General features: G+C 59.5%; 52 protein-coding genes and 4 pseudogenes (2 of these 56 running past the window's edge). 39 read left to right on the top strand and 17 right to left on the bottom strand.

All coding sequences use genetic code 11. The annotated features are described in order from the left end of the window. Positions 1 to 340 carry the final stretch of a flagellar biosynthetic protein FliR gene (gene fliR / locus ACZZ0D_RS16320; protein WP_053118386.1) on the top strand. 446 nt of this gene lie to the left of the window's left edge, so 340 of the gene's 786 nt are visible here — the last part of the coding sequence; the start codon falls outside the window, past its left edge; its stop codon occupies positions 338 to 340. Between the two features lie 3 nt (positions 341 to 343). Continuing rightward, positions 344 to 1,484 (top strand): annotated as a pseudogene (flhB, locus tag ACZZ0D_RS16315) (flagellar biosynthesis protein FlhB). Positions 1,485 to 1,832: 348 nt separating this feature from the next. Here flhB and ACZZ0D_RS16310 read toward each other — a convergent pair. Then, complete coding sequence (locus ACZZ0D_RS16310; protein ID WP_053118390.1) at positions 1,833 to 2,189, bottom strand: DUF6124 family protein; 357 nt, start codon at positions 2,187 to 2,189, stop codon at positions 1,833 to 1,835. Positions 2,190 to 2,915: 726 nt separating this feature from the next. Between ACZZ0D_RS16310 and ACZZ0D_RS16305 the strand changes: the two genes are divergently transcribed. From ACZZ0D_RS16305 to ACZZ0D_RS16235, 15 genes and pseudogenes are all read left to right on the top strand, one after another. Further along, positions 2,916 to 3,578, top strand: a complete 663-nt coding sequence (locus ACZZ0D_RS16305) for a hypothetical protein (protein WP_463553773.1) — start codon at positions 2,916 to 2,918, stop codon at positions 3,576 to 3,578. Between the two features lie 238 nt (positions 3,579 to 3,816). Further along, positions 3,817 to 5,946 carry a flagellar biosynthesis protein FlhA gene (gene flhA, locus ACZZ0D_RS16300; RefSeq protein WP_282353828.1) on the top strand — a complete coding sequence of 710 codons (2,130 nt, stop codon included), beginning with the start codon at positions 3,817 to 3,819 and terminating at the stop codon, positions 5,944 to 5,946. An 11-nt stretch (positions 5,947 to 5,957) separates the two neighbouring features. Continuing rightward, positions 5,958 to 7,298, top strand: a complete 1,341-nt coding sequence (flhF, locus tag ACZZ0D_RS16295) for a flagellar biosynthesis protein FlhF (RefSeq protein WP_053118396.1) — start codon at positions 5,958 to 5,960, stop codon at positions 7,296 to 7,298. Between the two features lie 116 nt (positions 7,299 to 7,414). Beyond that, a pseudogene (fleN, locus tag ACZZ0D_RS16290) lies at positions 7,415 to 8,244 on the top strand (flagellar synthesis regulator FleN). Then, positions 8,241 to 8,981, top strand: coding sequence for an RNA polymerase sigma factor FliA (fliA, locus tag ACZZ0D_RS16285; RefSeq protein WP_007920004.1), 741 nt, complete (start codon positions 8,241 to 8,243; stop codon positions 8,979 to 8,981). The pseudogene fleN and the gene fliA overlap by 4 nt, the downstream one beginning before the upstream one ends. 166 nt (positions 8,982 to 9,147) lie before the next feature. After that, a complete protein-coding gene (locus ACZZ0D_RS16280; RefSeq protein ID WP_024012118.1) occupies positions 9,148 to 9,519 on the top strand; it encodes a chemotaxis response regulator CheY in 372 nt (123 codons plus the stop codon). A gap of 18 nt (positions 9,520 to 9,537) precedes the next feature. Next, positions 9,538 to 10,326, top strand: a complete 789-nt coding sequence (locus ACZZ0D_RS16275) for a protein phosphatase CheZ (protein WP_053118398.1) — start codon at positions 9,538 to 9,540, stop codon at positions 10,324 to 10,326. Between the two features lie 36 nt (positions 10,327 to 10,362). Further along, a complete protein-coding gene (locus ACZZ0D_RS16270) occupies positions 10,363 to 12,597 on the top strand; it encodes a chemotaxis protein CheA (RefSeq protein WP_463553772.1) in 2,235 nt (744 codons plus the stop codon). A gap of 49 nt (positions 12,598 to 12,646) precedes the next feature. Next, positions 12,647 to 13,801, top strand: coding sequence for a protein-glutamate methylesterase/protein-glutamine glutaminase (locus ACZZ0D_RS16265; protein WP_282353822.1), 1,155 nt, complete (start codon positions 12,647 to 12,649; stop codon positions 13,799 to 13,801). Then, entirely contained in the window at positions 13,801 to 14,541 is a 741-nt protein-coding gene (locus ACZZ0D_RS16260) for a flagellar motor protein (protein WP_159812660.1), read from the top strand. The genes ACZZ0D_RS16265 and ACZZ0D_RS16260 overlap by 1 nt, the downstream gene beginning before the upstream one ends. A 12-nt stretch (positions 14,542 to 14,553) precedes the next feature. After that, on the top strand, positions 14,554 to 15,444 hold the full coding sequence (motD, locus tag ACZZ0D_RS16255; protein WP_053118407.1) for a flagellar motor protein MotD: 891 nt from the start codon (positions 14,554 to 14,556) through the stop codon (positions 15,442 to 15,444). A gap of 43 nt (positions 15,445 to 15,487) precedes the next feature. Continuing rightward, positions 15,488 to 16,276 (top strand): ParA family protein, encoded by a 789-nt coding sequence (locus ACZZ0D_RS16250; protein WP_053118409.1) that lies wholly within the window; start codon positions 15,488 to 15,490, stop codon positions 16,274 to 16,276. 110 nt (positions 16,277 to 16,386) lie between these two features. Then, positions 16,387 to 17,295 carry a CheW domain-containing protein gene (locus ACZZ0D_RS16245; protein WP_463553771.1) on the top strand — a complete coding sequence of 303 codons (909 nt, stop codon included), beginning with the start codon at positions 16,387 to 16,389 and terminating at the stop codon, positions 17,293 to 17,295. Positions 17,296 to 17,368: 73 nt separating this feature from the next. Then, positions 17,369 to 17,854, top strand: a complete 486-nt coding sequence (locus ACZZ0D_RS16240) for a chemotaxis protein CheW (protein ID WP_053118413.1) — start codon at positions 17,369 to 17,371, stop codon at positions 17,852 to 17,854. Continuing rightward, positions 17,855 to 18,247 (top strand): DUF2802 domain-containing protein, encoded by a 393-nt coding sequence (locus ACZZ0D_RS16235; RefSeq protein WP_159812664.1) that lies wholly within the window; start codon positions 17,855 to 17,857, stop codon positions 18,245 to 18,247. Positions 18,248 to 18,358: 111 nt separating this feature from the next. On the opposite strand, the gene ACZZ0D_RS16230 is transcribed toward ACZZ0D_RS16235, so the two are convergent. Together ACZZ0D_RS16230 and fliK are read right to left on the bottom strand one after the other, a co-directional pair. Beyond that, complete coding sequence (locus ACZZ0D_RS16230; RefSeq protein ID WP_463553770.1) at positions 18,359 to 18,688, bottom strand: EscU/YscU/HrcU family type III secretion system export apparatus switch protein; 330 nt, start codon at positions 18,686 to 18,688, stop codon at positions 18,359 to 18,361. Continuing rightward, positions 18,685 to 20,259 (bottom strand): flagellar hook-length control protein FliK, encoded by a 1,575-nt coding sequence (fliK, locus tag ACZZ0D_RS16225; RefSeq protein WP_463553769.1) that lies wholly within the window; start codon positions 20,257 to 20,259, stop codon positions 18,685 to 18,687. Before fliK ends, ACZZ0D_RS16230 begins: the two co-directional genes overlap by 4 nt. 198 nt (positions 20,260 to 20,457) lie before the next feature. Between fliK and ccmA the strand changes: the two genes are divergently transcribed. The 11 genes from ccmA to ACZZ0D_RS16170 all read left to right on the top strand — a co-directional run bounded on the left by ccmA (position 20,458) and on the right by ACZZ0D_RS16170 (position 28,562). Next, entirely contained in the window at positions 20,458 to 21,093 is a 636-nt protein-coding gene (gene ccmA, locus ACZZ0D_RS16220) for a cytochrome c biogenesis heme-transporting ATPase CcmA (protein WP_463553768.1), read from the top strand. Beyond that, positions 21,090 to 21,758: a heme exporter protein CcmB gene (ccmB, locus tag ACZZ0D_RS16215; protein ID WP_007919970.1), complete on the top strand. Its 669-nt coding sequence runs from the start codon at positions 21,090 to 21,092 to the stop codon at positions 21,756 to 21,758. The genes ccmA and ccmB overlap by 4 nt, the downstream gene beginning before the upstream one ends. A 79-nt stretch (positions 21,759 to 21,837) precedes the next feature. Beyond that, the gene (locus ACZZ0D_RS16210) at positions 21,838 to 22,593 is read left to right on the top strand and encodes a heme ABC transporter permease (protein ID WP_053118423.1); all 756 of its coding nucleotides are present in this window, start codon (positions 21,838 to 21,840) and stop codon (positions 22,591 to 22,593) included. After that, the gene (gene ccmD, locus ACZZ0D_RS16205; RefSeq protein ID WP_008055370.1) at positions 22,590 to 22,766 is read left to right on the top strand and encodes a heme exporter protein CcmD; all 177 of its coding nucleotides are present in this window, start codon (positions 22,590 to 22,592) and stop codon (positions 22,764 to 22,766) included. Before ACZZ0D_RS16210 ends, ccmD begins: the two co-directional genes overlap by 4 nt. Next, positions 22,763 to 23,218, top strand: coding sequence for a cytochrome c maturation protein CcmE (gene ccmE, locus ACZZ0D_RS16200; protein ID WP_053118425.1), 456 nt, complete (start codon positions 22,763 to 22,765; stop codon positions 23,216 to 23,218). Before ccmD ends, ccmE begins: the two co-directional genes overlap by 4 nt. Positions 23,219 to 23,221: 3 nt before the next feature. Beyond that, the gene (locus ACZZ0D_RS16195) at positions 23,222 to 25,210 is read left to right on the top strand and encodes a heme lyase CcmF/NrfE family subunit (RefSeq protein WP_282358564.1); all 1,989 of its coding nucleotides are present in this window, start codon (positions 23,222 to 23,224) and stop codon (positions 25,208 to 25,210) included. Further along, positions 25,207 to 25,743, top strand: a complete 537-nt coding sequence (locus tag ACZZ0D_RS16190) for a DsbE family thiol:disulfide interchange protein (protein WP_212544239.1) — start codon at positions 25,207 to 25,209, stop codon at positions 25,741 to 25,743. The genes ACZZ0D_RS16195 and ACZZ0D_RS16190 overlap by 4 nt, the downstream gene beginning before the upstream one ends. Beyond that, complete coding sequence (locus ACZZ0D_RS16185; RefSeq protein ID WP_212544240.1) at positions 25,740 to 26,210, top strand: cytochrome c-type biogenesis protein; 471 nt, start codon at positions 25,740 to 25,742, stop codon at positions 26,208 to 26,210. The genes ACZZ0D_RS16190 and ACZZ0D_RS16185 overlap by 4 nt, the downstream gene beginning before the upstream one ends. Further along, on the top strand, positions 26,207 to 27,409 hold the full coding sequence (gene ccmI, locus ACZZ0D_RS16180) for a c-type cytochrome biogenesis protein CcmI (RefSeq protein ID WP_463553767.1): 1,203 nt from the start codon (positions 26,207 to 26,209) through the stop codon (positions 27,407 to 27,409). Before ACZZ0D_RS16185 ends, ccmI begins: the two co-directional genes overlap by 4 nt. Positions 27,410 to 27,434: 25 nt before the next feature. Then, positions 27,435 to 27,839 carry a hypothetical protein gene (locus ACZZ0D_RS16175; RefSeq protein ID WP_053118435.1) on the top strand — a complete coding sequence of 135 codons (405 nt, stop codon included), beginning with the start codon at positions 27,435 to 27,437 and terminating at the stop codon, positions 27,837 to 27,839. Between the two features lie 318 nt (positions 27,840 to 28,157). Next, a complete protein-coding gene (locus ACZZ0D_RS16170; RefSeq protein WP_053118443.1) occupies positions 28,158 to 28,562 on the top strand; it encodes a type II toxin-antitoxin system HicB family antitoxin in 405 nt (134 codons plus the stop codon). Between the two features lie 67 nt (positions 28,563 to 28,629). On the opposite strand, the gene ACZZ0D_RS16165 is transcribed toward ACZZ0D_RS16170, so the two are convergent. Beyond that, the gene (locus ACZZ0D_RS16165; RefSeq protein WP_463553766.1) at positions 28,630 to 29,817 is read right to left on the bottom strand and encodes an MFS transporter; all 1,188 of its coding nucleotides are present in this window, start codon (positions 29,815 to 29,817) and stop codon (positions 28,630 to 28,632) included. A gap of 233 nt (positions 29,818 to 30,050) precedes the next feature. Here ACZZ0D_RS16165 and ACZZ0D_RS16160 point away from each other — a divergent pair, with 233 nt between their 5' ends. Beyond that, entirely contained in the window at positions 30,051 to 30,671 is a 621-nt protein-coding gene (locus ACZZ0D_RS16160) for a DUF5666 domain-containing protein (RefSeq protein ID WP_159812674.1), read from the top strand. Positions 30,672 to 30,791: 120 nt separating this feature from the next. Here the strand turns inward: ACZZ0D_RS16160 and ACZZ0D_RS16155 are convergent, their stop codons facing one another. The 8 genes and pseudogenes from ACZZ0D_RS16155 to gcl all read right to left on the bottom strand — a co-directional run bounded on the left by ACZZ0D_RS16155 (position 30,792) and on the right by gcl (position 40,473). After that, positions 30,792 to 31,790 carry a sulfate ABC transporter substrate-binding protein gene (locus tag ACZZ0D_RS16155; protein WP_053118449.1) on the bottom strand — a complete coding sequence of 333 codons (999 nt, stop codon included), beginning with the start codon at positions 31,788 to 31,790 and terminating at the stop codon, positions 30,792 to 30,794. Positions 31,791 to 31,894: 104 nt separating this feature from the next. Beyond that, positions 31,895 to 32,719 (bottom strand): ion transporter, encoded by an 825-nt coding sequence (locus ACZZ0D_RS16150; protein ID WP_159812675.1) that lies wholly within the window; start codon positions 32,717 to 32,719, stop codon positions 31,895 to 31,897. A gap of 21 nt (positions 32,720 to 32,740) precedes the next feature. Further along, the gene (locus ACZZ0D_RS16145) at positions 32,741 to 33,655 is read right to left on the bottom strand and encodes an urea transporter (RefSeq protein WP_463553765.1); all 915 of its coding nucleotides are present in this window, start codon (positions 33,653 to 33,655) and stop codon (positions 32,741 to 32,743) included. Positions 33,656 to 33,870: 215 nt separating this feature from the next. Further along, positions 33,871 to 35,286: a pyruvate kinase gene (pyk, locus tag ACZZ0D_RS16140; RefSeq protein WP_053118455.1), complete on the bottom strand. Its 1,416-nt coding sequence runs from the start codon at positions 35,284 to 35,286 to the stop codon at positions 33,871 to 33,873. Further along, positions 35,283 to 36,557, bottom strand: a complete 1,275-nt coding sequence (locus tag ACZZ0D_RS16135) for a glycerate kinase type-2 family protein (RefSeq protein WP_463553764.1) — start codon at positions 36,555 to 36,557, stop codon at positions 35,283 to 35,285. The genes pyk and ACZZ0D_RS16135 overlap by 4 nt, the downstream gene beginning before the upstream one ends. Before the next feature lie 154 nt (positions 36,558 to 36,711). Further along, the gene (locus ACZZ0D_RS16130) at positions 36,712 to 37,605 is read right to left on the bottom strand and encodes a 2-hydroxy-3-oxopropionate reductase (RefSeq protein ID WP_463553763.1); all 894 of its coding nucleotides are present in this window, start codon (positions 37,603 to 37,605) and stop codon (positions 36,712 to 36,714) included. Between the two features lie 130 nt (positions 37,606 to 37,735). Next, entirely contained in the window at positions 37,736 to 38,518 is a 783-nt protein-coding gene (gene hyi, locus ACZZ0D_RS16125; protein ID WP_159812681.1) for a hydroxypyruvate isomerase, read from the bottom strand. Positions 38,519 to 38,696: 178 nt separating this feature from the next. Continuing rightward, a pseudogene (gene gcl / locus ACZZ0D_RS16120) lies at positions 38,697 to 40,473 on the bottom strand (glyoxylate carboligase). A 268-nt stretch (positions 40,474 to 40,741) separates the two neighbouring features. Between gcl and ACZZ0D_RS16115 the strand changes: the two are divergent. Next, positions 40,742 to 41,182, top strand: coding sequence for a GlcG/HbpS family heme-binding protein (locus ACZZ0D_RS16115; protein WP_053118462.1), 441 nt, complete (start codon positions 40,742 to 40,744; stop codon positions 41,180 to 41,182). Between the two features lie 212 nt (positions 41,183 to 41,394). Continuing rightward, a complete protein-coding gene (locus ACZZ0D_RS16110; protein WP_463553762.1) occupies positions 41,395 to 41,853 on the top strand; it encodes an REP-associated tyrosine transposase in 459 nt (152 codons plus the stop codon). An 89-nt stretch (positions 41,854 to 41,942) separates the two neighbouring features. Here ACZZ0D_RS16110 and ACZZ0D_RS16105 read toward each other — a convergent pair whose 3' ends face one another. Then, positions 41,943 to 42,548, bottom strand: a complete 606-nt coding sequence (locus ACZZ0D_RS16105) for a TetR/AcrR family transcriptional regulator (protein ID WP_150647094.1) — start codon at positions 42,546 to 42,548, stop codon at positions 41,943 to 41,945. A gap of 135 nt (positions 42,549 to 42,683) precedes the next feature. On the opposite strand from ACZZ0D_RS16105, the gene ACZZ0D_RS16100 reads away from it, so the two are divergent. After that, positions 42,684 to 43,598 (top strand): DUF808 domain-containing protein, encoded by a 915-nt coding sequence (locus ACZZ0D_RS16100; protein ID WP_053118471.1) that lies wholly within the window; start codon positions 42,684 to 42,686, stop codon positions 43,596 to 43,598. A gap of 135 nt (positions 43,599 to 43,733) precedes the next feature. On the opposite strand, the gene ACZZ0D_RS16095 is transcribed toward ACZZ0D_RS16100, so the two are convergent. Further along, positions 43,734 to 44,522, bottom strand: coding sequence for an MlaA family lipoprotein (locus ACZZ0D_RS16095; RefSeq protein ID WP_463553761.1), 789 nt, complete (start codon positions 44,520 to 44,522; stop codon positions 43,734 to 43,736). Continuing rightward, positions 44,515 to 45,813, bottom strand: coding sequence for an alpha/beta fold hydrolase (locus ACZZ0D_RS16090; protein ID WP_053118475.1), 1,299 nt, complete (start codon positions 45,811 to 45,813; stop codon positions 44,515 to 44,517). Before ACZZ0D_RS16090 ends, ACZZ0D_RS16095 begins: the two co-directional genes overlap by 8 nt. 224 nt (positions 45,814 to 46,037) lie before the next feature. On the opposite strand from ACZZ0D_RS16090, the gene ACZZ0D_RS16085 reads away from it, so the two are divergent. Further along, a complete protein-coding gene (locus ACZZ0D_RS16085) occupies positions 46,038 to 46,394 on the top strand; it encodes a hypothetical protein (RefSeq protein WP_159815065.1) in 357 nt (118 codons plus the stop codon). An 82-nt stretch (positions 46,395 to 46,476) separates the two neighbouring features. On the opposite strand, the gene ACZZ0D_RS16080 is transcribed toward ACZZ0D_RS16085, so the two are convergent. Further along, the gene (locus ACZZ0D_RS16080; RefSeq protein WP_463553759.1) at positions 46,477 to 48,072 is read right to left on the bottom strand and encodes a glycoside hydrolase family 17 protein; all 1,596 of its coding nucleotides are present in this window, start codon (positions 48,070 to 48,072) and stop codon (positions 46,477 to 46,479) included. Between the two features lie 286 nt (positions 48,073 to 48,358). Between ACZZ0D_RS16080 and ACZZ0D_RS16075 the strand changes: the two genes are divergently transcribed. The 3 genes from ACZZ0D_RS16075 (at position 48,359) to ACZZ0D_RS16065 (ending at position 51,418) form a co-directional block, all read left to right on the top strand. After that, entirely contained in the window at positions 48,359 to 49,210 is an 852-nt protein-coding gene (locus ACZZ0D_RS16075) for a glycine betaine ABC transporter substrate-binding protein (protein WP_053118481.1), read from the top strand. Between the two features lie 241 nt (positions 49,211 to 49,451). Beyond that, on the top strand, positions 49,452 to 49,763 hold the full coding sequence (locus tag ACZZ0D_RS16070; RefSeq protein ID WP_016987516.1) for a DUF485 domain-containing protein: 312 nt from the start codon (positions 49,452 to 49,454) through the stop codon (positions 49,761 to 49,763). Further along, positions 49,760 to 51,418 (top strand): cation acetate symporter, encoded by a 1,659-nt coding sequence (locus ACZZ0D_RS16065; RefSeq protein WP_212544252.1) that lies wholly within the window; start codon positions 49,760 to 49,762, stop codon positions 51,416 to 51,418. Before ACZZ0D_RS16070 ends, ACZZ0D_RS16065 begins: the two co-directional genes overlap by 4 nt. 1,018 nt (positions 51,419 to 52,436) lie before the next feature. Here the strand turns inward: ACZZ0D_RS16065 and gltA are convergent. Next, on the bottom strand, positions 52,437 to 53,726 hold the full coding sequence (gltA, locus tag ACZZ0D_RS16060) for a citrate synthase (protein WP_463553758.1): 1,290 nt from the start codon (positions 53,724 to 53,726) through the stop codon (positions 52,437 to 52,439). Positions 53,727 to 54,089: 363 nt separating this feature from the next. Here gltA and sdhC point away from each other — a divergent pair, with 363 nt between their 5' ends. The 3 genes and pseudogenes from sdhC to sdhA all read left to right on the top strand — a co-directional run. After that, on the top strand, positions 54,090 to 54,464 hold the full coding sequence (gene sdhC / locus ACZZ0D_RS16055) for a succinate dehydrogenase, cytochrome b556 subunit (RefSeq protein ID WP_016773673.1): 375 nt from the start codon (positions 54,090 to 54,092) through the stop codon (positions 54,462 to 54,464). After that, positions 54,458 to 54,825 (top strand): annotated as a pseudogene (gene sdhD, locus ACZZ0D_RS16050) (succinate dehydrogenase, hydrophobic membrane anchor protein). Before sdhC ends, sdhD begins: the two are co-directional and overlap by 7 nt. Before the next feature lie 3 nt (positions 54,826 to 54,828). After that, on the top strand, positions 54,829 to 56,283 hold the 5' portion of the coding sequence (sdhA, locus tag ACZZ0D_RS16045; protein WP_008077944.1) for a succinate dehydrogenase flavoprotein subunit. The gene runs 318 nt beyond the window's last position; the window shows 1,455 of its 1,773 coding nt (coding positions 1-1,455); the start codon lies at positions 54,829 to 54,831; its stop codon lies off the right edge, out of view.

The following is a 56,283-nucleotide window of genomic DNA, read 5'->3' as shown; positions in this document are numbered from 1 at the left end:
AGTGTTCGAAGTCCTGACTGAAAGCTTCACCACACTGCCGGTCGGCAGTGGTTTGATGACCGCGCATTACTGGGAACTGGCCGGCAAACTCGGCTGGGTACTTGGCGCGGCGTTGCTGCTGGTGTTGCCGGCGGTGACCGCGTTGCTGGTGGTCAACATCGCGTTCGGCGTGATGACCCGCGCGGCGCCGCAACTGAACATTTTCTCCATCGGTTTCCCGCTGACCCTTGTGCTCGGTCTGTTTATTGTCTGGGTCGGGTTGGCGGATATTCTCAATCAGTATCAGCCGCTGGCCACCGAGGCCTTGCAGTTGCTACGCGAACTGGCACGGGCGCGCTGAGTCATGGCTGAGAGCGAAAGCGGTCAGGACAAAACAGAAGACCCCACGGAGAAACGGAAAAAGGACTCCCGTGAGAAGGGTGAGATTGCCCGTTCCAAAGAGCTCAACACCCTTGCCGTGATGATGGCCGGCGCCGGCGCGTTGCTGGTGTTTGGCGGCATGTTGGCCGAGGACTTGATGGAGCTGATGCGCCTGAACTTCACGCTGACGCGCGAGGTGATCATGGATCAGGGCTCCATGGGCGCCTTTATGATGCAGTCGGGCAAAATGGCGCTGGTGGCGATTCAGCCGATCATGATCACCCTGTTGATTGCCGCGCTGGTCGGGCCGATCTCCCTTGGCGGCTGGCTGTTCGCGGCCAGCTCCATGGCGCCGAAGTTCAGCCGGATGAACCCGGGCGCCGGCCTCAAGCGCATGTTTTCCTTCAAGGCTGTGGTGGAGTTGCTCAAGGCACTCGCCAAGTTTGTGATCACCCTGTTCGTGGCGCTGATGGTGTTGATGTCCGACGTCGACGACCTGCTGCGCATCGCTCACGAACCGCTTGAATCAGCGATTATTCACAGCGTGACGCTGGTCGGCTGGAGCACGTTGTGGCTGGCCTGCGGCTTGATCATCATCGCCGCCGTCGACGTGCCGGTGCAGCTCTGGGAAGCGCACAAAAAACTGTTGATGACCAAGCAGGAAGTGCGCGACGAGCACAAGGATCAGGAAGGTCGGCCGGAGGTCAAACAGCGCATCCGCCAGACCCAGCGCGAAATGTCCCAGCGACGGATGATGGCGGCGATTCCCGACGCCGACGTGGTCATCACCAACCCGACGCACTACGCCGTCGCGCTCAAATACGACTCGGAAAAGGGTGGCGCGCCGTTGCTGCTGGCCAAGGGTAGTGACTTCCTGGCATTGAAGATTCGTGAGATTGCCGTGGCGAATAACGTGATGCTGCTGGAATCGCCGGGGTTGGCGCGGTCGATCTACTACTCGACTGAGCTCGACGAGGAAATCCCGGGCGGGGTTGTATCTGGCGGTGGCGCAGGTGTTGGCGTACGTCTACCAGATCCGTCAGTACCGCGCGGGCAAAGGCAAACGGCCGGATCCGCTCAAGGATGACCTGCCGATTCCGCCGGATCTGCGCCGCGATTCTTGAGGGTTGCGCTGACTGGGCGGGCCTCTTCGCGAGCAAGCCCGCTCCCACAGTGGTTATGCGCTGACATCAAATTTCGTGGTGTACGCAAACCCTGTGGGAGCTGCCGAAGGCTGCGATCTTTTTCCTGGCCCAACGACACTCCGGCCATTGTTGATATCACTGTGGCGAGGGGATTTATCCCAGATGGGCTGCGCAGCAGCCCCCAAAACCTGCGACTTCTATCTTGATCGTTCCCACGCTCCGCGTGGGAATGCAGCCCGGGACGCTCCGCGTCCCTTCCAGAACCGAACGCGGAGCGTCCGTTGAGGCATTCCCACGCAGAGCGTGGGAACGATCACCGGGGTGCTGTTACTGCGGCAACTCCAGATTATCCAGCGCCCGATTCACCGCCAGTTCGCCGAGCATGATCAGTTGCGCGATGCCCAGCAGCGTCCTCCGCTGCGAGGCGGGTATGAGGTTGGCGAAGTCATTGGCAATGGTTCTTGCCGAGGCGAGGGTTTCGCAGGCGTTGGCCAATAGCTCTTCGTTTTTGAAGTCGGCGGTGACGGCGTACATCGTGCGGTTTCGGCGTGGCGGTGGCGTGGCGCCCGGGAAGAGGTAGTGATCGAGGGCGCGGTCGGCGGCTTCGTGGAGCTTTGTTGAATCGAGTGATTCGTAGGGGGAGGTGGGATCGGTTTCGGGTGGGTTTGGTGTTGGTTTGATCATAGTGAAGCTCCTTGAGTAGTGGAGCCGTCAACCGTCGCTGCTAAACGAAGAGGGTGGCGGCTTGTACGCGGGTTAGCAGACCAGGCTCAAGAATCCCGGCGCACCGAAGTGCCCCACGCAAAGCCGCCATGACGTAATGGCGGGACTCGCGTGTCTTGAGATTTGCCGAGCTGCTAAACCCGATCACCGAGAAAATCAGCGACCGACCCACGATAGAACCCGTCCCCAAGGCGCACAAGCCGGCCGATTCTGGCTTAGCTGTAGGCAAAGGCGCAAGGATGTGTAGCCTTTGAGGCGTGTCTTGAAGTGTCTTTTAAACAGCGGTGTTTAAAAGCTACATTTGCGTGGCGATTCTTGAAGTTTGCGTTGGCCGGGCGGGCCTTTTCGCGAGCAAGCCCGCTCCCACAGTGGTTTTGTGGTGAGCATCAAATTTTGTGGTGTACGCAAAACCTGTGGGAGCGGGCTTGCTCGCGAAGGCGTCTGCACCGTCAACATTTACGTCGCCTGACACGCCGCCATCGCGAGCAGGCCCGCTCCTACATTAAAACCAGGTAACCGTCTGTCTGAACCCCCGCGATACCTGACAGTTCTGACAGTAGACGGCTTTCCATTTCAGGCGCACTCATAACGCCGGGAATGTTCCCGTTGGAGGTCTCGCCGTGGATGCGCTTGGGCAGGGGGCCTGGCAGCGTTCGAGATATTCGGATCTGTTCAGGGAGAGTCATCATGGCAGAGCGCGTATACAAACATCTTCCGGGGATGAAACTGGAGTTCGTCTCCGCTCGACTGGATGAAAATATCAGCGAAAGAACGATTGGCTACTCGGCCAGGTTCAAACTGAGTCTGGACTTTCTCAACTTTAAAGTTGCTGCAAATCTGCATATTCCCGGCTTTCTCGATGACCCGCTCAATGCGATCCGGCCTGAGCTGGAAGGCTTGGCTTCTCACTACGCGTACAACTATTTATTGGGCGCGGCTGGCAATATCTCCACGAATGAGGCGCTGTTCAAGGTTTTCACCCGCACGGAGTACTACATGTCGGAGTGGTCAACGGGAGGGCTGGAAAATCGTTATGGCGTGCCGGTCTTCGAGGTGATTGACGGGCAGTTGCACGTGACGGCACGGAGGGATTTTCGATTGGACGGTGGTCGGCAGATCCGGATCAGCGATCTGCCGATCATCTATTTTCAGTGGCAACTGAATTTGCTGTTAGGTGAGCCGATTTATTCAGGGGGCAAGTCACCCGAGACCAAAGTCGTGCTGATGTATGGCAAGGAGCCGTTGGTGTCGGTGGAAGGGAAACCGATGTATACCGGCACACAGTATGTGATTGGGCGCGAGTTAGCGTTTGGTGATATTGCCGCGGAGCTGATTCACGAGGCTAGTTGAATCCGGCATTTCCTTTGCCTGCGCCACCGCTTTCGCGAGCAAGCCCGCTCCCACACTTGAAATGCATTCCCTCTGTGGGAGCGGGCTTGCTCGCGAAGGGGGCCTCCCACTCAGCGAAAATCCCCTCGTCAAACCCCTCTGTTTCAATCCCCGGCAAAAGTTGGAAGGCTTCTTGCAATAGCCGCCGTGCGCCTGCTCTGGGCGTCAAAAGTTTGCTTTAAAGGAACGGGGAAAACCGGTGGATCGCTCTCAGTTAATCAACAGTGCCCGCACAAACCTGAATGACCTCTCGCGAGGCAATCTGGGCGTGCCGTTGTTGCTGCTGGTCATGTTGGCAATGATGATGTTGCCGATCCCGCCGTTCCTGCTCGACGTGTTTTTCACGTTCAACATTGCGTTGTCGATTGTCGTGCTGCTGGTCTGCGTGTACGCGCTGCGGCCGCTGGATTTCGCGGTGTTCCCGACGATTCTGCTGGTCGCGACGTTGATGCGACTGGCCTTGAACGTCGCCTCGACACGGGTGGTGATGCTCCACGGTCAGGACGGCCACGCCGCGGCCGGTAAGGTGATTCAGGCCTTCGGTGAGGTGGTGATCGGCGGTAACTACGTGGTCGGTATCGTGGTGTTTGCGATCCTGATGATCATCAACTTCGTCGTGGTGACCAAGGGTGCCGGGCGGATCTCCGAGGTGAGCGCACGCTTCACCCTCGACGCGATGCCCGGCAAACAAATGGCGATCGACGCCGACCTCAACGCCGGTTTGATCGATCAGAACCAGGCGAAGATGCGCCGTCAGGAAGTCGCCCAAGAGGCTGAGTTCTACGGTTCGATGGACGGTGCCAGCAAGTTCGTGCGCGGTGACGCCATCGCCGGCCTGCTGATTCTGTTCATCAACCTCATCGGCGGCATGGCCGTGGGTATCTTCCAGCACAACATGAGCTTCGGCGATGCCGGCCGGGTTTACGCCTTGCTGACCATCGGTGACGGTTTAGTGGCGCAATTGCCATCACTGTTGTTATCTACAGCTGCGGCGATCATGGTGACCCGTGCTTCCGGTTCGGAAGACATGGGCAAACAGATCAATCGCCAGATGTTCGCCTCGCCAAAAGCGCTGGCGGTGGCGGCCGGTTTGATGGCGGTGATGGGCCTGGTGCCGGGCATGCCGCACTTCTCGTTCCTCAGCATGGCGGCACTGGCTGCTGGCGGCGCGTACCTGTTCTGGAAGAAGCAGAACGTCGCCAAGGTTGAAGCGCTGCAAGAGGTCAAACGCCAGCAGGAGCTGCTGCCGTCGCCGGCCCGCGCCATGGAAACCAAGGAGCTGGGCTGGGATGACGTGACGCCAATCGACATGATTGGTCTGGAAGTCGGCTACCGCTTGATCCCGTTGGTGGATCGCAATCAGGGCGGGCAATTGCTGGCGCGGATCAAGGGCGTGCGCAAGAAGCTCTCGCAGGATCTGGGCTTCCTGATGCCGACCGTGCATATCCGCGACAACCTCGATCTGGCGCCAAGCGCCTACCGTTTGACCCTGATGGGCGTGATCCTCGCCGAAGCCGAGATCTACCCGGATCGCGAACTGGCGATCAACCCGGGGCAGGTATACGGCACGCTTAACGGCATAAACGCCAAAGATCCGGCTTTCGGGCTGGAAGCGGTGTGGATCGAAATCAGCCAGCGCGCGCAGGCACAGTCCCTCGGATACACCGTGGTCGACGCCAGCACCGTGGTCGCGACGCACTTGAACCAGATTCTGTACAAACACTCCAGTGAGCTGATCGGCCACGAGGAAGTGCAGCAACTCATGCAATTGCTGGCCAAAAGCTCGCCGAAACTGGCTGAAGAGCTGGTGCCGGGCGTGGTCTCGTTGTCGCAACTGCTTAAAGTATTGCAAGCGCTGTTGGCCGAACACGTGCCGGTGCGTGACATCCGCAGCATCGCCGAAGCCATCGCCAACAACGCCGCCAAGAGTCAAGATACCGCCGCGCTGGTGGCTGCGGTGCGGGTTGGCGTATCGCGCGCCATCGTCCAAAGCATTGTAGGCACTGAGTCCGAGCTGCCTGTGATCACCCTGGAACCAAGGTTGGAACAGATATTGCTCAATAGTCTGCAGAAGGCAGGACAAGGCTCGGAAGAGGGCGTTCTGCTGGAGCCAAGCATGGCCGAGAAGCTGCAACGTTCGCTCATCGAAGCGGCGCAGCGTCAGGAGATGCAAGGTCAGCCGGTGATCCTGTTGGTAGCAGGCCCGGTGCGCGCGATGCTCTCGCGCTTTGGCCGCCTCGCAGTCCCTGGATTGCACGTGCTGGCCTACCAGGAAATACCGGACAACAAGCAAGTGACAATTGTTGCGACAGTAGGGCCCAACGGCTGAGGTAGTGGTTCATGCAAGTTAAGCGTTTTTTCGCCGCCGATATGCGTCAGGCCATGAAGCTGGTTCGTGATGAGCTGGGCGCTGATGCCGCCATCATTGGCAACCGCCGCATTGCCGGCGGTGTCGAGCTGACGGCTGCGCTCGATTACAAATTGTCGGCGCTGGCGCCACGGGTTCCGAACATGGAACTCGAAGACGAGCTGCGCAAGACCCAGTCGCGCATCGTCACCGCCCAGGCCGAGCTGAGCCTGCGTGGCGAAGCCGATGGCAATAGCAATCGCCAGATCTTTGCCGGCCTGCCACTCACCGCTGGCCTGCCGTTGACCGCCGCTGAACCGCTGACGGAGCCGACCTACGCCGCGCCAGCGCGTCCAGCCCCGGCACCGGCGCAGTCCTCCGGCGGCGTCGATCCACGCGCACTGGATTCGATGCGTTTTGAATTGAACAGCCTGCGCGAGCTGATGGAAGTGCAGCTCGGCACACTGGCCTGGAATCAACTGCAGGGCAGCCGTCCGGCGCAAGCCAATCTGTATCGCCGTCTGCAACGCATCGGTCTGTCTGGCCCGCTGTCGCGTGATCTGCTGTCGATGATCAGCGACATCGAAGAGCCGCGTCAGGCCTGGCGCATGCTGCTCGCGCATCTGGCGCGAATGATTGCCGTGCCGGAAGTCGAGCCGCTGGAAGAGGGTGGTGTGATCGCCATGGTCGGCCCTGCCGGCATGGGCAAGACCACCACGCTGGCGAAACTGGCCGCACGTTATGTGCTGAAATACGGCGCGCAGAATGTCGCGCTGGTGAGCATGGACAGCTTCCGCATCGGCGCGCAGGAACAACTGAAGACCCTGGGCCGCATTCTCAATGTGCCGGTGACCCACGTTGATCCGGGCCAGTCGCTGGTGCAGGCGCTGGATCCATTGCTGCGCAAACGCGTGGTGCTGATCGATACCGCCGGCCTGCAAGCCAGCGATCCGGCCCTGCGCATGCAGCTCGAAAGCCTCGCCGGGCGTGGCATCCGTTCAAAAAATTATCTGGTATTGGCAACCACCAGCCAGAAACAGGTTCTAACCGCCGCTTATCACAGTTACAAGCGTTGCGGGCTCGCCGGGTGCATCCTGACTAAACTGGATGAAACGGCCAGCCTTGGCGAAGTGTTAAGCCTGGCGATCAGTCATGAATTGCCGGTCGCGTACCTGACCGATGGCCCACGGATTCCGGATGATTTGCATCTGCCGCGCCGTCATCAACTGGTCAGCCGCGCCGTCAGCGTGCAAATGCAGGAAGAACCCAGCGAAGAAGCCATGGCTGACATGTTCGCTGATATCTACCACAGCCCCACCAAGCAGGTAGGCTGAGGTATTCATGAACAGTTTTTGTACCTACATCGATGGTCTGCCATGCATTGTTCCGTTTGTGAACGCGCAGCCAGTAATGTGGCCTCCGTCTATGCAAGACAAGGTAAAGAAATAACATGGGCAGCATGCATCCCGTACAGGTGATCGCGGTGACCGGCGGCAAAGGTGGCGTCGGCAAAACTAACGTGTCAGTGAACTTGTCTCTGGCGCTGGCAGAGCTTGGCCGTCGGGTCATGCTGCTGGACGCCGATCTGGGACTGGCGAACGTCGACGTTCTGCTGGGCCTGACACCCAAACGCACTCTGGCCGATGTCATCGAAGGCCGCTGTGAGCTGCGCGACGTACTGTTGCAGGTCCCGGCGGGATCCGCATCGTACCGGCCGCGTCCGGCACGCAGAGCATGGTTCATCTGAGCCCGGCGCAACACGCCGGCCTGATTCAGGCCTTCAGTGACATCGGCGACAATCTCGACGTTCTGGTGATCGACACCGCTGCAGGTATTGGTGACTCGGTAGTCAGTTTCGTTCGCGCAGCGCAGGAAGTGTTGCTGGTGGTCTGCGATGAGCCGACCTCGATCACTGACGCTTACGCACTGATCAAACTGCTCAACCGCGATTACGGCATGAACCGCTTCCGCGTCCTCGCCAACATGGCGCAGAGCCCGCAAGAAGGTCGCAACCTGTTCGCCAAGTTGACCAAGGTCACGGATCGCTTCCTCGACGTCGCCTTACAATACGTCGGCGCCGTGCCTTACGACGAAAGCGTGCGCAAAGCGGTGCAGAAGCAGCGCGCTGTCTATGAAGCCTTCCCGCGTTCCAAGTGCGCGCTGGCGTTCAAGGCCATCGCGCAAAAGGTCGACACCTGGCCGCTGCCCGCCAACCCGCGCGGCCACCTTGAGTTTTTTGTCGAGCGCCTCGTGCAGCAAACGGCAGGGCCCGTGCTATGACCGCTAGCGGTATGAATTACTACAAGAAGTCGGCACGCGACGCTCAGTACGAGCTGATCGAGCGTTACGCGCCGCTGGTCAAACGCATTGCCTATCACTTGCTGGCGCGGTTGCCGGCAAGTGTGCAGGTTGAAGACCTGATCCAGGCCGGGATGATCGGCCTGCTTGAAGTCTCGACCAAATACGACGCCAGTAAAGGCGCCAGTTTCGAAACGTACGCGGGCATTCGAATCCGCGGCGCGATGCTCGACGAAGTGCGCAAAGGGGATTGGGCACCACGCTCGGTTCACCGCAATACCCGGATGGTCAGCGACGCAATTCGCTCAATTGAAGCTAAAACCGGCCGTGATGCTAAAGATCACGAAGTTGCGGCCGAACTCCAATTGAGTCTCGACGATTACTACGGGATTTTGAATGACACCTTGGGCAGTCGCCTGTTCAGTTTCGACGATCTGTTGCAGGACGGCGAACACGAAGGGCTGCACGAGGATGGCGCGAGTGCTCATCTTGAGCCGTCACGCGATCTGGAAGATGAACGCTTCCAGGCGGCGCTGGCGGACGCGATTGCCAATTTGCCGGAGCGTGAGCGACTGGTGTTGGCGCTGTACTACGACGAAGAGCTGAACCTCAAGGAAATCGGTGAAGTCCTTGGCGTCAGTGAATCGCGGGTCAGCCAGTTACACAGCCAGTGCGCGGCCCGTTTGCGGGGGCGTTTGGGGGAGTGGCGAGCGCGCTGAAGGCAGTGTGGGGACACTGCGAACGAGGCTGGTGCGGTGATGAACGGCACCGGTCTTGCTCTGTTGTGCTCCAGACAGTCTTCGAGTGCTGCGCCGATTGATTGAAGTGGCGCGTCCAGGTGCTGGGCGCGTTTAAGACTGCTTGGAGGTCGAATTGAACAAAGACATGAAAATCCTCATCGTTGATGACTTCTCAACGATGCGGCGGATCATCAAGAACCTGCTGCGTGATCTTGGGTTCACCAACACCGTCGAGGCTGACGATGGCACCACTGCCATTCCAGTGCTCAACAGCGGAAGCATCGACTTTCTGGTAACGGACTGGAACATGCCGGGCATGACCGGTATCGACCTGCTGCGTCACGTGCGTGCCGACGAAAAACTCAAGCACCTGCCGGTATTGATGGTGACTGCTGAAGCCAAGCGCGAGCAGATCATCGAAGCCGCTCAGGCCGGTGTGAACGGCTACGTCGTCAAACCTTTCACGGCTCAGGCGCTGAAAGACAAAATCGAGAAGATTTTCGAACGCATCGGCTGATGAACGCGCGGGGGAGCTATGGAGCATAAAGAATTTTCACAGGGCGATTTCGAGTCGACCCTGAAAAAACACGCGGTCGAACTGGTCGAGAGCCTTGAAAAAGGCAAGTTCGGCGACGCTGTGCAACTGATCCATGAGCTCAATCAGACCCGTGACCGCGGCCTGTATCAGGAAGTGGGCAAGCTCACACGCGAACTGCACAGTGCGATCGTCAATTTCCAGATCGATCCGCACATGCCGCAGGCCGAGGAAGTGTCGCAAATCACCGACGCTACCGAACGTCTGGGCTATGTGGTCAAGCTGACGGAAGCTGCGGCCAACCGCACCATGGATCTGGTGGAAAGCGCCACGCCGGTGGTCAATGGTCTGGCTGAAGAAGCCCAGGCTCTGAGCACGGATTGGGGCCGTTTCATGCGCCGCGAAGTCGGGGCTGAAGAGTTCCGCGAACTGGCGCGCCGGGTCGACGGTTTTCTGTCGCGCAGCCACACGGGCAACCGTGCGGTGTCGAGCAATCTCAACGACATTCTGCTGGCCCAGGATTACCAGGACCTCACCGGTCAGGTGATCAAACGCGTGACCCAACTGGTCACCGAAGTCGAAAGCAATTTGCTCAAACTCGTACTCATGGCCAGTCAGGTGGACCGCTTTGCGGGCATCGAACATGACCGCGCCGCGATGCTTGCAGAAAAAGATCCACAAAAACATCTCTCGCAGGGTGAAGGTCCGCAGATTCATGCCGATAAACGAGAAGACGTTGTGTCCGGTCAGGACGATGTGGACGATTTGTTATCCAGCCTTGGATTTTGAGTTTAGGTTTTTAGACCTGTTAGGAGCACCCCATTAATGAGCTTCGGCGCCGATGAAGAGATCCTTCAGGATTTCCTGGTTGAGGCCGGCGAGATTCTTGAGCAACTGTCCGAGCAACTGGTCGAGCTGGAAAGCCGACCGGATGACGCGGATCTGCTCAATGCAATTTTTCGCGGTTTCCACACTGTAAAAGGGGGCGCCGGCTTCCTTCAGCTCAATGAGCTGGTGGAGTGCTGTCACATCGCCGAAAACGTGTTCGACATCCTGCGCAAGGGTGAGCGTCGCGTTGATGCAGAACTGATGGACGTGGTGCTGGAAGCACTGGACGCGGTGAACAGCATGTTCACTGAGGTGCGTGAACGCGCACCGATCACCGCTGCAACGCCTGAGCTGCTGGCAGCGCTGGCACGTCTGGCCGAGCCGCAATCGGCGGATGCCGTCGCGGTCGAAGAAGTCGTTGAAGCGCCGGTCGCGGAAAGCGATTCGGGCGACATCACCGACAACGAATTTGAACAACTGCTGGACTCGCTGAATGCCGTCAAGGCACAAGCCGAAGCCCCGCCAGCGCCGGTGGCCGATAGCGCCGCCAGCGATGAAATCACCGACGCCGAATTCGAGTCGTTGCTGGATCAACTGCACGGCAAAGGCCAGTTCGCGCCGGACGCCGTAGCGGCGACGCCAGCGGCTCCGGTTGCTCCGGCAGCGGGCGACAGCTCGGACATCACCGACGACGAATTTGAAGCGTTGCTCGATCAGTTGCACGGCAAAGGCAACTTCGCCGTCGAAGCGCTGGAGTCGGCGATTGCCTCGGCACCTGCGCCTGCTGCTCCAGCGGCCGCCGCTGCCGGCAGCGACTTGATCAGCGATCACGAATTCGAATCGCTGCTCGACGAATTGCACGGCAAAGGCAAATTCACCGATGTCGGCGCCGCCTCTGCGGGCAGCGCTTCGACGGTGGCCACGCCAGTCGCCAAGGCTCCAGCCGCTGCGGCGCCGAAACCTGTCGCCAAGCCTGAGCCAAAAGCCGAAGCCCCCAAAGCTGCTGCGCCGGCTCCGGCCCGTGCACCGGCAACACCGCCACCGGAAAAACCGGCGAGCGAAGCCGAGACCACCGTGCGCGTCGATACCGCACGTCTCGACGAAATCATGAACATGGTCGGCGAACTGGTACTGGTGCGTAACCGTCTGGTGCGCCTGGGCTTGAACAGCGGCGACGAAGCCATGCAAAAGGCTGTGTCGAACCTCGATGTGGTCACCGCTGACCTGCAAACCGCAGTGATGAAAACGCGGATGCAGCCGATCAAGAAAGTCTTCGGGCGCTTCCCGCGTCTGGTTCGTGACCTGGCCCGTCAGCTGAAAAAAGAGATCAACTTGGAGCTGGTCGGCGAAGAAACCGACCTCGACAAAAACCTCGTCGAGGCCCTGGCCGATCCGCTGGCTCACTTGGTGCGTAACGCGGTCGACCACGGCATCGAGTCGCCGGAAGAACGCGAAGCATCGGGCAAGGCCCGTGGCGGTCGTGTGGTGCTGGCCGCCGAGCAAGAAGGCGATCACATCCTGCTGTCGATTTCCGATGACGGCAAAGGCATGGATCCGAACGTGCTGCGCGCCATCGCGGTAAAACGCGGGGTGATGGACAAGGACGCGGCCGATCGCCTCAGCGATACCGAGTGCTACAACCTGATCTTCGCTCCGGGTTTCTCGACCAAGACCGAGATCTCCGACGTCTCCGGCCGCGGTGTCGGCATGGACGTGGTGAAGACCAAGATTTCCCAGCTCAACGGTTCGATCAACATCTACTCGACCAAGGGCCAGGGCTCGAAGATTGTCATCAAGGTGCCGCTGACGCTGGCGATCATGCCGACGTTGATGGTCATGCTCGGCAATCAGGCGTTCGCGTTCCCGCTGGTCAACGTCAACGAAATTTTCCACCTCGACCTGTCGACCACCAACGTCGTCGACGGCCAGGAAGTGGTGATCGTGCGGGACAAGGCGCTGCCACTGTTCTACCTCAAGCGCTGGCTGGTCAGCTCCGCCGCTCACGAAGAGCAGCGCGAAGGCCATGTGGTGATCCTTTCGGTGGGCACTCAGCGGATCGGCTTCGTCGTCGATCAACTGGTCGGCCAGGAAGAAGTGGTCATCAAGCCATTGGGCAAAATGCTGCAGGGCACTCCGGGCATGTCCGGCGCCACCATCACCGGTGACGGCCGCATCGCGCTGATTCTCGATGTTCCAAGCATGCTCAAGCGTTACGCCGCACGGCGTATTTGAATCCGGGGCGGCGGGGCGATTACGCTCCGCTGCACCTAATGGAGTGTTTATGGCAGTCAAAGTCCTGGTGGTGGACGATTCGGGTTTTTTCCGCCGCCGCGTCTCGGAAATTCTTTCAGCGGATCCGAGCATCCAGGTGGTCGGCACCGCCACCAACGGTAAAGAGGCCATCGATCAGGCACTGGCGCTGAAGCCGGACGTGATCACCATGGACTACGAGATGCCCATGATGGACGGCATCACGGCGGTGCGGCACATCATGCAGCGCTGCCCGACTCCGGTGTTGATGTTCTCCTCGCTGACCCACGAAGGCGCTCGGGTCACCCTCGATGCGCTGGACGCCGGCGCGGTGGATTTTCTGCCGAAGAATTTCGAAGACATCTCGCGCAATCCCGAGAAGGTCAAACAACTGCTGTGCGAAAAGGTGCACAGCATCTCGCGCAGTAATCGTCGTTTCAGTGCTTACAGTGCGCCGGCTCCAGTGGCTGCGCCTGCACCGACGCCTGCTCCGACTGCATCAAGTTTCAGTAGCCACAGCAGCAGCCACAGCACCAGCGCTGCGGTGCGTCCAGCGCCAGTGCATGCTCCGGTTGCAACCCGTGCACCGGCCGCCAGCGCTTCGTCGCCGGCACCGAAACGCAAGGCTTACAAACTGGTTGCCATCGGCACCTCGACGGGCGGTCCGGTTGCGCTGCAACGGGTGTTGACTCAGTTGCCAGCGAACTTCCCGGCACCGATCGTGTTGATCCAGCACATGCCGGCGGCGTTCACCAAAGCGTTTGCCGAGCGTCTCGACAAACTCTGCCGCATCACCGTCAAGGAAGCCGAGGATGGCGACATCCTGCGTCCGGGGCTGGCGTTGCTGGCGCCGGGTGGCAAGCAAATGATGATCGACGGCCGTGGCGCGGTGAAGATTCTGCCGGGCGACGAGCGTCTGAATTACAAGCCGTGCGTGGACATCACCTTCGGCTCTGCGGCCAAGTCCTACGGTGACAAAGTTCTGGCGGTGGTGCTCACAGGCATGGGCGCCGACGGCCGTGAAGGCGCGCGTTTGCTCAAGCAGGGCGGCAGCTCGATCTGGGCGCAGGACGAAGCCAGTTGCGTGATCTACGGCATGCCGATGGCCATCGTCAAAGCTGACCTCGCCGACGCGGTGTACAGCCTGGACGAGATCGGCAAGCACATCGTCGAGGCGTGTATCTGATGGATGTTCTAAGCCTTATCGGGATCATCATGGCGTTCGTCGCCATCATCGGCGGCAACTACCTTGAAGGCGGCCACATCGGTGCGCTGGCCAACGGTCCTGCCGCGTTGATCGTCCTCGGCGGCACCGTCGGCGCGGCGCTGCTGCAATCGCCGATGAGCGCGTTCAAACGCGCCATGCAGATTCTGGCGTGGATTCTGTTTCCGCCCCGGGTTGATCTGGCCGGCGGCATCGACCGTGTCGTCAACTGGAGCCTCACCGCGCGCAAGGAAGGCCTGCTGGGTCTGGAAGGCGTGGCCGATGCTGAACCGGATAATTACTCGCGCAAAGGCCTGCAACTGCTGGTCGATGGCGCCGAGCCGGAAGCGATTCGCAGCATCCTTGAAGTGGATTTCTACACCCAGGAAGCGCGCGATATCGAAGCCGCGAAAGTCTTTGAAAGCATGGGCGGTTACGCGCCCACCATCGGCATCATCGGTGCGGTGATGGGCCTGATCCACGTGATGGGCAATCTGGCCGATCCGACGCAACTGGGCAGCGGTATCGCCGTGGCATTCGTCGCCACCATTTACGGTGTCGCCAGTGCCAACCTGGTGTTGTTGCCAGTGGCGGCCAAGCTGAAGGCAATCGCGTTGCGGCAGTCGCGTTATCGCGAAATGTTGTTGGAAGGGATCCTGTCGATCGCCGAAGGTGAAAACCCTCGCTCCATTGAGTTGAAGCTGCAAGGCTTCATGGATTAAGGGAATAACCTCATGGCTCGTCGTCGCCACCAGGAAGAACACGTCAATCACGAGCGCTGGCTGGTGTCCTACGCGGATTTCATCACCTTGCTGTTCGCGTTCTTCGTGGTGATGTACTCGATTTCGTCGATCAACGAAGGCAAGTACAAAGAAATTTCCGAGGCGCTGGTCGGTGTTTTCAAAGACTCCGACCGCGCGCTCAAACCGATTCCGATCGGTGATGAGCGACCGAAAACCACCACTCCGGCCAAGCCGCTGGTCAAGGATGCCGAGCAGATTGATGCCGGTATCGCCGGGGCCAGCGATCCGCTGAAAAGCATCTCCGATGACATCAGCGCCGCGTTCGGCGACTTGATCGCGTCCAACCAGATGACCGTGCGCGGCAACGAGTTGTGGGTCGAGATCGAACTCAATTCCAGCCTGTTGTTCGGCAGTGGCGACGCCATGCCGAGCGATATCGCGTTCAACATCATCGACAAGGTCGCGGCGATTCTGAAACCGTTCGATAACCCGATTCACGTCGAAGGCTTCACCGATGATCAGCCGATCCGCACCGCGCAGTACCCGACCAACTGGGAACTGTCCTCGGCGCGTTCGGCGAGCATCGTGCGCATGCTGGCGATGCAGGGTGTGAACCCTGGCCGGTTGGCGTCGGTGGGTTACGGCGAATTTCAACCGGTGGCCAACAACGCCACCGTTGAAGGCCGCGCGAAGAATCGTCGGGTGGTGTTGGTGGTGTCGCGCAATCTCGATGTCCGCCGCAGCCTGACGGGCACCGGGACGGCCAATGCGCAACCGGACGCCGCGTTGAAGCGCGCTGGCACACAAACTGCACCGACCCCGGTCAAGACGCCGGGACGCGAGAGTGCCGTCAATTCTCCGTCACCCGCATTAACACGCTGAGCTATGTCTCGGTCGAGCATATCGGCCGGGAGGAACGAACCGAATGAGAGTCTGGGCAGTCGCCAATCAAAAGGGTGGTGTCGGTAAAACCACATCTTCCATCGCTTTAGCCGGGTTGCTGGCCGAGGCGGGCAAGCGCGTGGTTGTGGTCGATCTCGACCCGCACGGCTCGATGACCAGCTATTTCGGCTACGACCCCGACAGCCTGGAACACAGCAACTACGACCTGTTTCTGCACAAGGGCAGCGTGCCGCAAGGCCTGCCGGGGCAGTTGCTGTTGTCGACCAGTGACGAACGTATTTCGCTGTTGCCGTCGAGCACCGCACTGGCGACTCTTGAGCGGCAGTCACCGGGGCAGAGTGGCTTGGGGTTGGTGATCGCCAAGAGTCTGGCGCAACTGTGGCAAGACTTCGATTACGCGATCATCGACAGCCCGCCGTTGCTCGGTGTGCTGATGGTCAACGCGCTGGCCGCGAGTCAGCAACTGGTGATCCCGGTGCAGACCGAACACCTCGCCGTCAAAGGCCTGGAGCGCATGGTCAACACGCTGGCGATGATCAACCGTTCACGCAAACAGGCGCTGCCGTTCAGTATTGTGCCGACGCTGTTTGATCGCCGTACGCAGGCGTCGCTGGGTACTTTGCGCGTGCTGCGCGATAAATTTCCGGAAGAGATCTGGCAAGGTTACATCCCGGTCGATACGCGCCTGCGTGACGCCAGCCGTGCCGGAGTCACGCCTTCGCAATTCGACGGCAAGAGCCGTGGCGTTCTCGCTTACCGCGCGCTGCTCAAGCATCTGCTGGCGCAGCAACTTGTCGCGCAGGTGGCTTGAATGACTTTGACTTGTGTAGGAGCTGGCGCAGGCTGCGATCTTTCGCTGTGTGGCCTCCTTGAAAAGAGCAAAAGATCGCAGCCTGCGGCAGCTCCTACAGAGGGCTGCGCATGAATCGGCCGGTGAAGCTGACTTCGCGTCCGCAGTTGGCGTTGCAGTCTTATCTGGAGGATTTACTCAATGATCTTCCGGAAGAATTGCCGGCGGTAGTCGAAGCGCAGCCTGAGGCGCTGGATGAGTTTCAGGCAGCGGTGCTGGAAGAGCAGGCGCGTGATGCGCAAAAGGCTGCCGCACCGGTTGCCGCACCTGCCGCAGCGCCTGTTGCCAAGGCCCCTGTGGCGTTGATTGAAGAAACGCGTGCGTCGGTTTCAACGTTGGCGCCGTTGCTGCAAACACAACTGCTGACAGTGCCCGAGCCACCGGCGCCTGAGCCTGAAATTGAAGCGCCGGCGCCACAGGCACTGATTCCGCCCGTGGTGGAAGTGCATCTGCCGCCAAGCAACACGCCGCCACCGGTGGAAACCGATGGCCGCCCGGCGTGGGCCGCAGATGCGTTCGAATGCCTGCTGTTCGACGTTGCCGGGCTAACCCTGGCGGTGCCGTTGGTGTGCCTCGGTTCGATTTATTCGCTGGCTGGGCAAGAGTTGACGCCGCTGTTCGGTCAGCCGGAGTGGTTCCTCGGCATTCTGCCGAGCCAGGCCGGTAATTTGAAAGTCCTGGACACCGCGCGCTGGGTCATGCCGGATCGCTATCGCGATGACTTCCGTCAGGGCTTGCAGTACGTGATTTCGGTACAAGGTTACGAGTGGGGGCTGGCGGTGCACCAGGTCAGCCGCTCGTTGCGTCTGGATCCGAATGAAATCAAATGGAGAAGTCACCGGGGTCAGCGGCCATGGCTCGCCGGCACCGTGATTGAACACATGTGCGCCTTGCTCGATGTCGCTGCACTGGCCGAGTTGATCGCCAGCGGCGGGGCGAAGCACATGTCCGGCAGTAAGCCGAACCACAAACCGACATAACAGACAGTACCGGCGTACAAATGCCGGCGACGAAACATAAACCGCCACACGCGGTACTTCGAGGGGCTAGGGTATGAACGACAAGGCGACGGCGGCAAAGGGTTCTGAAGATCCGATCCTGCAATGGGTAACCTTCAAGCTGGACAACGAAACCTACGGCATCAACGTGATGCGCGTTCAGGAAGTGCTGCGCTACACCGAGATCGCTCCGGTGCCGGGCGCGCCGAGCTACGTGCTGGGCATCATCAACCTGCGCGGTAACGTCGTCACCGTGATCGACACCCGCCAGCGCTTCGGCCTGATGAATGCCGAGATCAGCGACAACACCCGCATCGTCATCATCGAAGCCGACAAACAAGTCGTTGGCATCATGGTCGACAGCGTGGCCGAAGTGGTTTACCTGCGTCAGTCGGAAATCGAGACGGCGCCGAACGTCGGCAACGAAGAGTCGGCCAAGTTTATCCAGGGCGTGTGCAACAAGAACGGCGAGCTGCTGATTCTGGTCGAACTGGACAAGATGATGAGCGAAGAAGAATGGTCGGATCTGGAGAACATCTGATTGATTCTTGAAGTCGCGGTCATTGTCCTGTTCCTCTTCTGGGCAGGCACGCTGGCAATGTTTCTGGCGTACATCAAGGCGCAGAAACTAATCGCTGCGCAACAGGCCCAAGGCGATGCGCTGCGTGATCAGCGCATCAAAGACCTGGCCAAACGCGTCGACGACTACCAGAACGGCAACGTGCGCATGGGCGAAGCCCTGCACGAGCTGCGCTCGGTCGTCGCGCCGTTACCGGACAAGCTTGTTGCACTGGAACAACGCGACCCGTCGAGCCTGTCATTCGCCCAAGCGGCGAAACTGGTGGGGATGGGCGCGAGCGTTGATGAACTGACTCAGTCGTGCGGGTTGACCCAGGCTGAGGCCGAGTTGATGCGCAAACTGCACAAAAACTGATTTTGCGCCAAGGCTGATGGCCTATTCGCGAGCAAGCCCGCTCCCACATTAGATCGGTGTACGCCGAACCAATGTGGGAGCGGGCTTGCTCGCGAAGGCGTCTTCGAAGACTCAATAATCATCCCCGCGATCGGTGATGTCCTTCTCAACCATCGGCGCCTCCGGATCCTGCCCTTCGGGGAATTTTCCCTTCAGATTCCACGCAAACGCGATGATTTCGGCGATCGTGCGGTACAGCTCCTCGGGGATGCTGTCGCCCAATTCCATCCGCGCCAACAAGCGCACCAACTCGGCGTTCTCGTAGATCGGCACCTCGCAATCGCGGGCGATGCGCAGGATTTCTTCGGCCAGTTCGTCGTCACCTTTGGCGGTGAGGGTCGGGGCGTGGTTGCCGTCGTATTTGAGGGCGATGGCCTGGCGTGGGGCGGTGGAATCGTTCATGCGGTTTCGTCGACCCAGCGGTGTTCGAGGCGGGTTTGGTTGCCTTGCGGCGGCGTGCCTTGGTGGCAGTCGATATCGCCGACATTGAGCCCGCGATCAAGCAGGCGTTGGCGCAAGGCGAACAGGTTATTTTCGATCAGGTCGGCGGTGTACGCCCGTTCGGCCCACAGTTGGCCGGACAGGCTGCCGGCGACCAGTTGCGCCTGAATCTGCATTGGCCCGAGCGGTTCCATGTCGAATGCCAGATCGACGCGCCACAGTTGCTGCTTGGGCTCGCGTTCGTCACGGCGTTCGTTCGGTTGCGGCTCCCGTTCCGGCGCCTCTTCACGCTGGAATTTGACCTGCAATGGCACGATGTCTTGCATATTTCGCATGGGGATTTCCAACTGCCAGGTGCTGAGCAGACGGCCGTCATCGGTGACGCCGGTCTGTTCAAGACTCGACAGTTGATGGCTCTGCAGGCGCGACACAGCAGCGGCGGCGAGGCGCAGCAGATGCTCCAGATCTCCTTCGCCATCCAGGCTTTGCAGCAGGCGGTCGGGCAGGGGGAAGCTGCTTGGCACCGGTTTCGCGCTGACCTGGCCGAGGGTGCCGAGGGCATTGCGGACGAAGCTCGGCAGCGCTTGCGCCAAAGTGTTGGCCGCGATGATTGCGTTGAAACTGGCGTTGCCCGGCGCTCCCGGCGACAGTTGCGCGATCAGTTTGAGCAGATCGGCTTTGATGTCCGGGGTCAGGGTTGGGTTCTGTCCGGTGAGCAATTTGGCTTCGAGGAAGGCGCCGCTGTTGGCCAAGGCCAGCGCCACGCCTTTGGAAGTGGTCATTTGCTGAAGATCGGGGAGGCTGGCGAGCAGTTTGTCGACCGCCGCGCGTAAGTCAGCTGAAGTCTGATCGTTATCCGCCGGCAGATTTTGCAGTGCGTTCAGCAGACCGCTCAGAGACGCTTGGCGACTTTGCTGGCCGACCAGTTGCTGACTGACGGCCAGTTGTTCCTGCCGGCTGCTCAGGGGCAGGAATTTCAGGGTTTGCGCATCTTCCACCAACGCCGAGAGCAAGGTGCCGATGCGCAGCGGTTGCGGGCTGTCGATGGTCAGCGTGCTGCCGCTCTGCGCGGTGTTGAGCAAACTGACCAGCGAACGGAATACCGTCGCTTGCCCCGGCGTTTGCGGCAGTACCTGCGAAGTCAGGACTTTGCCTTGCAGCAACGTGCCCACGGGCAATTGCGACGTATCAATGCGGGTGAGGGCGGCGACGCTGCTGGCGATGGCCTGTTGCACAGTGATCGCCAGATTGCCGGCCGAGGGTTGGGTGATCGCAATGCTGGTGCCTTGCAGCAATGGCAGATTGCTGGTCGCTTGCACGGTGGTCTGGCGGCCGCTGTCCAGCGTCACTTTGAGCAACAATTGAAAGGTCTGATCCGCCTGCTTCAGCGACAACACCTCGGCTTTGGCACTCTGCCCGGCGCCGATCAAGCCTTCGACCGGCGTCAGCAGCTTGAGCAGCTCACCGACCTGCGGGCGAGCAGTCGCCGGTGTGGCCTGCGGGAGCGGGAGGATGTTCATTTCGCCTGTCATACAGTGAAACAACCTTTAGAAAATGCACTCTGGGGAGTCGGGCACGCCATGTATAATGCCGCCCGTCTTGCGATTCGTTCAAAAAAACATAGCAATTGTTTGACGCAGCTCTCTAGATCGAGCCGTCATTGCATTTATGCTGCATCTCTTTAACGGCCGCGCCAGAGCCGACTTGAACCGTATAAGGCCCGTGATCCCTTGACCAGTCCTGTCCTGCAAACTGTTGCCCTCGCGTGTGAACGTGACCTGCGGCTGCTCTTCGAGAATCTCGAATTGAGACTGGCCAGTGGCGATATGGTGCAAATCAGCGGTTCCAACGGCAGCGGTAAAACCAGTTTATTACGCCTGTTGGCCGGGTTGATGCAGCCGACCGACGGTCAAGTCCTGCTCAACGGTTTGCCGCTGACTGAACAGCGCAGCGAACTGGCGCGCAACCTGTTGTGGATCGGCCATGCTGCCGGAATCAAGGATTTGCTGACCCCGGAAGAGAATCTCTCGTGGCTCTGCGCCCTGCATCATCCCGCCGAACGCGAGGCGATCTGGCAAGCGCTGGCAGCCGTCGGATTGCGCGGTTTCGAAGATGTTCCCTGCCACAGCTTGTCCGCCGGCCAGCAACGCCGCGTGGCGCTGGCGCGGTTGTATCTGGACAGTCCGCCGCTGTGGATTCTCGACGAGCCGTTCACCGCCCTCGATAAACAAGGCGTTGCGCAACTTGAAGAACATCTGGCCAACCATTGTGAACATGGTGGTCTGGTGGTGTTGACCACGCACCACACGTTGAGCCGGATGCCGGCCGGTTATCGCGATATCGATTTGGGGAACTGGGCAGTATGAGTGTCTTCGGCCTGCTGGTTGCCCGTGAATCGCGACTGCTGTTTCGCCGCCCGGCGGAGCTGGCTAATCCGCTGATTTTCTTCGCCATCGTCATCGCTTTGTTCCCGCTGGCCGTCGGCCCGGAAACTCAAGTGTTGCAAAACCTGTCCCCGGGGTTAGTCTGGGTGGCGGCGCTTTTGTCGGTCTTGCTCTCGCTGGACGGGCTTTTCCGCAGTGATTTCGAAGACGGATCCCTGGAACAGTGGGTCCTTTCGTCGCACCCCCTGCCACTACTGGTATTGGCCAAGGTGCTGGCACACTGGCTTTTCTCCGGTCTGGCACTGGTTTTGCTCTCACCTCTGCTGGCGTTGATGCTCGGTTTGCCTGCCGCGTGTCTGCCGGTTTTGTTGCTGTCGTTGTTGCTGGGTACACCGGTGCTGAGCTTGCTCGGCGCGGTGGGCGCGGCACTGACGGTCGGTTTGAAACGCGGCGGCCTGTTGTTGGCGCTGCTGATTCTGCCGTTGTACATCCCGGTGTTGATCCTTGGCAGTGGCGCCTTGCAGGCCGCCCTCCAAGGCATGCCGGCGACCGGGTATCTGCTGTGGCTTGGTAGCCTGACCGCCCTGGCGATCACCCTGACACCTTTTGCAATAGCTGCTGGCCTGAAGATCAGCGTCGGCGAATAATGAGGTCTGATCAAAATTTGATCAGCAAAGACCCAAATGCCAGCTCACATCGATGAGCGGCACCCGTGATGGAAACAGTATGAACTGGACCTGGTTTCATAAGCTCGGCTCACCGAAGTGGTTCTACGGCATCAGCAGCAAGTTCTTGCCGTGGCTGAGCATCGCAGCGTTGCTGTTGATTGGCGTCGGCGTCGTTTGGGGGCTGGCCTTCGCGCCGCCGGATTATCAGCAAGGCAACAGCTTTCGTATCATCTATATCCACGTGCCTGCCGCGATGCTCGCGCAGTCGATCTACGTGATGCTGGCGGTGTGCGGCATTGTCGGTCTGGTGTGGAAGATGAAACTGGCTGACGTCGCCCTGCAATGCGCGGCGCCGATCGGTGCCTGGATGACCGCCGTGGCGCTGGTCACCGGGGCGATCTGGGGCAAACCGACCTGGGGTTCGTGGTGGGTCTGGGATGCGCGGCTGACCTCGATGCTGATTCTGCTGTTCCTGTATTTCGGCGTGATTGCGCTGGGCAATGCCATCAGCAACCGCGACAGCGCCGCCAAGGCCTGCGCGGTGCTGGCCATCGTCGGCGTGATCAACATCCCGATCATCAAATATTCGGTGGAGTGGTGGAACACCCTGCACCAGGGCGCGACCTTTACCCTCACCGAAAAACCGGCGATGCCGGCCGAGATGTGGCTGCCGCTGTTGCTGACGGTACTGGGTTTCTACTGCTTCTTCGGCGCCGTGCTGTTGCTGCGCATGCGCCTTGAAGTGCTCAAGCGCGAAGCCCGCGCCAGTTGGGTGAAAGAAGAAGTACAGAACAGTCTGGAGGCCGCTCGATGAGTTTTGCTTCATTCGGCGATTTTCTCGCCATGGGCCATCATGGCCTTTATGTCTGGTCGGCCTACGGCATCTGTCTGGCGGTACTGGCGCTTAACGTGGCGGCGCCGATCCTGGCCCGCAAGCGGTATCTGCAACAAGAGGCGCGTCGTCTGCGCCGGGAGAACGGCAAGTGAATCCGCTGCGCAAGAAACGTCTGATCATCATTCTGGCCATTCTGGTCGGGGTCGGCGCTGCCGTCGGCCTGGCCCTTAGCGCCCTGCAGCAGAACATCAACTTGTTCTACACGCCGACGCAGATCGCCAACGGCGAAGCACCGCAAGACACGCGCATCCGTGCCGGTGGCATGGTCGAGAAGGGCTCGCTGCAACGTTCACCGGACTCGCTGGACGTCAAATTCGTCGTCACCGATTTCAACAAATCCGTGACCATCACCTATCGCGGCATCCTCCCGGACTTGTTCCGCGAAGGGCAGGGCATCGTGGCGCTGGGTAAGATCAATGCTGATGGCGTGGTCGTCGCCGACGAAGTGCTGGCCAAGCACGACGAGAAGTACATGCCGCCGGAAGTGACCAAAGCCTTGAAAGACAGCGGTCAATCCGCCCCAACACCTGCGAAGGAGGGTTGATCCATGACGTCGGCGATTTTTATTCCTGAGTTGGGCCATCTGGCGATGATTCTGGCGCTGTGTTTTGCGCTGGTGCAGGCCGTGGTGCCATTGATTGGCGCCTGGCGCGGTGATCGTTTCTGGATGAGTCTGGCCCAGCCGGCCGCGTGGGGGCAGTTTGCGTTTTTGCTGTTCGCCTTCGGCGCCTTGACCTACGCATTCATGGTCGACGACTTCTCCGTCGCCTACGTGGCGAACAACTCGAATACCGCGTTGCCGTGGTATTACAAATTCAGCGCGGTGTGGGGCGCCCACGAAGGTTCGTTGCTGCTGTGGGCACTGATTCTCGGTGGCTGGACGTTCGCGGTGTCGGTGTTCTCCCGCCAGTTGCCGCAAGTCATGCTCGCCCGCGTGCTGGCGGTGATGGGCATGATCAGCACCGGTTTCCTGCTGTTCCTGATCCTCACGTCCAACCCGTTCAAACGCATCCTGCCGCAAATGCCGAGCAACGGCGCTGACCTCAACCCATTGCTGCAAGACATCGGCCTGATCGTTCACCCGCCGATGCTGTACATGGGTTATGTCGGTTTTTCGGTGGCCTTCGCTTTCGCCATCGCCGCGCTGATGGGTGGTCGACTGGATGCGGCGTGGGCGCGCTGGTCGCGTCCGTGGACGATCGTCGCTTGGGCCTTCCTCGGCATCGGCATCACCCTCGGTTCGTGGTGGGCGTATTACGAACTCGGCTGGGGCGGCTGGTGGTTCTGGGATCCGGTGGAAAACGCTTCCTTCATGCCTTGGCTAGTCGGCACCGCGCTGATCCACTCGCTGGCGGTCACGGAAAAACGTGGCGTGTTCAAGAGCTGGACGGTGTTGCTGGCGATTGCGGCATTCTCGCTGAGCCTGCTCGGCACCTTCCTCGTGCGTTCCGGCGTGCTGACCTCGGTACACGCGTTCGCCTCCGATCCTGAGCGCGGCGTGTTCATCCTGATCTTCCTGCTGTTTGTGGTCGGTGGATCGTTGACGCTGTTCGCCCTGCGCGCGCCAGTGGTCAAGAGTCAGGTCGGCTTCAACCTGTGGTCGCGGGAAACCCTGCTGCTGGGCAACAACCTGGTGCTGGTCGTGGCCGCGTCGATGATCCTGCTTGGCACACTCTATCCGCTGATTCTCGATGCGATCAGCGGCGCCAAGCTGTCGGTCGGCCCGCCGTACTTCAACGCGCTGTTCATTCCTTTGATGGCGCTGTTGATGGTGGTGATGGCAATCGGCATGGTCGTGCGCTGGAAAGACACCCCGGTGAAATGGCTGGTGAACATGCTGACCCCGGTGCTGCTGGGTAGCGTGGTGCTGGCCGTGGTTGCCGGTATCGCTTACGGCGATTTCAACTGGGCGGTCATCGCGACCTTCCTGCTCGCCGCGTGGGTGTTGCTCGCCGGCGTGCGCGACATCTTCGACAAGACCCGTCACAAAGGCCTGATCAAAGGCTTGCCGACCCTGACCCGCAGCTATTGGGGCATGCAGATCGCTCACCTCGGCATCGCGGTTTGCGCGTTGGGCGTGGTGTTGTCGAGTCAGAACAGTGCCGAGCGTGACCTGCGTCTGGCGCCGGGCGAGTCGATGGATCTGGCCGGTTATCACTTCGTCTTCGAAGGCGCCAAGCACTTCGAAGGGCCGAACTTCACGTCTGACAAAGGCACCATTCGCGTCATTCGCAATGGCAAGGAAATCAGCGTGCTGCATCCGGAAAAACGTCTGTACACCGTGCAGAACTCGGTGATGACCGAAGCCGGGATCGACGCCGGTTTCACCCGTGACTTGTATGTCGCCCTCGGCGAGCCGCTGGATAACGGCGCGTGGGCCGTGCGCGTACACGTCAAACCGTTCGTGCGCTGGATCTGGTTCGGCGGTTTGCTGACCGGTCTCGGTGGCTTGCTGGCGGCGCTCGATCGACGTTATCGGGTCAAGGTGAAATCCAAGGTGCGTGAAGCACTGGGCATGACGGGAGCGGCTGCATGAGACGTTGGTTGATGCTGGTGCCATTGGCGATTTTTCTGCTGGTGGCGGTGTTTCTGTATCGCGGACTGTACCTCGATCCGTCGGAGCTGCCGTCGGCGATGATCAACAAGCCATTCCCGGAGTTTTCCCTGCCGAGCGTGCAGGGCGACAAGACCCTGACCAAGGCTGACATTCTCGGCAAACCGGCTCTGGTCAATGTGTGGGGCACCTGGTGCATTTCCTGCCGGGTCGAGCATCCGGTGCTGAACAAACTCGCCGAGCGTGGCGTGGTGATCTATGGCATCAACTACAAAGACACCAACGCCGATGCCTTGAAATGGTTGAGCGAATTTCACAACCCTTACGTGCTGGACATTCGTGACGATGAAGGCTCGTTGGGCCTGAATCTGGGTGTGTACGGCGCGCCGGAAACCTTCTTCATCGACGCCAAAGGCATCATCCGCGACAAATACGTCGGCGTGATCGACGAGCAAGTCTGGCGCGAAAAACTCGCGGCCAAATATCAGGCTCTGGTCGATGAGGCCAAGCCATGAAGCGTTTTCTAGCTGCCGTGGTATTGGGTTTGAGTCTGGTCGGCGTGGCCCACGCCGCGATCGACACCTACGAGTTTGCCAAAGAAGGTGATCGCGAGCGCTTCCGCGAACTGACCAAGGAACTGCGCTGCCCCAAGTGCCAGAACCAGGACATCGCTGACTCCAACGCACCGATTGCCGCTGACCTGCGCAAAGAGATTTTCCGCATGCTCGGCGAGGGCAAGGACAACCAGCAGATCATCGACTTCATGGTCGATCGCTACGGTGATTTCGTCCGCTACAAACCGGCACTCAACGCCAAGACCGCGCTGCTGTGGTTCGGCCCGGCCGGTCTGCTGCTCGGTGGCTTCGTGGTGATCGCGGTGATCGTCCGCCGTCGTCGCGGTCAACGCGCCGACACCCCGCAATCGCTGTCCACCGAAGAGCGTCAGCGCCTCGACCAACTGTTGGATAAAAACCAAGAATGATTGATTTCTGGCTTGCCGCAGGGCTGTTGCTTCTGGTCGCCCTGAGTTTCCTGCTGATCCCGGTTCTGCGTGAACGTCGCGCCCAGCGTGAAGAGGATCGTACTGCCCTGAACGTCGCGTTGTACGAGGAGCGCGTTGCCGAGTTGCAATCGCAACAGGCCGAAGGCGTGCTCGACGCGGCGCAAATGGACAGCGGTCGCGCGGAAGCGGCGCGTGAGTTGCTGGCCGATACCGAAGGGGTTGCGGCGCCACGGGTTTCCCGATTGGGCAAACCGTTGCCGCTGCTGGCCGCCGTGCTGGTTCCGGTGCTGGGGCTGGGCTTGTACATGCATTTCGGTGCCGTGGAAAAAGTCGAACTGACCCGCGAATTCGCCGAAGCACCGAAGTCGATGGAAGAGATGACCCAGCGTCTGGAGCGCGCCGTTGCCGCGCAACCGGATTCTGCTGAGGGCGTGTACTTCCTCGGCCGTACCTACATGGCTCAGGATCGTCCGGCGGACGCGGCGAAGATGTTCGAGCGCGCCGCCAATCTCGCCGGTCGCCAGCCGGAACTGCTCGGCCAGTGGGCGCAGGCGCAGTATTTTGCCGATGGCAAAAAGTGGTCGGACAAAATTCAGGCACTGACTGACGAAGCGTTGAAGGCTGATCCGAAAGAAGTCACCAGCCTCGGTCTGCTCGGCATCGCCGCGTTCGAAGGCGAGCGCTATCAGCAAGCCATCGATTACTGGAACCGTCTGCTCGCGCAATTGCCGCCGGACGACAATTCCCGTGCCGCGCTGGAAGGCGGAATCAAACGCGCCGCCGAACGATTGGAAGCCAGCGGTGGCAAGGTCGCTGCGGCGCCCGCGCCGGCGAAAGCTGCGCTGTTGAAAGTCAGCGTCGATCTGGCCAGCGAGCTCAAAGGCAAAGTGCAACCGGGCGACAGCGTGTTCATCTTCGCCCGCGCCACCTCCGGCCCACCGGCACCGTTGGCCGCCAAGCGCCTGACCGTGGCGGATCTGCCGGTGACCGTCGAACTGGGCGATGCCGACGCAATGATGCCGCAGTTGAAACTGTCGAACTTCCCTGAAGTCCAACTGGTTGCGCGCGTGTCCCGTGCCGGCCAACCGACTGCCGGGGAATGGGTCGGTCGCAGCGGCCCTCTGGCCAGCAGCACCACCGCGCTACAAACACTGACCATCGACAGCCCGGACAAATAATCGGGCAAACAAGGAAAGCACCGCCATGCACACCATCGCCCGAATCACAGTCCTCACACTGGCCCTGGGCTTGAGTGCATGTGCGGTGCAACGCCCGGAACCGACGACCAACCTGCCGCCGATCCCGCCGTCGCAACCAAGCCCGACCCCATCGACCTCGCCAACGCCGGGCAAAAGCATCCCGGCGAAACCGGCAAAACCCGTCCCGCGCACCTCAGCCAGCTTCGCCCCACCGCCGGGCGGCAACAGCCACTGGGATCAGAAACTCGGCGTCTACGTCCTCGACGACCAGACCAACACCTTCTACCGCCAGCGCACCTACTACCGCTGGAACAACGGCTGGAGCCGCTCGATCAGCCCCAACGGCCCGTGGGAAGACACCAACATCCACGGCGTGCCACCGGGACTGGGCAAGCAGTTCGGGGAATAAATGAAAACGGCGATCCTCGGATCGCCGTTTTTTTGTCTGCGTCATGCGCAAATCTTGAAGCGGCTCGAGAACCCCTGTGGGAGCGGGCTTGCTCGCGAAAGCGGTGTGTCAGGTTAGTAAAGGTCGACTGACACGACGCCTTCGCGAGCAAGCCCGCTCCCACAGGGGAGTTCTGATCGGAGATGCTTTTGATGCGATCAATCACATGTTGTAAAACAACCGGGCGTCGCTCTTATCGTTTATGTGTTTAAGTAAAAATAACTCTAGGGTTATTTATAAGAGGCCGGGGCAAGTTGGCAAAAGCAAAGGAGATCCGTAATGCAATACCCAATCTGCATCGAATGGGGCGACGAGAACACTGCCATCGGTATTCAGATCCCCGATATTCCTGGCGCCGTGACGGCCGGGGATAGCTTTGAAGATGCCTACAATGCGGCCGTCGAAATTGCGCACATCATGCTGCAGGAGATTGCAGCAGATGGCGACGCTATTCCCATGCCGACCTCTGCCTCGGCGCACCGTAATAACCCGGAGTTCGCCGAGATGGGCTGGGGCATGCTCGAGCTGGATATCTCGCCGTATCTGGGCAAGACCGAAAAGGTCAACGTGACGCTCCCCGGTTACGTGATTCAGCGCATCGATCGTTATGTGCGCGAACACAACGTCAAAAGCCGCTCCTCCTTTCTGGCGGATGCGGCGATGGAGAAACTGGTTCGGTATTAACCGTTCTCGCTCCCTCAGGCCCGGAGATTGACCTGCGGGAGCGAGCCTGCTCGCGAAGCTTTTGCAGCTACGCCGTGGCCAACGATCGCCCCTGCGAAGCACTCAAAAACCGCAGCAACGCCAACAACGGAAACACACTCCCCACAATCACGATCCACAACCAGCCGCCATGTTCATACACCGCACTGGCCACCGACGAGCCGAAGGCGCCGCCGATGAAGATGCTGGTCATGTACAGGGCGTTGAGGCGGCCACGGCTTTTGGCGTCCAGCGAGTAGACCGCGCGTTGGCCGAGCACCATGTTCATCTGCACGCAGAAATCCAATACCACGCCGGTCACGGCCAGGCCGATGACGCTGTAGGCGGGGTGGATGAACGCGGGCAGGAAGCTCAGGCTGGCGAAGATCATGGCCAGCAGTGAGGCGATGCGGGTGTGGCCGGCGTCGGCCAGGCGTCCGCTGATCGGGGCGGCGATGGCACCGATGGCACCGACCAGCGCGAAAATCGCGATCTCGCTTTGCGACAAACCATGGTTGCGCGCCAGTTCCAGCGGCACGGCCGTCCAGAACAGGCTGAACGTGGCGAACATGCAGCCCTGATAAAACGCGCGCTGACGCAGCACCGGTTGCTGGCGCAGCAGCGTCCACAACGAGCCAAGCAGTTGGCCATACGTGGCGCTGTGATCCGGTTGGCGCTTGGGCACGGTCAGCGCCAGTACCACGCTGATCGCCGCCATCAGTGCCGCAGCAATCATGAACATCGCCCGCCAGCCGAGGTGATCTGCAACCACGCTCGATACCGGTCGCGCCAACAGAATACCCAGCAACAAACCGCCCATGATCCCGCCGACCACACGGCCACGGGATTCTTCCGGAGCAAGGTGCGCCGCCAGTGGAATCAGAATCTGCACCGACACCGAGCTGAAGCCGACCAACAACGAGATCAGCAGAAACACATTAGGCTGATCGGTAAACGCCGCCGCCAACAGGCTGGCAATCGCCACCACGGTAGTGATGATCATCAACCGACGGTTTTCCAGGAGATCCGCCAGCGGCACCAAAAAAAACAGGCCCAGCGCATAACCGATCTGCGTCAGCGAGACGATGAAACTGGCCATGGTGTCGCTCAGGCCAATGTCCGGCGTGATCAGGCCGATGATTGGCTGCGCGTAGTAGATGTTGGCAACGATGGCGCCGCAGCAGAAGGCGAACAGCAGCACCATGCCTCGGGTCATTGCGTGAGTCGTGGCGGTCATAGGGGTTACTCGATCCAGCGAAAGGAATGCGATGAGGCTAAGGGACAAACCGAACGGGCAGAAGCAGCCTTCGGTTGATATCAGTTATTACGTCGGGTAATGACGGCCGTGGCCATTCGGGGCGAACCTTGCGTCCGACCGTTGAGGGCTGATGATACATTCACTTACATCTTCTTCGATAGCGTGCTTATGTTTGCATCGGCTTGTTCCACGTTGATCACCGGAGGAATGCAATGTTTCGTCAGACGCTTCGCCACACCGCAACGATTGTCCTGATCAGCCTGCTCGGCGCCGCCAGCGTGCAGGCCGCCGACGCACCTGGCATGCGCCTCGGCGTGCGCGGCGAGATCACCGGGGTCAGCCCGGACAGCTTGAAAGTCCACGTCAACAGCGGCGAGAACGTGGTGATTCAGTTAACCGGCGACACCAAGGTTCGCGCCGTTACCCTGGCCAACATCGAAGACATCAAACCCGGCAGCTACATCGGCTCGGCGGCGATGCCGCAGGAAGACGGCACGCTCAAGGCGCTGGAAGTGCATGTGTTTCCACCGGAGCTGGCGGGGAGTGGCGACGGTCATCGGCCGTTTGATCTGGCCAAGGGCAGCAGCATGACCAATGGCAGCGTCGGCGATCTGGTGGTGAGCAATGGGCGGGTGCTGACGGTGAACTACAAGGGTGGGCAGCAGAAGATTCTGGTGCCGGAGGATGTGCCGATTGTGAATCTGCTGCCGGGCGATCGGAGCTTGCTGAAGGTTGGGGTGAAGATCGTCACGTTCGTGACGCAGAGCGCGGATGGCACGCTGACCGCGCAATCCATCTCCGCCGGCAAGGATGGCCTGACCCCACCGATGTAATCGCCTAAACACAATCCCCCTGTAGGAGCTGCCGAAGGCTGCGATCTTTTGATCTTGCTTCTAAAACATCAAAGGCAAAAGATCGCAGCCTTCGGCAGCTCCTACAAGGGTAATCAGGTGTTACTGGCCGGTGTAGATCTGATCGAAAACCCCACCATCATTGAAGTGAGTCTTTTGCACGGTGCGCCAGTCGCCGAAGGTCTTCTCAACCGAAAGGAAATCAACTTTCGGGAAACGATCGGTGTACTTCGCCAACACCGCTGGATCACGCGGACGCAGGTAGTTCGCTGCCGCAATTTCCTGACCTTCCGGCGACCATAGGTACTTCAGATATTCATCCGCCGCCGCCCGTGAACCCTTCTTGTCGACGACTTTATCCACCACCGACACCGGTGGCTCAGCCTCTGCCGAAACGCTCGGGTAGATTACTTCAAACTGATCACGACCAAACTCGCGAGCAATCATTTCCGCTTCGTTTTCGAAGGTCACCAGCACGTCGCCGATCTGGTTGGTCATGAAGGTTGTGGTCGCGGCGCGGCCACCGGTATCCAGCACTGGCGCTTGCTTGAACAGTTTGCCGACGAACGCTTTGGCCTTGTTCTCGTCGCCGCCGTTCTTCAGCACATAACCCCAGGCCGACAGGTAGGTGTAGCGGCCGTTACCCGAGGTTTTCGGGTTCGGCACGATCACTTGCACGCCGTCCTTGAGCAGATCCGGCCAGTCTTTCAGGGCTTTCGGGTTGCCTTTACGCACGATGAACACGGTGGCCGAGGTGAATGGCGCGCTGTTGTTCGGCAGACGGGTGACCCAGTTCTCCGGCACCAGTTTGCCGTTGTCGGCGAGGGCGTTGATGTCGGTGGCCATGTTCATGGTGATGACGTCAGCCGGCAGGCCATCGATCACCGAGCGCGCTTGCTTGCTCGAACCGCCGAAAGACATCTGCACGGTGATGTTTTCGTTGTGCTCGGCTTGCCAGTGTTTCTGGAACGCAGTGTTGTAGTCCTTGTAGAAATCGCGCATCACGTCGTAGGAAACGTTAAGCAGCGTCGGGGCTGCCTGAGCGATGTTGGCCAAGGCCAGGCCGGCGGCGAGAAGTGAGGCGCCAAAGAGTTTTTTCACTGCGCATTCCTTGTTGTTTGCGTATGTATCGGGGGAGTGATGTTCAATTGCCACTGACTATAACGGGGCGCGCATAGTCGCTTAAAGATTAAAAAGCTCTTTGCTTATTCCACTTTCTTGAATAGCTGATTGCCGCACCGCGAGCAGAACGCCGCGCCGTGTTCGTGGCTGTTTTTCTTGCACACCGGGCAGTCGTGTTGCAGCTGTTCACCGCGCATGGCGTTGGCCAGTTCGGCGGTGAAAATACCCGTGGGCACGGCGATGATCGAGTAACCGGTGATCATCACCAGCGACGAAATCACCTGGCCCAGCGGCGTCTTCGGCACGATGTCGCCGAAGCCCACGGTGGTCAGCGTGACGATCGCCCAATAGATGCCTTTGGGAATGCTGGTGAAACCATGCTCCGGGCCTTCGATCACGTACATCAGCGTGCCGAATACCGTCACCAGCGTGCAGACGCTGACCAGAAACACGACGATCTTCTGCTTGCTGCCGCGCAGCGCCGACATCAAATAGTTGGCTTGTTTGAGGTACGGGCTGAGCTTGAGCACGCGGAAAATCCGCAGCATGCGGATGATCCGGATGATCAGCAGGTACTGAGCATCGCTGTAATACAGCGCAAGGATGCCGGGCACGATCGCCAGCAAATCCACCAACCCGTAAAAACTGAAGGCGTAGCGCAGCGGCTTCGGTGAGCAATACAGACGCAGGATGTACTCGCCGAGAAAGATGATCGTGAAGCCCCACTCGATGTAGGCCAGCACGTTCGCGTAGTTCTGGTGAATGCTGTCGATGCTGTCGAGCATCACGATCACCAGACTGGCGAGGATGATCAACAGCAAGATGCCGTCGAAGCGACGCCCGGCGAGGGTGTCGCTCTGGAAAATCATGACGTAGAGCCGTTCGCGCCAATTGTTGCTGCTGTCCATGGAAAACGCCTGAATCAAAGATCAGCGCAGCCTAGGTTGATTCTCCCCGTGAGCGCAAGGCGCACGCTCGACCGACGCTTTGCCGAGCATCTGAATCCCGGCGCGGATCAGCCAGCCGGCGAGGATGAACGGCGCGGTCAAAGTGGCGAGGCCAACCGCTGCAAACAGCGGCGTGACCAACAGCGCGAGAACGATGCCGAGCAGCGGCAACCACGGTTGTTGACGTTGCGACGAGAAGGCGAGGGCTGCGAGCACGGCGTTGTAGCTGCCGATGCCGAGCAGTGCAACGCTGGTTTCGTGGTGCAGCAGGCTCGAGCCGAGGCCGATGGCCGACGCCAACAGTGCCCAGCAAAACGCGCGGCGATCAGCGACCAGCAAGCCGATGGCGACCAATGCGCCGGCCAGTGGATGACCGAGAAACATCACCTGGCCGAGGCCACGCAGTTCGGCGGCGAGCAGGTTCAGCGTGCTCATTTCTACGTGTGCCATCGGCGCCGACGGTTCGGCGAACAGCAGCAGAACCCAGCTCATGGCCACGAACGGCGAGGTGTAGGCCGGAATCGATCGGCTACTGTAGACATGTTTGAGCCACTGCTGCGTGACCATCGCGCTTAAGCCACCAGCGGCGAGAATCAGCGGTGGCAGCATCGGCGACCACGGGAAATACAGGCTCAGCAGCAGACCGAGCAAGATGCCGTTGTAGCTGAACAGTCCAGCCTGGCGATCAGCCTTGGCGTAATTGCGGCGTTGCGCGGTGAGCAATCCGGCGACGGCACCGAGCAGCGCCCCGGCGAACAGCACGGGTGCGGTCAGCAGGATCGCCAACAGACACAGCAGGCCGCACAGCGGATGACGCTGGAGGAATATTTGACTGAAACCGTTGAGCAAAGCCTCGGCCCAGTCGGGGCAGTGGGTGTTGAAATGATTGGCAGACATGGCAGTTCTGAAAGTCAGTGAAACCGAGTTGCCATCTTCGCGAGCAAGCCCGCTCCCACATTGAATCTCTGTTCAGTCATTGAGTTTGTGATGCACACAAATCAACTGTGGGAGCGGGCTTGCTCGCGAAGAGGCCAGTTGTGGCACTCAAGCATTTTGATTGAAGGAATAACCTCTATTCCCACAGCTGCTTTTTGAGCATCAATAGGTGTGGCTTAGATCAACGTTTCGATCCGCAGCGAGTTAGTCGATCCAGGCTGACCAAACGGCACACCGGCAGTTATCAGCAGCGTGTCGCCACGCTCGGCCATGCCTTGGGCCTGGGCGATTTCCAGTGCGGTTGAGCAGACTTCGTCGACCTGACGCAGGCGATCGTTGACCACCGAGTGAATCCCCCACGCCACGCTCAGACGCCGCGCGGTTTGCAGGTTCGGCGTCAGGTTGAGGATCGGCGCTTTCGGCCGCTCCCGCGCTGCACGCAGACTCGAGGTGCCCGACTCGCTGTAGTTGACCAGCACCGCCACCGGCAGCACGTTGCTGATGCGACGGATCGCGCAGCTGATCGCATCGGACACGGTCGCTTCAGCCTTCGGCCGGCTGACGTCGAGCTGGGTCTGATAGTCCGGGCCGTTCTCAACCTGGCGGATGATCTTGCTCATCATCTGCACGGCTTCCAGCGGGTACTCGCCGGACGCAGTTTCTGCCGACAGCATCACCGCGTCAGCGCCTTCGGCCACGGCGTTGGCGACGTCAGTCACCTCGGCGCGAGTCGGGGCAGGGGAGAAGCGCATCGACTCCAGCATCTGCGTCGCCACCACCACCGGTTTGCCGAGTTCGCGGCAGGTGGTGATGATGTTTTTCTGGATCTGCGGCACGCTTTCGGCCGGCACTTCAACGCCAAGGTCGCCACGGGCCACCATGATCGCGTCGCTCAATTCCGCGATTTCACGCAGTTGTTCAACGGCGGAAGGCTTCTCGATTTTTGCCATCAAAAAGGCTTTGTCGCCGATCAACGCGCGGGCTTCGACGATGTCTTGCGGACGCTGCACAAACGACAGCGCGACCCAATCCACACCCAGCTCCAGACCGAAGCTCAGGTCACGGCGATCCTTGGCGGTCAGCGGGCTGAGGTCGAGCACGGCTTGCGGTACGTTCACACCTTTGCGATCCGACAACTCGCCGCCATTGAGCACGGTGGTATCGATCGCGTCAGCGTATTTGCTGACTACGCGCAGACGCAGCTTGCCGTCGTCGAGCAGCAGATCCATGCCCGCTTCCAGCGCTTCGATGATTTCCGGATGCGGCAGATTCACTCGGCGCTGATCGCCCGGTGTCGCGTCCAGATCGAGACGGAAGGCCTGACCGCGATGCAGTTGCACCTTGCCGTCAGCGAACTTGCCGACGCGCAGTTTCGGCCCTTGCAAGTCCATCAGAATGCCCAGCGGGTAGTTGAGCTGGCGCTCGACTTCGCGGATCCACTGATAGCGTTTGGCGTGGTCGGCGTGATCGCCGTGGCTGAAGTTCAGGCGGAAGATATTCACCCCGGCCTCGACCAGTTCACGGATCTCTTCGATGCCGTCTACGGCAGGCCCGAGGGTGGCGAGGATTTTTACCTTTTTATCAGGCGTCATGATTTGCAGCTCTCAAGGATCAGAATGGCGCGGAAGTCGTTGACGTTGGTGCGGGTCGGCTCGGTGACGATCAGCGCATCGAGCGCCTCGAAATAACCGTAGCCGTTGTTGTTATCCAGCTCGTCGCTGGCGCTCAAACCGAGGGCGGCGGCGCGGGCGTAGCTGTCCGGGGTCATGATCGCGCCGGCGTTGTCTTCCGAGCCGTCGATGCCGTCGGTGTCACCGGCCAGGGCATAGACGCCGGGCTGGCCTTTGAGATTTTCGGTCAGGCTCAGAAGGAATTCGGCGTTGCGTCCGCCACGGCCATTGCCGCGCACGGTCACGGTGGTCTCGCCGCCGGAGAGAATCACGCACGGCGCTGCCAATGGCTGGCCATGGTTGATGATCTGGCGAGCGATGCCGGCGTGGACTTTCGCCACTTCGCGCGACTCACCTTCGAGGTCGCCGAGGATCAGCGTGCTGAACCCGGCCTGACGGCATTTCACTGCCGCCGCGTCCAGCGATTGTTGAGGACGGGCGATCAATTGGAAGTGGCTGCGCGCAAGACTCGGATCACCGGGTTTGACGGTTTCCGACTCAGGGCTTTGCAACCAGTTGCGCACCGAAACCGGAATCTCGATGCCGTAGCGTTTGATGATCGCCAGCGCTTCGGCGGAGGTGCTTGGATCGGCCACGGTCGGGCCGGAAGCGATGACCGTGGCGAGGTCGCCCGGCACATCGGAAATCGCGTAGGTGTAAACAGTGGCAGGCCAGCAGGCCTTGCCGAGACGGCCGCCCTTGATCGCCGAGAGGTGCTTGCGCACGCAGTTCATCTCGCCGATGGTCGCGCCGGATTTGAGCAGGGCTTTGTTGATCGACTGCTTGTCGGCGAGGGTGATGCCTTCGGCCGGCAATGCGAGCAGGGCAGAACCACCGCCGGAGAGCAGGAAGATTACGCGGTCGTCCTCGGTCAGGTTGCTGACCAGTTCGAGCACGCGTTTGGCCACGGCCAGACCGGCAGCGTCCGGCACCGGATGCGCGGCTTCGACCACTTCGATTTTTTCGCACGGGGCGCCGTGACCGTAACGGGTCACCACCAGGCCAGACACTTCACCTTCCCAGCAATTCTCGACCACTTGCGCCATGGCAGCAGCGGCTTTGCCGGCACCGATGACGATCACCCGACCGGTACGATCGGCAGGCAGATGGGCTTCTAGGACTTGGTTCGGATGGGCCGCGTCGATGGCTGTGGCAAACAGCTCGCGCAGCAGTTGTTGCGGATCGACCGACATGGCGGGCTCCCGGAATTCTTGTTATTCGAAAGGGCAACTCGGAACCCTTGTGGGAGCGAGCCTGCTCGCGAAGGCGGTGTGTCAGCCAACATGGATGTTGAATGTGCAACCGCTTTCGCGAGCAGGCTCGCTCCCACAGGGTTTTGTGCAGGCTTTATTTTTTGTCGCGAATCGAGAAGTTGGCCATGTGCTCCAGACCTTTGATCAGCGCCGAGTGATCCCAGTTGCTGCCACCGATCGCTGCGCAGGTGCTGAACACTTGCTGGGCGTTGGCGGTGTTTGGCAGGTTGATGTTCAGCTCTTTGGCGCCTTGCAGGGCCAGGTTCAGGTCTTTCTGGTGCAGGCTGATGCGGAAGCCTGGATCGAAAGTGCCTTTGATCATGCGCTCGCCGTGCACTTCAAGGATCTTCGAGGACGCGAAACCGCCCATCAGTGCTTCACGCACCTTGGCCGGATCAGCACCGTTTTTCGAAGCGAACAGCAGGGCTTCAGCGACGGCCTGAATGTTCAGGGCCACGATGATCTGGTTGGCGACTTTGGCGGTTTGACCGTCGCCATTGCCACCGACCAAAGTGATGTTTTTGCCCATGGCCTGGAACAGCGGCAGGGCGCGTTCGAAGGCATCGGCGTCGCCACCGATCATGATGCTCAGGGTCGCGGCCTTCGCGCCGACTTCACCACCGGAAACCGGGGCGTCGAGGTACTGCGCGCCTTTCTCGTTGATCTTCGCCGCGAAAGCTTTGGTGGCGGTCGGCGAGATCGAGCTCATGTCGATAACGACTTTGCCTTTGCTCAGGCCAGCGGCAACGCCGTCAGCGCGGAACAGTACGTCGTCTACTTGAGGGGTATCCGGCACCATGACGATGATGAATTCAGCTTCCTGCGCGACTTCGCGCGGGTTGGCCAGGGCGACGGCGCCAGCGGCAACCAGGTCGGCCGGGGCGGCGTCGTGGTGCGCCGACAGGAACAGGCTGTGACCGGCTTTCTGCAGGTTCGAAGCCATTGGGTGGCCCATGATGCCGGTGCCGATAAATCCGATTTTAGCCATGAGAAAATCCTCTTGTTTTTGTCCTTCCCTGTAGGAGCTGCCGAAGGCTGCGATCTTTTGATCTTGATCTTCAAAATAACAAGATCAAAAGATCGCGGCCTTCGGCAGCTCCTACAGGGTCATGTGTTTGTCAGATTGCGTTGTGGGTTTTCAGCCAGCCCAGGCCTGCTTCGGTGGTGGTCAGCGGCTTGTACTCGCAACCGACCCAACCCTGATAACCGATGCGATCCAGATGTTCGAACAGAAACCGATAGTTGATCTCACCGGTGCCCGGCTCGTTGCGGCCCGGGTTGTCCGCGAGCTGCACATGGTTGATCTCGCCCAGATGCGATTGCAGGGTGCGGGCCAGATCGCCTTCCATGATTTGCATGTGATAGATGTCGTATTGCAGATACAGATTGGCGCTGCCGACCTGTTCGCGAATCGACAGGGCTTGCGCCGTGTTGTTCAGGTAGAAACCCGGGATGTCGCGGGTGTTGATTGCTTCCATCACCAGTTTGATGCCCGCCGCTTGCAGCTTGTCAGCCGCGTATTTGAGGTTGGCAACGAAGGTTTTTTCCACGGTGACATCATCAACGCCTTGCGGACGAATACCGGCCAGGCAGTTGATCTGGGTGTTGCCCAGCACTTGTGCGTAAGCGATGGCCAGATCGACACCGGCACGGAACTCTTCAACCCGATCCGGCAGGCACGCGATACCGCGCTCGCCCTTGGCCCAGTCACCGGCCGGCAGGTTGAACAGCACTTGGGTCAGACCGTTGGCGTCGAGCTTGGCCTTGATTTCGGCAGAGCTGAAATCGTACGGGAACAGGTACTCGACACCGCTGAAACCAGCCTTGGCGGCGGCGTCGAAACGGGCAAGGAAATCCTGTTCGGTGAACAGCATGGACAGGTTGGCTGCGAAACGCGGCATGGTGGTCTCCTAAAAAACGGATGTGACACGGTTGGTCAGAATGTTCGCGATCAGTCCCCTCTCCTGGGGGAGAGGGTTAGGGTGAGGGGGATCCTGAGTCTGATCCGAATTTTGCGATCACCGCAAAACCTTTCCCTCACCCCAGCCCTCTCCCGGAGGGAGAGGGAGCTAATTACGATCAATCAAGCAGCGAAATCGCCGTTGGCGCATCGTTGCCGACCAGCGCCAGGTCTTCGAATTCGTTGACGGCGTTGATCTCGGTACCCATGGAGATGTTGGTCACACGCTCCAGAATGATCTCGACGATCACCGGCACTTTGAACTCTTCGATCATCTGTTCGGCCTTGCGCAGGGCAGGGGCGATTTCCGATGGTTCGAACACACGCAGCGCCTTACAGCCGAGGCCTTCAGCGACTGCGACGTGGTCAACACCGTAACCGTTGAGTTCCGGCGCGTTCAGGTTATCGAAGGACAGCTGCACGCAGTAGTCCATTTCGAAGCCGCGCTGTGCCTGACGGATCAGACCCAGGTACGAGTTGTTCACCACGACGTGGATGTACGGCAGTTTGAACTGAGCGCCGACCGCCAGTTCTTCGATCATGAACTGGAAGTCATAGTCCCCCGACAGGGCCACGACTTTCCGGCTCGGATCGGCCTTCACCACGCCCAGCGCTGCCGGAATCTGCCCAGCCCAACGGGCCGGCCTGGCCACAGTTGATCCAGTGACGCGGCTTGTAGACGTGCAGGAACTGCGCGCCGGCAATCTGCGACAGACCAATGGTGCTGACGTAGCAGGTGTCCTTGCCGAACACCTGGTTCATTTCTTCGTAAACGCGCTGTGGTTTCACCGGCACGTTGTCGAAGTGGGTCTTGCGATGCAGGCTGGCTTTGCGCTGCTGGCAATCTTGCAGCCAGGCACTGCGGTTTTTCAGCTTGCCGGCGGCTTGCCATTCACGCGCTACTTCAATGAACACGGTCAGTGCTGCAGCGGCGTCGGACACGATGCCCAGATCCGGCGTGAACACACGACCGATCTGCGTGCCTTCGATGTCGACGTGAATGAACTTGCGGCCTTCGGTGTAAACGTCAACCGAACCGGTGTGGCGGTTAGCCCAACGGTTACCGATCCCCAACACCACGTCGGATTTCAGCATGGTCGCGTTGCCGTAACGGTGCGAAGTCTGCAGACCGACCATGCCGACCATCAGCGGGTGATCGTCCGGGATGGTGCCCCAGCCCATCAGGGTCGGGATAACCGGGATGCCGGTCAGCTCAGCGAATTCAACCAGCAGATCGCTGGCGTCGGCGTTGATGATGCCGCCGCCTGCTACCAACAGTGGACGCTCAGCCTGATCGAGCAGCGCCAAAGCCTTCTCGACCTGAATGCGGGTAGCGGTCGGTTTGGCCAATGGCAGCGGCTGGTAAGCGTCGATGTCGAATTCGATTTCGGCCATCTGCACGTCGAACGGCAGGTCGATCAGCACTGGGCCTGGACGGCCGGAGCGCATTTCAAAAAACGCTTTCTGGAACGCGTAAGGCACCTGGCCTGGTTCCAGAACAGTGGTCGCCCACTTGGTGACTGGCTTGACGATGCTGGTGATGTCGACAGCCTGAAAGTCTTCCTTGTGCATACGGGCGCGGGGTGCCTGGCCGGTAATGCAGAGGATTGGAATCGAGTCGGCCGAGGCGCTGTAGAGCCCGGTGACCATGTCGGTACCGGCAGGGCCGGAAGTACCGATGCACACGCCGATGTTGCCGGCTTTAGTGCGGGTGTAGCCCTCGGCCATGTGCGAGGCGCCTTCGACGTGGCGAGCAAGGACGTGATCGATGCCACCGACTTTTTGCAAGGCGGAGTACAGCGGGTTGATGGCAGCGCCCGGGATGCCAAAAGCGGTATCAACCCCTTCACGGCGCATCACCAGAACGGCGGCTTCGATTGCTCTCATTTTGCTCATGGTTTTGTGCCTCTTTACGTTTTGTAATTGTATACAAGTGGCTTTGCGCAGAGTGTATTCACGGCGGACGGCGCAGGTCAATCCATTTTCTCAAGCGCCTGTTTCATTCGTCGGAAGCCTTTATGACTGTGGCTTTTCGTCGCATGTGGCGCTTTTCGAGAATTATTGTATACAAAAAAATAATTCATTGTGTTCTATTTGTTGCATCGGACTGCGGCACAAAACCGCAGGCCCACGACTTTCCCTATAACAAAATGAGGACGGCACCATGAGCGCTTTAACCTTGAAAGTCGCAGTCAAACTGGTCAACGAGGCCATCAACGCAGGGCGCGGCATCAACGCCGCCCCCCTGACCATCGCAGTACTCGACACCGGCGGCCACCTGGTGACCCTGCAACGCGAAGACGGCGCCAGCCTGCTCCGCCCACAAATCGCCATCGGCAAAGCCTGGGGCGCCATCGCCCTCGGTAAAGGCTCGCGCCTGCTAGCCCTCGACGCCCAACAACGCCCAGCCTTTATTGCCGCGCTCAACAGCATGGGCCAGGGCAGCGTCGTGCCGGCACCGGGCGGTGTGTTGATTCGAGATCAGGCGGGGAATGTGCTGGGAGCGATCGGGATTAGCGGCGATCTGTCGGATATCGATGAGCAAGTGGCGATTAAAGCGGTGGAGGCGCTGGAGTTGCGGGCGGATGCGGGGGTGGCTGCTTGAATCTGCGTTGATTGAATAGCCGCTATCGCGAGCAGGCTCACTCCTACATTGGTTTGTGTTCAGACACAAAATGTATGAACACCTCAAACCCCCTGTAGGAGTGAGCCTGCTCGCGATAGCTACCTCGCAGACACATCCTGCCAACTGATTGCCCGCCCCAATTGAATCCCCACAACTAGCCTTCTCATGACTTAAACATGGGAGGCAAAGGAATGCCGGATCTACCCGCGGCACATCGATTGCGAGTCGGACGCTATGCCGAAGCCAGTCGCATTTACCTGTTAACCACCAATACGCACCAGCGAAAACCAATCTTCAAGGACTTCCCCTTGGGCAGACTGGTCGTCGATCAATTTCGATATGCGCAGAATTCCGGCTTGGCGAATTCTCTGGCCTGGGTGGTTATGCCAGATCATTTTCATTGGTTGGTTGAGTTACAGCAGGGATCTTTGAGTGAGCTGATGCAAAAGACCAAGTCCCTAAGCACTAAAGCGGTGAGGCAGGTCACTGGTGATTGCAGTCCTCTCTGGCAGAGAGGGTTTCATGACCGGGCATTAAGGCAGGAGGAGGATTTAGTGAAAATGGCGCGGTATGTGGTGGCCAACCCATTGCGGGCTGGCTTGGTGGATAAGCTTGGTGATTATCCACTGTGGGATGCGATTTGGGTTTGAGCCGGAACCGTGGTGCCTCGATCGCGAGCAGGCTCACTCCTACATTTGGAATGCGTTCCCCTGTGGGGGCGAGCCTGCTCGCGATAGCATCAGTCCGGCTCACACCCCTTCAACACCAACCGGATTATCGTCTGCGCCGCCGCTTCATAATCCGCCTCATCCAGCTTCTCCTTCCCCGTCACCGCAGAAATCTGCCAGTCGAAGTCGGCGTAAGTCTGGGTCGCGGCCCAGATGCTGAACATCAGGTGATTAGGGTCGATCGGGGCGATTTGCCCGCGGTCGATCCAGCTCTGGATGCAGTCGATGTTGTGCTTGGCCTGGCCGTTGAGCTGCTCGACCAGGTCGGCGCTCAGGTGTGGGGCGCCGTGCATGATTTCGCTGGCGAACACTTTCGAGGCGAACGGCAGATCGCGGGAGATGCGGATCTTCGAGCGGATGTAGCCGCTCAGCACTTCGCTCGGAACGCCGTCCGGATTGAACGGGGTCGAGGCCTGCAAAATCGGCACGATGATGCTTTCCAGTACCTCGCGGTAAAGGTTTTCCTTGGACTTGAAGTAGTAGTAGACGTTGGGCTTGGGCAATCCCGCCTTGGCGGCGATGTCGCTGGTTTTGGTCGCAGCGAAGCCCTTGTCGGCAAACTCCTCACTGGCGGCACGCAGGATCAGTTCTTTGTTGCGCTCGCGGATTGTGCTCATAAACCCGGTGGTTCCTTGCCTGTTCTGGCGGTTGCGCATGGTAGCACCGGCCTCGCGCAGCGCTCAAGAATGCACCGCGTGGTCTATGGTCGCGTTATGCTTCGCAACATTCATACATAAAAGGAAACAGGATTCATGGCAGGAAGCAGTTTGCTGGTGCTGATCGATGACATCGCCACCGTTCTGGACGACGTTGCCTTGATGACCAAGATGGCCGCCAAGAAGACCGCGGGCGTGCTCGGCGATGATCTGGCGCTGAATGCCCAGCAAGTCTCCGGTGTGCGTGCCGAGCGCGAGATTCCCGTGGTCTGGGCGGTAGCGAAGGGTTCGTTCGTCAACAAACTGATCCTGGTGCCGTCGGCGCTGGCGATCAGTGCGTTCGTGCCGTGGCTGGTGACGCCGCTGTTGATGGTCGGCGGCGCGTACCTGTGCTTCGAGGGTTTCGAGAAACTTGCGCACAAATTTCTGCACAGCAAGGCTGAAGACGACACCGAGCATGCGCAACTGAAGGAAGCAGTGGCTGATCCGGCAACTGATCTGGTGGCGTACGAGAAGGACAAGATCAAGGGTGCGATCCGCACGGATTTCATCCTCTCGGCAGAAATCATCGCGATCACCCTCGGCACCGTGGCGGATGCGTCGCTGACTCAGCAAGTGGTCGTGATGTCGGGCATCGCTATCGTCATGACTGTTGGCGTTTACGGGTTGGTGGCGGGTATCGTCAAACTCGACGACCTCGGTTTGTGGCTGACGCAGAAGCCTGGGCAGGCAGCCAAGAAAATCGGCAGCGGCATTCTGAGCGCGGCGCCGTACATGATGAAAACCTTGTCCGTGGTCGGTACGGCGGCAATGTTTTTGGTTGGCGGCGGCATCCTTACTCACGGCGTGCCGGTGGTGCACCACTGGATTGAAGGTGTGGGCGCGGCGGCCGGTGGAGCCGGGTTTGCGGTGCCGATGTTGCTTAATGGTGTGGCGGGGATTATTGCCGGGGCAGTGGTGCTGGCGGTGGTATCCGTCGTCGGCAAAATCTGGAAATCTGTTAAAGGCTGAAAGATCGCAGCCTTCGGCAGCTCCTACAGGGTGTACGCGATGCCCATGTAGGAGCTGCCGCAGGCTGCGATCCTTTGATCTAAAAAAGGGCCATTCGACTCGCATCGAATGGCCCTTTTTTGTACCCGCCGAAAACTATTCGGCGATCTGCAGCTTGCGTGCTTCGGTGTACACGTAACGCACTTTCTCGTACTCGAACGGCGAGTTCATCTGGCCGTAACGGAAGCTGGTCTGGTTGCGCTTGTCGACCGCGCGCAGGGCCCAGACTTCCGGGTGGTCGGAGCTGACCTCCGAAACGTTGAGGAAGTTGATCGCCGATTCGGCGGTGTAGTCCACGGCGAGGCCAGCGGTGTCGCGGATGTTCGACGGGCCGAGGATTGGCAGTACGAAGTAGGCACCGCCCGGTACGCCGTAGAAACCGAGGGTCTGACCGAAGTCTTCGCTCTGGCGCGGCAGGCCCATGGCCGTCGCCGGATCCCACAGACCGCCGATGCCGATCGTGGTATTGAACAGCAGGCGCGCGGTGGTTTCCATCGAACGCTGGCCCTTGAACTGCAGCAAGCTGTTGATCAGGTTCGGCACGTCACCCAGGTTGTTGAAGAAGTTGCTCACGCCGGTGCGCACGAAGCTCGGCGTCACGTAGCGATAACCATCAACCACCGGCAGGAACACCCATTCGTCGAAGCGGTAGTTGAAGTGGTAAACGCGGCGGTTCCACGATTCCAGCGGGTCGTAGACGTTCAGCGCGTTGAGCGTCGAACGCTCGAATTCGCGCTGATCCAGACCCGGGTTGAATTTCAGTTTCGACAGCGGCTCCTTGAAGCCGTCACTGTCGACCACCACCGGTGCATTGGCTTTGCTGTTGTCGGCCTGAGCCACGCCTGCACAGAGTAACGCTGTCGCCAGCAGGAGATATTTAGCCACGGAAGAACTCCAGCATGGCGTCGCTGTTGACGCGGTAGTTAATGTTGCCGCAATGGCCGCCCAATGGATAAACGGTCAGGCGGTCGCCAAAGGTCTTGCGCAGGAAACCGAGGTCACCCGGGCCGAGGATCACGTCGTCGGCGTTGTGCATCACGGCGATTTTCGGGCTGTCATGCAGGTAATCCTTGAGCGCATACAGGCTGGCCTGATCGACCAGTTGCAGCAGGCTGCCGCCGTCAGTACGCGCGCGCCACATCGGAATTACTTGATCGGTCAGATAGCATTCGAAGTCGCACTGCAGCGCACGCTTGAGGTACGGCGTGAGGCTGGTGCCTTCGGTGATTTCGGTTTTCGGCGGGGTGATCAGACCACGACGATTGATCAAGTCCGAGGTGAACGCGATGTCGGCTGCCGAGAAGCGGAACGAGGTGCCGATCAACATCGCCATCTGCTCGTTGGTCAGATGCTGTTTGGACTGCTGGAAGTCATAGAGCAGCGCATCGTTGAGGTCTATGTAGCCTTTCTGCTGGAAGTAGCGGGTCAACTTGTTCAGCACCAGTTCATAGAACGTGGTGCTGTTGTTGATGCCTTTCACTTCGGTCTGTACCAGCTTGTCGAGGTTGCTGATCGAGGTGTAGAGGTTGACCGGCGGGTTGAGCAGCAGGACTTTCTTGAAGTTGAAGCTGCGGCGGGTTTCGTCCAGGTGCGCGACGAAGGCTGCGTCCAATGCGCCGAGGCTGTAACCGGTCAGGTAATACTCGGTCACCGGCAGTTTCGGGTTCTGCGCCCGCACGGCCTGCATGACCCGGTACATGTCTTCAGCATCGTCCTTGGTAATGCCGGGGGTGGCGAAACGCGAGGCGGCGCTGATGAAGTCGAAACTGGTCGGCGACGACAACTGCACGACGTGGTAGCCGGCCTTGTAGTAGAGCTTTTTCAGGTATTCGTTGAGCGTGCTGTCATAGCGCGCGCCGGTGCCGGCGATCAGGAAGATCAGCGGGGCCGGTTTGTCCTGGGTGGCGATGCGGTAGGTGAGCTTTTTCACCGCCCAGAAGTTGTCCGGCAGAATGAATTCACGCTCCGGGCGCAACGTCAGGCTGCGATCGGACTGGTCGATGTCGTCATCCAGCGGCAGCTCCGGACGCAAATCCGGCGGGGTGGTGGCGATAGTCGCCTCAAACGGGTTGGTGAGGGGGTAGCCATAGCTGGCGGGGTCGATATCCACCGCCAGCGCGGACGCACTCAAAATAAGGCCGCTGAACAGCGCGGCGAAGCGCAAGGAACGGAGCATGACTAGATCCCTTAGAGGAAGGTGCCGAATGAAGTTCGCAGGCTATGACCACCGGGTTTGCGCCAAAGTGCCATGCAGCGGCACCAAACAGGCAGAATTCGGAGTAATAGTAGCTGGACGATACACTTTGCACGCCCTTGATGAACAGTTAACAGTTGTTATCGCTTGCGAAGTATTGAAGGCAGATTAAGCTGGCCGCCGATTTCCGAAGATTGGAGTGCCTCATGTCCCGCCGCTTGCCCTGGATTTTGCTGCTTGTTTTGTTGCCGCTATGGCTGGCCGCCAGCTATGGCGCGCGTTATGGCTTTATGGAAGACGGCAAATGGGTGGGCATCTGTGTGGATGAGGCCAGCCGTTGGGAATGCCAGGTGCGCTCGAACCTTGGTTTGATGATTCATTTCAAGGTGCTGGGCTGGACGGCACTGGGTGCGGCGCTGATCGGTTTTGTCGTGCCCGGGCGGGCAGGGTGGTGGTTGGCGGTGTTGGCGCTGGTGGCCGGGTTGCCGGCGCTGGCGTTGTACAACACGACGTTGGCGGTGTTTGCGGCGGTGATTGCCGGGTTGCGGCTGGTCAGAGCGTAAAAAGATCGCAGCCTGCGGCAGCTCCTACATTGGGGTGACGTACACCCTGTAGGAGCTGCCGAAGGCTGCGATCTTTTGATCTTCAGCCCTTGCGAACCCGCAGGCAGCGCCAAAGAGCAGCCACCATCAAAGCGCTCACCAACCCCCACCCCCACGCCTGCTGATTCTGCAAACCTTCCACATACAACTGCGGCGCAATCCCCGCGCCGATGATAAACGCCAGCAAGGCAATCTCCCGACGCGGCACGCTCACCGGGCGGCTCAGGTAAACCAGCGCCGGCAGCACAAACGCCATGCTCGCAAAGCTGCGATAACGCGCGTCGAAGACCATCTCCAGCATCATCACCGCTGCGGCAAACCCTGCCGCCGCGACCAGCCAGCCCGCGCGACGCTCCAGCAGATTGAATGCGCGTTCACGCCATCCCGTTCGCGCACTCAGCGTCAGCGCCGCATGCGCCAGCACCAGTAGATTCAGCGCTGTCAGCAAAGCGACCCACAGCCATTCACTGGTAAAACGCGTGGTCACGCGCGCCAGATCGCCCCATGCGCCAATCGAACACGCGGCGAGGGCGCCCAGCAGTGGCAACACCAGTGCAGCGCGCGTACTGCGAACGCGTCCGCCCAGCAGCAAAGTGCCGAGGAAAATCAAACCACCGACCGCCAGCCATTCTTTCCAGTACGGCACATTGGTCACCGGCCCGGCGAGCACGCCTTTGTCCTGACGATCCGCATCAAACAGACCCCAATACCCGCCGACAGCGCCTTCACTGCCACGTTTCCACGGCTGGTCAAACGCTTCGATCAGGTTGTAATGCCAGCCTTCTTTTTCGGCCATCGCGACAAAACCACGGATGAATTTGGCCTCGTTGACCCGGCTCGGCAGGGCGGTCTCGCGCTGACGGCCTTCGCTCGGCCAACCGGTTTCGCCAATCATCACGTCCTTCGGCGCGAACTTGTTGCCGAACACGCGGCGCACATCCGCCACGTGTTGCAGGGCGGCATCGATGTTCGACGGATCATCTTCCCAGTACGGCAGCAAATGAATGGTCAGGAAATCCACCGCCGGCGCGACTTCCGGGTGCTTGAGCCAGAACTCCCAGACATCGGCGTACGTGACCGGTTGCTTGACCTGGCTTTTGACCTTGTTGATCAGTCGGGCCAGTTGCGCGCCAGTGACTTCTTTGCGCAGCAGCGCTTCGTTGCCGACGATCACCGCGCTGACCACGTCCGGGTTGGCGTTGGCCGATTTGATCAGCAGGTCGACTTCTTTTTCGGTGTCGACCGGGTTGCTGTTGACCCACGCGCCGATCATCAATTTCAGACCGTGTTTACGCGCCAGATCCGGCAACGCTTCGAGGCCCGTCATCGAGTAGGTGCGAATGCATTCAAAACGTGTCGCCAGCAGCGCGAGGTCAGCGTCCATGCGCTCCGGGCGCAATTTGAATGGCACGTCGAACGGCGACTGATCCTTATCGAACGGCGTATAGGACGCGCATTGCAGCTTGTGCGTCGGCGTCGCGGCGTCCGGCAGAATCACCGGTTGGCCGAGGCCATACCAGAAGCCGCCGAGCGCAAACAGCCCAAGCAGGCAGGCGAATAAATAAGCAGGGAAGGGGAAGCGGGACGTCGCGGACATGGTCGGGCCGAGTGGCTGCAAAGCGACGCATGTTACCTGCATTTATAGAGGGGTTGGTGGCCCGCACGATTTTGACATGCAAAGTTCGGGCGGATTGTCTGGCGCCAATTATTCGAAGGCAGTTAATGGCCTTCTGATGTCGTTTCTTATTGTCTTGAGGTCGCTGACAGAGCAGGTCGCGAGGGGCGTGAGGTTGATGATCAAAGCATCAGCACTCCACTGATGTTCCAGCGAGTTTGCGGTCGGGCGTGATGGGGGCGCTGTGCACCATAACAATACGTTGACGCCGCCCGTCATCCGTCGGGCGCAGCATTTCGGGGAAGTAACGATGAAGATGCGACGACTTTTAGGCGCAAGTGCTGCTCTGGTGCTTGCGATGAGCTCCACTTTCGCCAGTGCAGAAAAGCAGACCCTGAACATCGGTTACGTTGACGGCTGGTCCGACAGCGTGGCGACCACCCACGTAGCCGCCGAAGTGATCAAACAGAAACTCGGCTACGACGTGAAACTGCAAGCCGTCGCCACCGGGATCATGTGGCAGGGCGTTGCCACCGGCAAACTCGACGCCATGCTTTCGGCCTGGCTGCCAGTAACGCACGGCGAATACTGGACGAAAAACAAGGATCTGGTCGTCGATTACGGCCCGAACTTCAAGGATGCAAAAATCGGCCTGATCGTGCCGGAGTACGTCAAAGCCAAATCGATCGAAGACCTGAAAACCGACGACACCTTCAAAAACCGCATCGTCGGCATCGACGCCGGTTCAGGCGTGATGCTCAAGACCGATCAAGCGATCAAGGATTACGGCCTCGACAAATACAGCCTTAAAGCCAGTTCCGGCGCCGGCATGATTGCCGAGCTGACCCGTGCCGAGAAGAAAAACGAATCCATCGCCGTCACCGGTTGGGTGCCGCACTGGATGTTCGCCAAGTGGAAACTGCGCTTCCTCGACGACCCGAAAGGCGTGTACGGCGCGGCTGAAACCGTGAACAGCATCGGCAGCAAAGGGCTGGAAGCCAAGGCGCCGGAAGTGGCCAAGTTCCTGAAGAACTTCCAGTGGGCTTCGAAAGACGAAATCGGCGAAGTGATGCTGGCGATTCAGGACGGCGCCAAGCCGGAAGCCGCAGCGAAAGATTGGGTGGCCAAACACCCGGATCGCGTGGCTGACTGGACTAAATAAAAGCTTCACCGCCTAACCCTGTGGGAGCGGGCTTGCTCGCGAAAGCGGTCTGTCAGTCGACTGATGTGTTGGCTGATCCGACGCCTTCGCGAGCAAGCCTGCTCCCACAGTTGTTTTGTGCGGTACCGGAAATTGGCAAAAGTGTCATGGCGTTCTACTACTAAGGTCGTCTGTTCCCGCTCCCGCAGCCGCATACATTAGCTATGTTCCAACAATAATTTGTGCTGCGAGGATAAAAACAATGAACGACAGCATTTACCTCTCGATTCAAAACAGTCCCCGATTCAAGGAGCTGGTACAGAAAAGGGAACGATTCGCCTGGATTCTCTCGGCAATCATGCTAGGGCTTTACTCCGCATTCATCCTTCTTATTGCTTACGGGCCGCATATTCTGGGCGCGAAGATCAGTCCTGAATCATCCATTACCTGGGGTATCCCGATCGGTGTCGGCCTGATTCTGTCTGCCTTCATCCTGACCGGTATCTACGTGCGCCGCGCCAATGGCGAGTTTGACGACCTGAACAATGCGATTCTCAAGGAGGCTCAGCAATGATCCGGCGTCTACTGGCTTTATTAAGTGTTGCAGCATTTGCACCGGGTGCCTGGGCGGCGGATGCGCTGACGGGTGAAGTGGCCAAACAGCCGCTGAATATTCCTGCGATCCTGATGTTCGTGGCGTTCGTCGGTGCCACGCTGTACATCACCTACTGGGCCTCGAAGAAAAACAACTCGGCCGCCGACTACTATGCGGCGGGCGGCAAAATCACCGGTTTCCAGAACGGTCTGGCGATTGCCGGTGACTACATGTCGGCGGCGTCCTTCCTGGGGATTTCCGCGCTGGTGTTCACCTCCGGCTACGACGGCCTGATCTACTCGATCGGCTTCCTGGTGGGCTGGCCGATCATTCTGTTTCTGATCGCCGAGCGTCTGCGTAACCTGGGTAAATACACCTTTGCCGACGTGGCGTCCTACCGCCTCGGGCAAACCCAGATTCGCACCCTGTCTGCCTGCGGTTCGCTGGTGGTGGTGGCGTTCTACCTGATCGCGCAAATGGTCGGTGCGGGCAAGCTGATCCAGTTGTTGTTCGGCCTCGATTACCACGTTGCGGTGATTCTGGTCGGTATCCTGATGTGCATGTACGTGCTGTTCGGCGGCATGCTGGCGACGACCTGGGTACAGATCATCAAGGCTGTGCTGCTGCTGTCCGGTGCCTCGTTCATGGCGCTGATGGTAATGAAGCACGTCAACTTCGACTTCAACATGCTGTTCTCGGAAGCGATCAAGGTTCACCCGAAAGGCGAAGCGATCATGAGCCCGGGCGGTCTGGTCAAGGATCCGATTTCGGCCTTCTCGCTGGGGCTGGCGCTGATGTTCGGTACCGCTGGCCTGCCACACATTCTGATGCGCTTCTTCACCGTGAGTGACGCAAAAGAAGCACGTAAGAGCGTGTTGTATGCGACTGGCTTTATCGGCTACTTCTACATCCTGACCTTCATCATCGGCTTCGGCGCGATCCTGCTGGTCAGCACCAACCCGGCCTTCAAAGATGCTGCTGGCGCGCTGTTGGGCGGCAACAACATGGCGGCGGTGCACTTGGCCAACGCGGTCGGCGGCAGCATCTTCCTCGGCTTTATCTCGGCGGTAGCGTTTGCGACCATTCTGGCGGTTGTGGCGGGTCTGACCCTGGCCGGTGCTTCGGCGGTGTCTCACGACCTGTACGCCAGTGTGATCAAGAAGGGCAAGGCGAACGAGAAGGACGAGATTCGTGTGTCGAAGATCACCACCATTGCTTTGGCGGTGTTGGCGATTGGCCTGGGTATTTTGTTCGAAAGCCAGAACATTGCGTTCATGGTGGGCCTGGCGTTCTCGATCGCGGCGAGCTGTAACTTCCCGGTGCTGTTGCTTTCGATGTACTGGAAGAAGCTGACCACTCGTGGGGCGATGATTGGCGGCTGGTTGGGGTTAATCAGTGCTGTTGGCCTGATGATCCTTGGCCCAACCATCTGGGTGCAGATTCTGCATCATGAGAAGGCGATCTTCCCTTACGAGTATCCGGCGCTGTTCTCGATGATCATTGCCTTTGTGGGTATTTGGTTCTTCTCGATTACTGATAAGTCGGCGGCGGCGGACAAAGAACGTGCGCTGTTCTTCCCGCAGTTTGTGCGTTCGCAGACTGGGTTGGGGGCGAGTGGGGCGGTTTCTCACTGATGGTTTGATGGTTTGGTAATGTTGTGCTGAATGCCCCGGTTGAGAGATCGGGGCATTTTTTGTGGGCGGTTATCGGACTTTGGTGTGTTTTTTTTGATTGGGTGAATATCCGTTGCTGCGGTAACGGCGGCTTAGGGTTTCGCCCTGACGGCGACTCACTTTTTTTCAAACGCCAAAAAAAGTAAGCAAAAAACGCTTGCTCCTACGTGCGGCCCGCTCGCTGGGGCTCGGGGTTCCTTCGCTGCGGGATCGATCCGGGCGCAGCGCCTACGGTTTGCTTCGCTGCACCTCCTCTCGCTGTGTTTGGCTGCGCCAAACGGTCGCTGCGCTCCCACCCCCGGATCAATCCCTCCACTCAGCCTGCCGACGTCGCTCGTGGGTCAAGATCAAGAGCAGGCGAGCTGACACTCGGCCTATTGAGTGGTGAAGAGCACAGCGCGCACGGTTTTAGTTTTTGTGGTGCTCTTGCCCCTCACCCCAGCCCTCTCCCGAGGGAGAGGGAGCCGATTTGTGAGCCTTTCAAAGTCTGAGTTCGACGCGGTATTTCAAGTCGGCGTCTTTCTCCCAAACACCTCGGTCAGTCCCCTCTCCCTCTGGGAGAGGGTTAGGGTGAGGGGCAGTTGATTTTGATCTGGCTCTGTTTTTTGATCTTTTGCCCCATCGGCAGGCCGAGCGGAGGTGTTCATCAGGGGGAGGCGCGCAGCGCCGTGCGGCGCAGCCGCATACATCGAGAGGAGGTGCAGCGAAGCAAACCGTAGGCGATGCCCCCGGATGGACACCGTAGCGAGGGAACACTGAGCCTCAGCGAAGTGCCGTACGCCAGGGGCCAAGCCTTTTGCTTACTTTTCGGCGTCTGGAAAAGTGAGTCGCTGTAAGAGCGAAACCGCCAGCCGCAACACCAAAAAAACGGATATGCCCCCAATCCCAATCCAAAAAAAACCGGCTACACACAAAAACGGCCCCTATATAAATAGAGGCCGTTCCCGGTACAACTTAAGACGTTATCGCAAGACAGGTCTTATTTGCGATCTTCCAGCTTGGAAATATCACGCGACTCGTAGCCAGTGTACAACTGGCGCGGACGGCCAATCTTGTACGGGCTCGAAAGCATCTCTTTCCAGTGCGAAATCCAGCCAACAGTACGTGCCAGCGCGAAAATCACCGTAAACATGCTGGTCGGAATGCCGATCGCCTTGAGGATAATCCCCGAGTAGAAATCGACGTTCGGGTACAGCGAGCGCTCGATGAAGTACGGGTCAGTCAACGCAATCTCTTCCAGGCGCATCGCCAGTTCGAGTTGCGGATCATTATTAATGCCCAGTTCCTTCAACACTTCGTCACAGGTCTGCTTCATTACAGTCGCGCGAGGGTCGCGGTTCTTGTAAACGCGGTGACCGAAGCCCATCAGCTTGAACGGATCGTTCTTGTCCTTGGCCTTGGCGATGAACTTGTCAATGTTCGACACATCGCCAATCTCATCCAGCATGGTCAGAACGGCTTCGTTCGCACCACCGTGAGCAGGGCCCCACAGTGCGGCGATACCGGCGGCGATACAGGCGAACGGGTTGGCACCCGAAGAACCTGCCAGACGTACGGTGGAAGTCGACGCGTTCTGCTCGTGGTCGGCATGGAGGATGAAAATCCGTGCCATGGCCTTGGCGAGCACCGGGCTGATCGGTTTGATCTCGCACGGGGTGTTGAACATCATGTGCAGGAAGTTTTCCGCGTACGTCAGGTCGTTGCGCGGGTACATCATGGGTTGACCCATGGAGTACTTGTAAACCATCGCTGCCAGGGTCGGCATCTTGGCAACCAGACGGATCGCGGAGATTTCGCGATGCTGCGGGTTATTGATGTCGAGGGAGTCGTGGTAGAAGGCCGAGAGGGCGCCGACTACACCGCACATGACGGCCATCGGGTGGGCGTCGCGACGGAAGCCGTTGAAGAAGGTTTTCAGCTGCTCGTGAACCATGGTGTGGTTTTTCACGGTGCTGACGAACTGGGCCTTCTGTTCTGCGGTCGGCAATTCGCCGTTGAGCAGCAGGTAGCAGGTTTCCAGGTAGTCCGACTTTTCAGCCAGCTGTTCGATCGGGTAGCCGCGGTGCAACAGAATGCCGTTGTCGCCGTCGATATAGGTGATCTTCGATTCGCACGAAGCGGTCGACATGAAACCCGGGTCGAAAGTGAAGCGGCCCGTGGCCGTCAGGCCCCGAACATCGATTACATCGGGACCAACGGTGCCGGTTAAAATGGGCAGCTCGACGGGGGCTGCGCCCTCGATGATCAACTGCGCTTTTTTGTCAGCCATGTGGCCTCCTATTTATGCTTGAACCATCAGACAGACCCCCCACGCAGGGCCCGCACCACTATAGTGAGATAAATTCGAATGTCAATTTGCCTAAAGTCTTGCTCCAGAAGGCTTTAAGCGCACTTTTTCCTCGAAATTGCCTGCCATTTACGCCTTTTATGCAACTTGTGCAATCAGCTATTGGGGGTAGGTGATTGCGTTGTCATTAGTAGCCTAACTGTCTATACTCGGCCACCGACCGCCAAGGGCTTTTGGGCTTGCTTTCATTGGGGGTCGCATCCCTGGGTGGTGGTTACCTGACCAGTGCACTCCCCAACAACTTTGCCCTGATTGTTAGGGGCTCTTCAGTGTGAAAAAAAAGCCGTGAAAAGCCAACGACCTGTAAACCTAGACCTAAGGACCATCAAACTCCCAGTCACTGCTTACACGTCCATTCTTCACCGAATCTCCGGTGTCATCCTCTTCGTGTGCCTTGCCATCATGCTTTACGCATTGGACAAGTCGCTGAGCTCCGAGGAAGGCTTCGGTCAGGTGAAAGCGTGTCTGACCAGTCCGCTAGCCAAGCTAGTGATTTGGGGCATCCTGTCCGCTCTGCTGTATCACTTGGTAGCCGGTGTGCGCCACTTGATCATGGACATGGGCATCGGTGAGACGCTGGAAGGCGGCAAGCTGGGCTCGAAAATCGTTATCGCCGTTTCCGTGGTGGTAATCGTTCTGGCAGGAGTTTGGATATGGTAACTAACGTCACGAACCTCTCGCGTTCGGGCCTCTATGACTGGATGGCGCAACGTGTGTCTGCGGTCGTTCTCGCGGCTTACTTCATCTTCCTGATCGGATACGTCGTGGCCCACCCTGGCCTCGAGTATGCCCAGTGGCATGAACTGTTCGCCCACAACGGGATGCGTATTTTCAGCCTCCTGGCCCTTGTTGCCCTTGGCGCTCACGCCTGGGTCGGCATGTGACCATCGCGACTGACTACCTGACGCCAATGGCGTTCGGCAAGTCCGCGACGGCTATACGTTTCCTTTTCCAGGCAGTATGCGGCGTTGCGATGTTCGCTTACTTCGTCTGGGGTGTGCAGATTCTCTGGGGTATCTGAGTCATGGCTAACATTCCAACGATTTCTTTCGACGCCATCATTATTGGTGGTGGCGGTGCCGGCATGCGCGCTGCGCTGCAACTGGCACAGGGCGGTCACAAGACTGCCGTGATCACCAAGGTTTTCCCGACCCGTTCGCACACTGTTTCCGCTCAAGGCGGCATCACTTGCGCAATCGCGTCTGCTGACCCGAACGATGACTGGCGCTGGCACATGTACGATACCGTCAAGGGTTCCGACTACATCGGTGACCAGGACGCTATCGAATACATGTGTCAGGAAGGCCCGGCTGCTGTTTATGAGCTGGACCACATGGGCATGCCGTTCTCGCGTACCGAACAGGGCCGCATCTACCAGCGTCCGTTCGGCGGCCAGTCCAAGGATTACGGCAAAGGCGGGCAGGCTGCCCGTACGTGCGCCGCTTCCGACCGTACCGGTCACGCGCTGCTGCACACCCTTTATCAGGGCAACCTGAAAGCCGGTACCACGTTCCTGAACGAGTACTACGCTGTCGATCTGGTGAAAAACCAGGAAGGCGACTTCGTCGGTGTGATCGCGATCTGCATCGAAACCGGCGAAACCACCTACATCCGCGCCAAGGCCACCGTATTGGCTACCGGCGGTGCAGGTCGTATCTACGCGTCCACCACCAACGCCCTGATCAACACCGGTGACGGCGTCGGCATGGCTCTGCGTGCTGGCGTGCCGGTACAAGACATCGAAATGTGGCAGTTCCACCCGACCGGCATCGCCGGCGCCGGTGTACTGGTTACAGAAGGTTGCCGTGGTGAAGGTGGATACCTGATCAACAAGCACGGCGAGCGTTTCATGGAGCGTTATGCTCCGAACGCCAAAGACCTTGCCGGTCGTGACGTTGTTGCTCGCTCGATGGTTAAAGAAATCATCGCCGGCAACGGTTGCGGCCCGAATGGCGACCACGTACTGCTCAAACTCGACCACCTGGGCGAGGAAGTACTGCACAGCCGTCTGCCAGGCATCTGCGAACTGTCGAAGACCTTCGCACACGTTGACCCGGTTGTTGCGCCGGTTCCGGTTGTTCCGACTTGCCACTATATGATGGGCGGCGTTGCCACCAACATTCATGGTCAGGCGATCACCCAGGACGCTGAAGGCGTCGACAAAATCATCCCGGGCCTGTTCGCTGTAGGCGAAGTGGCTTGCGTATCGGTTCACGGTGCCAACCGTCTGGGCGGCAACTCGCTGCTCGACCTGGTGGTATTCGGCCGCGCTGCCGGCCTGCACCTGGAAAAGGCGCTGACCGACGGCATCGAATACGACGACGCTACCGAAGCCGACATCGAAGCTGCCCTGTCGCGTCTGAACGCGCTGAACAGCCGTACTGATGGCGAAGACGTGGCAACCCTGCGTCGCGAGCTGCAGAACTGCATGCAGAACTATTTCGGTGTATTCCGTACTGGCGAATACATGCAGAAAGGT

The organism is Pseudomonas sp. AC193 (assembly GCF_979258075.1).
Note: the sequence above shows the minus strand (reverse complement) of the source record. Positions and strands in the feature narration are given on the sequence as shown.

Excerpts from the sequence above, each read along its gene's own strand:
- ACZZ0D_RS16310 (WP_053118390.1), bottom strand. The coding sequence starts at position 2,189 with ATGATCAAACCAACACCAAACCCACCCGAAACCGATCCCACCTCCCCC.
- ACZZ0D_RS16305 (WP_463553773.1), top strand. The coding sequence starts at position 2,916 with ATGGCAGAGCGCGTATACAAACATCTTCCGGGGATGAAACTGGAGTTC.
- flhF (WP_053118396.1), top strand. The coding sequence starts at position 5,958 with ATGCAAGTTAAGCGTTTTTTCGCCGCCGATATGCGTCAGGCCATGAAG.
- fliA (WP_007920004.1), top strand. The coding sequence starts at position 8,241 with ATGACCGCTAGCGGTATGAATTACTACAAGAAGTCGGCACGCGACGCT.
- ACZZ0D_RS16280 (WP_024012118.1), top strand. The coding sequence starts at position 9,148 with ATGAAAATCCTCATCGTTGATGACTTCTCAACGATGCGGCGGATCATC.
- ACZZ0D_RS16275 (WP_053118398.1), top strand. The coding sequence starts at position 9,538 with ATGGAGCATAAAGAATTTTCACAGGGCGATTTCGAGTCGACCCTGAAA.
- ACZZ0D_RS16270 (WP_463553772.1), top strand. The coding sequence starts at position 10,363 with ATGAGCTTCGGCGCCGATGAAGAGATCCTTCAGGATTTCCTGGTTGAG.
- ACZZ0D_RS16265 (WP_282353822.1), top strand. The coding sequence starts at position 12,647 with ATGGCAGTCAAAGTCCTGGTGGTGGACGATTCGGGTTTTTTCCGCCGC.
- ACZZ0D_RS16260 (WP_159812660.1), top strand. The coding sequence starts at position 13,801 with ATGGATGTTCTAAGCCTTATCGGGATCATCATGGCGTTCGTCGCCATC.
- motD (WP_053118407.1), top strand. The coding sequence starts at position 14,554 with ATGGCTCGTCGTCGCCACCAGGAAGAACACGTCAATCACGAGCGCTGG.
- ACZZ0D_RS16250 (WP_053118409.1), top strand. The coding sequence starts at position 15,488 with ATGAGAGTCTGGGCAGTCGCCAATCAAAAGGGTGGTGTCGGTAAAACC.
- ACZZ0D_RS16245 (WP_463553771.1), top strand. The coding sequence starts at position 16,387 with ATGAATCGGCCGGTGAAGCTGACTTCGCGTCCGCAGTTGGCGTTGCAG.
- ACZZ0D_RS16240 (WP_053118413.1), top strand. The coding sequence starts at position 17,369 with ATGAACGACAAGGCGACGGCGGCAAAGGGTTCTGAAGATCCGATCCTG.
- ACZZ0D_RS16230 (WP_463553770.1), bottom strand. The coding sequence starts at position 18,688 with ATGAACGATTCCACCGCCCCACGCCAGGCCATCGCCCTCAAATACGAC.
- fliK (WP_463553769.1), bottom strand. The coding sequence starts at position 20,259 with ATGACAGGCGAAATGAACATCCTCCCGCTCCCGCAGGCCACACCGGCG.
- ccmB (WP_007919970.1), top strand. The coding sequence starts at position 21,090 with ATGAGTGTCTTCGGCCTGCTGGTTGCCCGTGAATCGCGACTGCTGTTT.
- ACZZ0D_RS16210 (WP_053118423.1), top strand. The coding sequence starts at position 21,838 with ATGAACTGGACCTGGTTTCATAAGCTCGGCTCACCGAAGTGGTTCTAC.
- ccmD (WP_008055370.1), top strand. The coding sequence starts at position 22,590 with ATGAGTTTTGCTTCATTCGGCGATTTTCTCGCCATGGGCCATCATGGC.
- ACZZ0D_RS16195 (WP_282358564.1), top strand. The coding sequence starts at position 23,222 with ATGACGTCGGCGATTTTTATTCCTGAGTTGGGCCATCTGGCGATGATT.
- ACZZ0D_RS16190 (WP_212544239.1), top strand. The coding sequence starts at position 25,207 with ATGAGACGTTGGTTGATGCTGGTGCCATTGGCGATTTTTCTGCTGGTG.
- ACZZ0D_RS16185 (WP_212544240.1), top strand. The coding sequence starts at position 25,740 with ATGAAGCGTTTTCTAGCTGCCGTGGTATTGGGTTTGAGTCTGGTCGGC.
- ccmI (WP_463553767.1), top strand. The coding sequence starts at position 26,207 with ATGATTGATTTCTGGCTTGCCGCAGGGCTGTTGCTTCTGGTCGCCCTG.
- ACZZ0D_RS16175 (WP_053118435.1), top strand. The coding sequence starts at position 27,435 with ATGCACACCATCGCCCGAATCACAGTCCTCACACTGGCCCTGGGCTTG.
- ACZZ0D_RS16170 (WP_053118443.1), top strand. The coding sequence starts at position 28,158 with ATGCAATACCCAATCTGCATCGAATGGGGCGACGAGAACACTGCCATC.
- ACZZ0D_RS16165 (WP_463553766.1), bottom strand. The coding sequence starts at position 29,817 with ATGACCGCCACGACTCACGCAATGACCCGAGGCATGGTGCTGCTGTTC.
- ACZZ0D_RS16160 (WP_159812674.1), top strand. The coding sequence starts at position 30,051 with ATGTTTCGTCAGACGCTTCGCCACACCGCAACGATTGTCCTGATCAGC.
- ACZZ0D_RS16150 (WP_159812675.1), bottom strand. The coding sequence starts at position 32,719 with ATGGACAGCAGCAACAATTGGCGCGAACGGCTCTACGTCATGATTTTC.
- ACZZ0D_RS16145 (WP_463553765.1), bottom strand. The coding sequence starts at position 33,655 with ATGTCTGCCAATCATTTCAACACCCACTGCCCCGACTGGGCCGAGGCT.
- pyk (WP_053118455.1), bottom strand. The coding sequence starts at position 35,286 with ATGACGCCTGATAAAAAGGTAAAAATCCTCGCCACCCTCGGGCCTGCC.
- ACZZ0D_RS16135 (WP_463553764.1), bottom strand. The coding sequence starts at position 36,557 with ATGTCGGTCGATCCGCAACAACTGCTGCGCGAGCTGTTTGCCACAGCC.
- ACZZ0D_RS16130 (WP_463553763.1), bottom strand. The coding sequence starts at position 37,605 with ATGGCTAAAATCGGATTTATCGGCACCGGCATCATGGGCCACCCAATG.
- hyi (WP_159812681.1), bottom strand. The coding sequence starts at position 38,518 with ATGCCGCGTTTCGCAGCCAACCTGTCCATGCTGTTCACCGAACAGGAT.
- ACZZ0D_RS16115 (WP_053118462.1), top strand. The coding sequence starts at position 40,742 with ATGAGCGCTTTAACCTTGAAAGTCGCAGTCAAACTGGTCAACGAGGCC.
- ACZZ0D_RS16110 (WP_463553762.1), top strand. The coding sequence starts at position 41,395 with ATGCCGGATCTACCCGCGGCACATCGATTGCGAGTCGGACGCTATGCC.
- ACZZ0D_RS16105 (WP_150647094.1), bottom strand. The coding sequence starts at position 42,548 with ATGAGCACAATCCGCGAGCGCAACAAAGAACTGATCCTGCGTGCCGCC.
- ACZZ0D_RS16100 (WP_053118471.1), top strand. The coding sequence starts at position 42,684 with ATGGCAGGAAGCAGTTTGCTGGTGCTGATCGATGACATCGCCACCGTT.
- ACZZ0D_RS16090 (WP_053118475.1), bottom strand. The coding sequence starts at position 45,813 with ATGCTCCGTTCCTTGCGCTTCGCCGCGCTGTTCAGCGGCCTTATTTTG.
- ACZZ0D_RS16085 (WP_159815065.1), top strand. The coding sequence starts at position 46,038 with ATGTCCCGCCGCTTGCCCTGGATTTTGCTGCTTGTTTTGTTGCCGCTA.
- ACZZ0D_RS16080 (WP_463553759.1), bottom strand. The coding sequence starts at position 48,072 with ATGCAGGTAACATGCGTCGCTTTGCAGCCACTCGGCCCGACCATGTCC.
- ACZZ0D_RS16075 (WP_053118481.1), top strand. The coding sequence starts at position 48,359 with ATGAAGATGCGACGACTTTTAGGCGCAAGTGCTGCTCTGGTGCTTGCG.
- ACZZ0D_RS16070 (WP_016987516.1), top strand. The coding sequence starts at position 49,452 with ATGAACGACAGCATTTACCTCTCGATTCAAAACAGTCCCCGATTCAAG.
- ACZZ0D_RS16065 (WP_212544252.1), top strand. The coding sequence starts at position 49,760 with ATGATCCGGCGTCTACTGGCTTTATTAAGTGTTGCAGCATTTGCACCG.
- gltA (WP_463553758.1), bottom strand. The coding sequence starts at position 53,726 with ATGGCTGACAAAAAAGCGCAGTTGATCATCGAGGGCGCAGCCCCCGTC.